Origin of the sequence: Mycobacterium pinniadriaticum (assembly GCF_026242045.1) — a bacterium.
GTDB lineage: Bacteria > Actinomycetota > Actinomycetes > Mycobacteriales > Mycobacteriaceae > Mycobacterium > Mycobacterium pinniadriaticum.
Genome location: NZ_JAPJDO010000030.1, coordinates 1 through 55,578, shown reverse-complemented (window position 1 = coordinate 55,578; position 55,578 = coordinate 1). Strand labels below are relative to the sequence as shown.

The 55,578-nt window shown below is 65.9% G+C and carries 60 protein-coding genes (1 of these 60 only partly in view); 34 read left to right on the top strand and 26 right to left on the bottom strand.

What is annotated here, in order from left to right:
- Positions 1-690: the 3' portion of a glucose 1-dehydrogenase gene (locus ORI27_RS25120; protein WP_265999745.1), read on the top strand. Its footprint begins 51 nt before the window's first position; 690 of the gene's 741 nt are visible here — the last part of the coding sequence; its start codon lies beyond the left edge, outside the window; its stop codon occupies positions 688-690.
- A 68-nt stretch (positions 691-758) separates the two neighbouring features.
- Here ORI27_RS25120 and ORI27_RS25115 read toward each other — a convergent pair whose 3' ends face one another.
- The 5 genes from ORI27_RS25115 to ORI27_RS25095 form a co-directional block, all read right to left on the bottom strand.
- The gene (locus tag ORI27_RS25115; RefSeq protein ID WP_265999746.1) at positions 759-3,089 is read right to left on the bottom strand and encodes an IniB N-terminal domain-containing protein; all 2,331 of its coding nucleotides are present in this window, start codon (positions 3,087-3,089) and stop codon (positions 759-761) included.
- A 381-nt stretch (positions 3,090-3,470) separates the two neighbouring features.
- Entirely contained in the window at positions 3,471-3,782 is a 312-nt protein-coding gene (usfY, locus tag ORI27_RS25110; RefSeq protein ID WP_265999747.1) for a protein UsfY, read from the bottom strand.
- A gap of 63 nt (positions 3,783-3,845) precedes the next feature.
- Positions 3,846-4,748, bottom strand: coding sequence for a haloalkane dehalogenase (locus ORI27_RS25105; protein ID WP_265999748.1), 903 nt, complete (start codon positions 4,746-4,748; stop codon positions 3,846-3,848).
- 57 nt (positions 4,749-4,805) lie between these two features.
- A complete protein-coding gene (locus ORI27_RS25100) occupies positions 4,806-6,074 on the bottom strand; it encodes a L,D-transpeptidase (protein WP_265999749.1) in 1,269 nt (422 codons plus the stop codon).
- A 166-nt stretch (positions 6,075-6,240) separates the two neighbouring features.
- On the bottom strand, positions 6,241-7,497 hold the full coding sequence (locus ORI27_RS25095; RefSeq protein WP_265999750.1) for a L,D-transpeptidase: 1,257 nt from the start codon (positions 7,495-7,497) through the stop codon (positions 6,241-6,243).
- Between the two features lie 143 nt (positions 7,498-7,640).
- Here ORI27_RS25095 and ORI27_RS25090 point away from each other — a divergent pair, with 143 nt between their 5' ends.
- On the top strand, positions 7,641-8,486 hold the full coding sequence (locus ORI27_RS25090) for an NYN domain-containing protein (RefSeq protein ID WP_265999751.1): 846 nt from the start codon (positions 7,641-7,643) through the stop codon (positions 8,484-8,486).
- Positions 8,487-8,489: 3 nt separating this feature from the next.
- Here the strand turns inward: ORI27_RS25090 and ORI27_RS25085 are convergent, their stop codons facing one another.
- The 3 genes from ORI27_RS25085 to ORI27_RS25075 are packed head-to-tail and all read right to left on the bottom strand — an operon-like array spanning position 8,490 to position 9,926.
- Positions 8,490-9,197, bottom strand: coding sequence for a hypothetical protein (locus ORI27_RS25085; RefSeq protein ID WP_265999752.1), 708 nt, complete (start codon positions 9,195-9,197; stop codon positions 8,490-8,492).
- Positions 9,179-9,745 carry a class I SAM-dependent methyltransferase gene (locus ORI27_RS25080; RefSeq protein ID WP_265999753.1) on the bottom strand — a complete coding sequence of 189 codons (567 nt, stop codon included), beginning with the start codon at positions 9,743-9,745 and terminating at the stop codon, positions 9,179-9,181. Before ORI27_RS25080 ends, ORI27_RS25085 begins: the two co-directional genes overlap by 19 nt.
- Before the next feature lie 4 nt (positions 9,746-9,749).
- A complete protein-coding gene (locus tag ORI27_RS25075; RefSeq protein WP_265999754.1) occupies positions 9,750-9,926 on the bottom strand; it encodes a hypothetical protein in 177 nt (58 codons plus the stop codon).
- A gap of 53 nt (positions 9,927-9,979) precedes the next feature.
- Between ORI27_RS25075 and ORI27_RS25070 the strand changes: the two genes are divergently transcribed.
- The 3 genes from ORI27_RS25070 (at position 9,980) to ORI27_RS25060 (ending at position 11,957) form a co-directional block, all read left to right on the top strand.
- On the top strand, positions 9,980-10,117 hold the full coding sequence (locus ORI27_RS25070) for a hypothetical protein (protein WP_265999755.1): 138 nt from the start codon (positions 9,980-9,982) through the stop codon (positions 10,115-10,117).
- 262 nt (positions 10,118-10,379) lie between these two features.
- A complete protein-coding gene (locus tag ORI27_RS25065) occupies positions 10,380-11,678 on the top strand; it encodes a DEAD/DEAH box helicase (RefSeq protein ID WP_265999756.1) in 1,299 nt (432 codons plus the stop codon).
- 75 nt (positions 11,679-11,753) lie between these two features.
- The gene (locus ORI27_RS25060; RefSeq protein ID WP_108053573.1) at positions 11,754-11,957 is read left to right on the top strand and encodes a cold-shock protein; all 204 of its coding nucleotides are present in this window, start codon (positions 11,754-11,756) and stop codon (positions 11,955-11,957) included.
- A 61-nt stretch (positions 11,958-12,018) separates the two neighbouring features.
- Here ORI27_RS25060 and ORI27_RS25055 read toward each other — a convergent pair whose 3' ends face one another.
- Together ORI27_RS25055 and ORI27_RS25050 are read right to left on the bottom strand one after the other, a co-directional pair.
- Positions 12,019-12,570, bottom strand: coding sequence for a DUF5994 family protein (locus tag ORI27_RS25055; protein WP_265999757.1), 552 nt, complete (start codon positions 12,568-12,570; stop codon positions 12,019-12,021).
- Between the two features lie 86 nt (positions 12,571-12,656).
- Positions 12,657-13,256, bottom strand: coding sequence for a TetR/AcrR family transcriptional regulator (locus ORI27_RS25050; protein ID WP_265999758.1), 600 nt, complete (start codon positions 13,254-13,256; stop codon positions 12,657-12,659).
- A gap of 223 nt (positions 13,257-13,479) precedes the next feature.
- On the opposite strand from ORI27_RS25050, the gene ORI27_RS25045 reads away from it, so the two are divergent.
- Both ORI27_RS25045 and ORI27_RS25040 read left to right on the top strand, forming a co-directional pair.
- Positions 13,480-13,659 carry a hypothetical protein gene (locus ORI27_RS25045; protein WP_265999759.1) on the top strand — a complete coding sequence of 60 codons (180 nt, stop codon included), beginning with the start codon at positions 13,480-13,482 and terminating at the stop codon, positions 13,657-13,659.
- 366 nt (positions 13,660-14,025) lie between these two features.
- Positions 14,026-14,496 (top strand): DUF5994 family protein, encoded by a 471-nt coding sequence (locus ORI27_RS25040; RefSeq protein ID WP_323055664.1) that lies wholly within the window; start codon positions 14,026-14,028, stop codon positions 14,494-14,496.
- A gap of 68 nt (positions 14,497-14,564) precedes the next feature.
- Here the strand turns inward: ORI27_RS25040 and ORI27_RS25035 are convergent, their stop codons facing one another.
- From ORI27_RS25035 to ORI27_RS25015, 5 genes are all read right to left on the bottom strand, one after another.
- On the bottom strand, positions 14,565-15,368 hold the full coding sequence (locus tag ORI27_RS25035) for a transglutaminase-like domain-containing protein (protein WP_265999797.1): 804 nt from the start codon (positions 15,366-15,368) through the stop codon (positions 14,565-14,567).
- A gap of 119 nt (positions 15,369-15,487) precedes the next feature.
- Positions 15,488-16,975, bottom strand: a complete 1,488-nt coding sequence (locus ORI27_RS25030) for a glycoside hydrolase family 130 protein (RefSeq protein WP_265999760.1) — start codon at positions 16,973-16,975, stop codon at positions 15,488-15,490.
- Positions 16,972-17,949 (bottom strand): glycosyltransferase, encoded by a 978-nt coding sequence (locus ORI27_RS25025; protein WP_266074023.1) that lies wholly within the window; start codon positions 17,947-17,949, stop codon positions 16,972-16,974. Before ORI27_RS25025 ends, ORI27_RS25030 begins: the two co-directional genes overlap by 4 nt.
- 41 nt (positions 17,950-17,990) lie before the next feature.
- Complete coding sequence (locus ORI27_RS25020; RefSeq protein WP_265999762.1) at positions 17,991-19,091, bottom strand: glycosyltransferase; 1,101 nt, start codon at positions 19,089-19,091, stop codon at positions 17,991-17,993.
- Between the two features lie 187 nt (positions 19,092-19,278).
- Positions 19,279-20,049 carry a GAF and ANTAR domain-containing protein gene (locus ORI27_RS25015; protein ID WP_265999763.1) on the bottom strand — a complete coding sequence of 257 codons (771 nt, stop codon included), beginning with the start codon at positions 20,047-20,049 and terminating at the stop codon, positions 19,279-19,281.
- Between the two features lie 187 nt (positions 20,050-20,236).
- Here ORI27_RS25015 and ORI27_RS25010 point away from each other — a divergent pair, with 187 nt between their 5' ends.
- The 6 genes from ORI27_RS25010 to ORI27_RS24985 all read left to right on the top strand — a co-directional run bounded on the left by ORI27_RS25010 (position 20,237) and on the right by ORI27_RS24985 (position 23,202).
- On the top strand, positions 20,237-20,362 hold the full coding sequence (locus ORI27_RS25010) for a hypothetical protein (protein WP_265999764.1): 126 nt from the start codon (positions 20,237-20,239) through the stop codon (positions 20,360-20,362).
- Positions 20,363-20,559: 197 nt separating this feature from the next.
- The gene (locus ORI27_RS25005) at positions 20,560-21,015 is read left to right on the top strand and encodes a DUF5994 family protein (protein ID WP_265999765.1); all 456 of its coding nucleotides are present in this window, start codon (positions 20,560-20,562) and stop codon (positions 21,013-21,015) included.
- A 19-nt stretch (positions 21,016-21,034) separates the two neighbouring features.
- Positions 21,035-21,343, top strand: a complete 309-nt coding sequence (locus ORI27_RS25000; protein ID WP_265999766.1) for a hypothetical protein — start codon at positions 21,035-21,037, stop codon at positions 21,341-21,343.
- 17 nt (positions 21,344-21,360) lie between these two features.
- On the top strand, positions 21,361-21,582 hold the full coding sequence (locus tag ORI27_RS24995) for a hypothetical protein (RefSeq protein WP_265999767.1): 222 nt from the start codon (positions 21,361-21,363) through the stop codon (positions 21,580-21,582).
- On the top strand, positions 21,564-22,307 hold the full coding sequence (locus tag ORI27_RS24990; protein WP_265999768.1) for a peptidase: 744 nt from the start codon (positions 21,564-21,566) through the stop codon (positions 22,305-22,307). The genes ORI27_RS24995 and ORI27_RS24990 overlap by 19 nt, the downstream gene beginning before the upstream one ends.
- A gap of 55 nt (positions 22,308-22,362) precedes the next feature.
- Positions 22,363-23,202, top strand: coding sequence for a transglutaminase-like domain-containing protein (locus ORI27_RS24985; RefSeq protein ID WP_265999769.1), 840 nt, complete (start codon positions 22,363-22,365; stop codon positions 23,200-23,202).
- Between the two features lie 241 nt (positions 23,203-23,443).
- Here the strand turns inward: ORI27_RS24985 and ORI27_RS24980 are convergent, their stop codons facing one another.
- From ORI27_RS24980 to ORI27_RS24970, 3 genes are read right to left on the bottom strand one after another with little or no spacing between them, the layout of a single operon-like run.
- Positions 23,444-24,613 carry an NADH-ubiquinone oxidoreductase-F iron-sulfur binding region domain-containing protein gene (locus ORI27_RS24980; protein ID WP_265999770.1) on the bottom strand — a complete coding sequence of 390 codons (1,170 nt, stop codon included), beginning with the start codon at positions 24,611-24,613 and terminating at the stop codon, positions 23,444-23,446.
- Positions 24,606-25,148, bottom strand: a complete 543-nt coding sequence (locus ORI27_RS24975) for a ferric reductase-like transmembrane domain-containing protein (RefSeq protein ID WP_265999771.1) — start codon at positions 25,146-25,148, stop codon at positions 24,606-24,608. Before ORI27_RS24975 ends, ORI27_RS24980 begins: the two co-directional genes overlap by 8 nt.
- Positions 25,145-25,618 carry a hypothetical protein gene (locus ORI27_RS24970; RefSeq protein WP_265999772.1) on the bottom strand — a complete coding sequence of 158 codons (474 nt, stop codon included), beginning with the start codon at positions 25,616-25,618 and terminating at the stop codon, positions 25,145-25,147. The genes ORI27_RS24975 and ORI27_RS24970 overlap by 4 nt, the downstream gene beginning before the upstream one ends.
- A 47-nt stretch (positions 25,619-25,665) precedes the next feature.
- On the opposite strand from ORI27_RS24970, the gene ORI27_RS24965 reads away from it, so the two are divergent.
- The 3 genes from ORI27_RS24965 to ORI27_RS24955 all read left to right on the top strand — a co-directional run bounded on the left by ORI27_RS24965 (position 25,666) and on the right by ORI27_RS24955 (position 27,834).
- Positions 25,666-25,803, top strand: coding sequence for a hypothetical protein (locus ORI27_RS24965; RefSeq protein ID WP_265999773.1), 138 nt, complete (start codon positions 25,666-25,668; stop codon positions 25,801-25,803).
- A gap of 447 nt (positions 25,804-26,250) precedes the next feature.
- A complete protein-coding gene (locus ORI27_RS24960) occupies positions 26,251-27,345 on the top strand; it encodes an NAD(P)/FAD-dependent oxidoreductase (protein ID WP_265999774.1) in 1,095 nt (364 codons plus the stop codon).
- A gap of 39 nt (positions 27,346-27,384) precedes the next feature.
- Positions 27,385-27,834, top strand: a complete 450-nt coding sequence (locus tag ORI27_RS24955; RefSeq protein WP_265999775.1) for a DUF5709 domain-containing protein — start codon at positions 27,385-27,387, stop codon at positions 27,832-27,834.
- Between the two features lie 47 nt (positions 27,835-27,881).
- On the opposite strand, the gene stpK7 is transcribed toward ORI27_RS24955, so the two are convergent.
- Positions 27,882-29,684 carry a serine/threonine protein kinase StpK7 gene (gene stpK7 / locus ORI27_RS24950; protein ID WP_265999776.1) on the bottom strand — a complete coding sequence of 601 codons (1,803 nt, stop codon included), beginning with the start codon at positions 29,682-29,684 and terminating at the stop codon, positions 27,882-27,884.
- 379 nt (positions 29,685-30,063) lie between these two features.
- On the opposite strand from stpK7, the gene ORI27_RS24945 reads away from it, so the two are divergent.
- Positions 30,064-31,698, top strand: a complete 1,635-nt coding sequence (locus ORI27_RS24945; RefSeq protein WP_265999777.1) for a fatty acyl-AMP ligase — start codon at positions 30,064-30,066, stop codon at positions 31,696-31,698.
- Between the two features lie 67 nt (positions 31,699-31,765).
- Positions 31,766-32,581: a GAF and ANTAR domain-containing protein gene (locus tag ORI27_RS24940; RefSeq protein ID WP_265999778.1), complete on the top strand. Its 816-nt coding sequence runs from the start codon at positions 31,766-31,768 to the stop codon at positions 32,579-32,581.
- A gap of 7 nt (positions 32,582-32,588) precedes the next feature.
- Here ORI27_RS24940 and ORI27_RS24935 read toward each other — a convergent pair whose 3' ends face one another.
- Both ORI27_RS24935 and ORI27_RS24930 read right to left on the bottom strand, forming a co-directional pair.
- A complete protein-coding gene (locus ORI27_RS24935; RefSeq protein WP_265999798.1) occupies positions 32,589-33,344 on the bottom strand; it encodes a GAF and ANTAR domain-containing protein in 756 nt (251 codons plus the stop codon).
- Between the two features lie 49 nt (positions 33,345-33,393).
- A complete protein-coding gene (locus tag ORI27_RS24930; protein ID WP_407666421.1) occupies positions 33,394-34,125 on the bottom strand; it encodes a GAF and ANTAR domain-containing protein in 732 nt (243 codons plus the stop codon).
- 539 nt (positions 34,126-34,664) lie between these two features.
- On the opposite strand from ORI27_RS24930, the gene ORI27_RS24925 reads away from it, so the two are divergent.
- From ORI27_RS24925 to ORI27_RS24865, 13 genes are all read left to right on the top strand, one after another.
- A complete protein-coding gene (locus tag ORI27_RS24925; protein WP_265999779.1) occupies positions 34,665-35,531 on the top strand; it encodes an MlaE family ABC transporter permease in 867 nt (288 codons plus the stop codon).
- A 58-nt stretch (positions 35,532-35,589) separates the two neighbouring features.
- Complete coding sequence (locus ORI27_RS24920) at positions 35,590-36,387, top strand: ABC transporter permease (protein WP_265999800.1); 798 nt, start codon at positions 35,590-35,592, stop codon at positions 36,385-36,387.
- The gene (locus ORI27_RS24915) at positions 36,388-37,764 is read left to right on the top strand and encodes an MlaD family protein (RefSeq protein ID WP_265999780.1); all 1,377 of its coding nucleotides are present in this window, start codon (positions 36,388-36,390) and stop codon (positions 37,762-37,764) included.
- Positions 37,764-38,819 carry an MlaD family protein gene (locus ORI27_RS24910; RefSeq protein WP_265999781.1) on the top strand — a complete coding sequence of 352 codons (1,056 nt, stop codon included), beginning with the start codon at positions 37,764-37,766 and terminating at the stop codon, positions 38,817-38,819. The genes ORI27_RS24915 and ORI27_RS24910 overlap by 1 nt, the downstream gene beginning before the upstream one ends.
- Positions 38,812-39,831: an MCE family protein gene (locus ORI27_RS24905; protein ID WP_265999782.1), complete on the top strand. Its 1,020-nt coding sequence runs from the start codon at positions 38,812-38,814 to the stop codon at positions 39,829-39,831. Before ORI27_RS24910 ends, ORI27_RS24905 begins: the two co-directional genes overlap by 8 nt.
- Positions 39,828-40,943, top strand: coding sequence for an MCE family protein (locus ORI27_RS24900; protein WP_265999783.1), 1,116 nt, complete (start codon positions 39,828-39,830; stop codon positions 40,941-40,943). Before ORI27_RS24905 ends, ORI27_RS24900 begins: the two co-directional genes overlap by 4 nt.
- Entirely contained in the window at positions 40,940-42,133 is a 1,194-nt protein-coding gene (locus tag ORI27_RS24895) for an MlaD family protein (protein WP_265999784.1), read from the top strand. The genes ORI27_RS24900 and ORI27_RS24895 overlap by 4 nt, the downstream gene beginning before the upstream one ends.
- Positions 42,130-43,380, top strand: a complete 1,251-nt coding sequence (locus tag ORI27_RS24890; protein ID WP_265999785.1) for an MlaD family protein — start codon at positions 42,130-42,132, stop codon at positions 43,378-43,380. The genes ORI27_RS24895 and ORI27_RS24890 overlap by 4 nt, the downstream gene beginning before the upstream one ends.
- Positions 43,377-43,970 (top strand): tetratricopeptide repeat protein, encoded by a 594-nt coding sequence (locus tag ORI27_RS24885; RefSeq protein WP_407666423.1) that lies wholly within the window; start codon positions 43,377-43,379, stop codon positions 43,968-43,970. The genes ORI27_RS24890 and ORI27_RS24885 overlap by 4 nt, the downstream gene beginning before the upstream one ends.
- A gap of 5 nt (positions 43,971-43,975) precedes the next feature.
- Positions 43,976-44,752, top strand: coding sequence for a mannan-binding lectin (locus ORI27_RS24880; protein WP_265999786.1), 777 nt, complete (start codon positions 43,976-43,978; stop codon positions 44,750-44,752).
- A 123-nt stretch (positions 44,753-44,875) separates the two neighbouring features.
- Positions 44,876-46,069 carry a TetR/AcrR family transcriptional regulator gene (locus ORI27_RS24875; RefSeq protein WP_265999802.1) on the top strand — a complete coding sequence of 398 codons (1,194 nt, stop codon included), beginning with the start codon at positions 44,876-44,878 and terminating at the stop codon, positions 46,067-46,069.
- Positions 46,070-46,225: 156 nt separating this feature from the next.
- Entirely contained in the window at positions 46,226-47,050 is an 825-nt protein-coding gene (locus tag ORI27_RS24870) for a DUF559 domain-containing protein (protein WP_265999803.1), read from the top strand.
- Between the two features lie 143 nt (positions 47,051-47,193).
- Positions 47,194-48,789 carry a hypothetical protein gene (locus tag ORI27_RS24865; protein ID WP_265999787.1) on the top strand — a complete coding sequence of 532 codons (1,596 nt, stop codon included), beginning with the start codon at positions 47,194-47,196 and terminating at the stop codon, positions 48,787-48,789.
- Positions 48,790-48,812: 23 nt separating this feature from the next.
- On the opposite strand, the gene ORI27_RS24860 is transcribed toward ORI27_RS24865, so the two are convergent.
- On the bottom strand, positions 48,813-49,607 hold the full coding sequence (locus ORI27_RS24860) for a glycoside hydrolase family 16 protein (RefSeq protein WP_265999788.1): 795 nt from the start codon (positions 49,605-49,607) through the stop codon (positions 48,813-48,815).
- Between the two features lie 115 nt (positions 49,608-49,722).
- Here ORI27_RS24860 and ORI27_RS24855 point away from each other — a divergent pair, with 115 nt between their 5' ends.
- Positions 49,723-50,205: a hypothetical protein gene (locus tag ORI27_RS24855; RefSeq protein ID WP_265999789.1), complete on the top strand. Its 483-nt coding sequence runs from the start codon at positions 49,723-49,725 to the stop codon at positions 50,203-50,205.
- On the opposite strand, the gene ORI27_RS24850 is transcribed toward ORI27_RS24855, so the two are convergent.
- The gene (locus tag ORI27_RS24850) at positions 50,202-50,783 is read right to left on the bottom strand and encodes a hypothetical protein (protein ID WP_265999791.1); all 582 of its coding nucleotides are present in this window, start codon (positions 50,781-50,783) and stop codon (positions 50,202-50,204) included. The two genes, ORI27_RS24855 and ORI27_RS24850, sit on opposite strands and share 4 nt — an antisense overlap.
- Before the next feature lie 46 nt (positions 50,784-50,829).
- On the bottom strand, positions 50,830-51,255 hold the full coding sequence (locus ORI27_RS24845; RefSeq protein ID WP_265999792.1) for a cupin domain-containing protein: 426 nt from the start codon (positions 51,253-51,255) through the stop codon (positions 50,830-50,832).
- A 181-nt stretch (positions 51,256-51,436) separates the two neighbouring features.
- Between ORI27_RS24845 and ORI27_RS24840 the strand changes: the two genes are divergently transcribed.
- Together ORI27_RS24840 and ORI27_RS24835 are read left to right on the top strand one after the other, a co-directional pair.
- Positions 51,437-51,685, top strand: coding sequence for a type II toxin-antitoxin system Phd/YefM family antitoxin (locus ORI27_RS24840; protein ID WP_265999793.1), 249 nt, complete (start codon positions 51,437-51,439; stop codon positions 51,683-51,685).
- Positions 51,686-52,081, top strand: coding sequence for a type II toxin-antitoxin system VapC family toxin (locus ORI27_RS24835; RefSeq protein WP_265999794.1), 396 nt, complete (start codon positions 51,686-51,688; stop codon positions 52,079-52,081). It abuts the gene before it with no gap.
- A gap of 255 nt (positions 52,082-52,336) precedes the next feature.
- On the opposite strand, the gene ORI27_RS24830 is transcribed toward ORI27_RS24835, so the two are convergent.
- Both ORI27_RS24830 and ORI27_RS24825 read right to left on the bottom strand, forming a co-directional pair.
- Positions 52,337-53,428, bottom strand: coding sequence for a DUF2510 domain-containing protein (locus tag ORI27_RS24830; RefSeq protein ID WP_265999795.1), 1,092 nt, complete (start codon positions 53,426-53,428; stop codon positions 52,337-52,339).
- On the bottom strand, positions 53,425-55,473 hold the full coding sequence (locus ORI27_RS24825) for a DUF3320 domain-containing protein (protein ID WP_456085468.1): 2,049 nt from the start codon (positions 55,471-55,473) through the stop codon (positions 53,425-53,427). Before ORI27_RS24825 ends, ORI27_RS24830 begins: the two co-directional genes overlap by 4 nt.
- Between the last annotated feature and the right edge of the window lie 105 nt (positions 55,474-55,578).

Genomic DNA, 55,578 nt, shown 5'->3' with positions numbered 1-55,578 from the left:
ATGGGGGCGGCACACGCCCGGCTGCTGGCCAGCGAGGGCGCCCGGGTGGTTCTCGCTGACGTGCTCGACGAGGAGGGCGCGGCAACCGCCGAAGAGCTCGGCGCGGCCGCCCGCTACGTTCATCTCGACGTCTCCGATCCCGATGACTGGGCAGCGGCCGTGGCGCTGACGCTGCGCGAGTTCGGCGCTCTCACTGTGCTGGTGAACAACGCCGGCATCGTGTACCGACGCACCTTGAAGAACCTCGAACCCGAACGCTGGCAACGCGTTATCGACGTCAACCTCACCGGAACCATGCTCGGCATCAAATCGGTGATCGAACCGATGACAGATGCCGGCGGCGGCTCCATCATCAACATGTCCTCCATCCAGGCCATGCGCGGCACGCCCGGAAACCACGGCTATGTCGCGTCCAAGTGGGCCATCCGCGGTTTGACGAAGTCCGCCGCTCTCGAACTGGCGGCCAACAACATCCGGGTGAACTCGCTACACCCCGGGATGATTCGCACCCCGATGACCGCGCACATGCCCGAGGACCTGGTGGCCGCGCCGATGGGACGCCTCGGTGAACCCATCGAGGTGTCCACATTCGTGTTGTTCCTGGCCAGTGACGAATCGTCCTACACGACTGGTTCCGAATTCGTCATGGACGGCGGCCTGATCACCGACGTGCCGCACCGCGAACTCTAGAAGCGCAACCGCACCAACACATCGGCGGGGACCATACGGTCCCCGCCGATTCGTGTCCGGCCTTCGGGTCAGAAACCCATGTGCTGATCGAATTGGTTGTGCGACGACAGATCGGTGCTCGCCTGGCTGTGCGCGGCGGAGCTGTCGTGGCCGTTAGCGAACAACGAGTGGCTCGAGTAGTCCGTGCTCGCATGCGCCGACTGGTCGTACGACGAGTGGTCCGGCGTCGCGGCGACCGCCGCCTGGCTCGACGAATCGATGGCCGCGTGCTGATCGACCGTCGCCGAGTCGTGTGCCGAGCCGAGCGAGCTCGAGCCTCCGGCATCGGCACTGCCCTGCGAGGTGGTGATCACCGAGCCCCCGGTGGACCCGGAGGAGACCTCGCCGCCACCGGTCGCGGAGCCACCGGTGTGGATGACGCTGCTCTGCGACGGTGTCACGGCCGAACCCTGGTCCGTCGTGGTCGCGGCGGCACTCGCGTCGCCGCTGACCGCACCGTGCCCGCCCAGAGCCGCCGAGTCGTGGCCCAGGATGTCGGCCTGGCCGCCAAAGGCATTCTGGAAGGCCGAGTTTCCACCCACCGTGACGTGATCCGCGGAGGTGCTGCCACCGGCCGAGCCCGCCGCCTGGGCGGAGCTGTGCAGGTTGTTGTGCAGGTTGAGGCTCGTCGCCTCGTGATTGAGGAAGTTGGCGCCGCCACCACCGGAGATACCGCCACCCGCAGAGACACCGCCACCCGCGGAGGCACCGCCACCGCCGGATGCTTCGGCGCCGCCCGACACGTCGGCGCCGGTGTTGATCGCGGCGCCACCGGTGATCCCGCCATGGCCACCAGCATTGACCTCCGCCGCCGAGGCCGCGTCAGCGTTGGTGTGGCCACCGAACGCTCCGCCGAGGTTCGTCTGGCCGCCGAACGCTCCACCGAGGTTGGTCTGGCCGCCGAACGCTCCACCGAGGTTGGTCTGGCCGCTGAGCGCGGCACCGTCGTCGTGCAGAAAGCTCACGGCCGCGGTGTTGCTCGCCGCGGTTTGCGCACTCATGGTCGCGCCACCCAGCGGGCCGGAGAAGCCGGCAGCCGTCGTGCTGCTCATCGCGGTGTTCCCGGCCGCACCCAGGCCACCACCGCCCAGGCCGATCGCCCCGCCGCCGGCGGCAGCGGTCTGATTGCCGAGGCCGGCGCTGCCGAGCGGGCTGGTGAACCCGACGTTGGACGTGTTGCTGAAGTTCGCGTTCTCCTGTGCGTTCAGGCCGGTCCCGACGTTGGCCGTACCGCTGCCGCCGGCGTTCGCGGTGCCGCTCAACGTGGCGCGCCGTTCGGCCTCGATCTCGCTGTTGGTGTCGATGACGCGAGCCCGATCGTTGACCTGTGCGCCGCCGCCGAACTGGCTGCCGCCACCGGCCGCGAAGCCGCTGCCCGCGTTGGCACCCGCACCGAATTGTCCGCCGCCCTGAGCGCCGAACCCGGTGTTGCCATGCAGATTAGTGCTGCCGCCGGCAGCTGCACCCGCGCCGGCGGCCGCGGAGCCGCCGAGCTCGCCGCCCAATCCGGCGTCGAACCCTCCGCCAAGCTCGGCACTTCCGCCAGCGCCGAAACCGGTACCGAGACCGATCCCGGTGTGGCCGCCCATCTCGGCGTCACCACCCAGCTCAGCGCCGAAGCCGGAGTTGAACCCGCCACCGAGCTCAGCACCACCTTCGACCTGGCCGCCCAGCCCCATCTCGGCGCCGATGGCCGAATCGAAGCCACCGCCGAGCTCGGCACCACCACCGGCACCGAAACCGGTGCCAAAGCCCGTGCCCAGACCAAACCCACTCTGGCCGCCCACCTCGGCGCCGGCGCCAACTTCGGCACCCATACCGGCGTGGAAGCCGGCTTCGACCTCGACACCCATCCCGGCCTGGAATCCACCGCCGAGCTCAGCACCGCCACCGATACCACCACCGAATCCGGTTCCCAGGCCGACCGCGGTCTCACCACCAACCCCGGCACCGCCGTTCAGCGCCGCGCCCAGCCCGGCACCGAGGCTCTCGCCCAGGCCAACGCCGATGCCGTCACCCACCGCGGCAGCCAACGACGATCCGCCGTCGACACCGAGATCCAGCGCCTGATTTCCGATCACGTCGGCGGCCGCCGCGGGGGCCGAAAGGACCGTCGGCACAACGCCTTCTGCGGGCGCGAAGCCGTACACACCCGAAACTGCGTGCGCCAGGCTGGAGACCGGGTCACCGCCCGCGAGCTCGAGCCCCGGGACGGCGGAGGCCGCGACCGACTGAATCTGCTCGGCGCTGACATCGGCCAGGCCCGCGTTCGCCAGCGCCGCGTTGGGATCGGCGACGAACGTCTGCGCCGCCGACTCGTTGTTGAACAGGTCGAGGATGAATTGGAGCAGGGTGTCCATGTGTAAGTGCCTTCCTGTGACTTGCTCATCACGGTATGAAGATCACGCGCACCCCGAAATGGGGCGCGGTCCCCTACCCGATACGGGCAGTACCGGGATATCCCAGCAATCCCCATTAGGGGATTAGGGGATCACTCGGATGTGCACCGCCGTTCTGCAGGACACAGTCAATGGGATCGGTATAAATACTGTTCACAGCGTTAAACATGGGCAACCGGTAATTGTGAACTGATTCACAACCGTTATCGGAAAATTGACATGCAGGTAATTATCAGCAAATCGGCGGAGGGATAAACATGCACGTCGAGCGGCATTCCGCAGTCGGCAAATAACTACCCCGCACCCGGGCCCACCCGGGTGCTCGATCGCGCAACGCCCCCGCTACGCCGCGTGGTGATTGTGTGGATGGCCGGGATGTTCGGCCAGCCAGCGACGCTCGACCCGCTTCACTCGCTGATGCTCGGCCATGATCAACAACGCACCGACTACCAGCAGGCCCGCCGCGACGGATCCCAGCATCATCAACAGCTCGTGATGGTTGTACGCCAACGCTGCGATGATCCCGGCCAAACCCACCACACCGAGGGCGATGAGAAATAGTCCAGGCAGCCACAATGTATCGATGAACGACTCGCCGGCATGCGGTTGCGTCGTCCTGGAGTGATCGACCGGATCGCGATACGCACCTTTCATCGCGATCTCCCTTCGTCCGGAGATACCGACCAATCTACGCCGCTTGTGAACTACGTCACAACGTCACAGACCGGCTTCCCACTCCAGCAGTCGGCGCGCCAACTCGGGGCCGGCGTCCTCCTGGATGAAGTGACCCGCCCTGATCCGCGCATGAGGCTGACCGGTCGCTCCGGGAATGTGCGCGATGAGCGGCCCGTCGGCCTTGCCGAGGATCGGGTCGCCGGAACCGAATACGCACAGCGTGGGTTTGTCCCAGCGGCCCAGCGCATCCCAGGCGGCGCGATTGGCCGGGATGGCGGGGTCCGTCGGCGAGGTCGGCACCAGCTGCGGGAAGGCGCGAGCCCCGGCCTGGTAGCGCTTGTCGGGGAACGGCGCGTTGTATCCCGCCCGAATGGCGGCCGACAACTTGTTGACCGTCGCGATGGCCACGATGCGGCCGGCGCTGAACACCGGCGTGTATTTGGCGAATGCGCGCCACACGTGGAAGGCGGGCGGGGTGGGCTGCGTGGCGGTGGGAAGAAAGCCATTGGCGATGAACAGCTTTGCGAACCGGTCGCTGTTCTCGGCCGCGACCCGCAACCCGATCAAGGACCCCCAGTCCTGGACCACCAGTGTTACGTCGCGCAGGTCGAGGCCGTTCATCCACGACGTTACCCATTGCACGTGACGCAGATAGGTGTAGTCGTCAGGGCGGGTCGGCTTGTCCGAGCGACCGAAGCCGATCAGATCGGGTGCCAGCACGCGATGTCCGGCCGCGGCCAGCGGCGGGATCATGGTCCGGTACAGATAGCTCCAGCTGGGTTCGCCGTGCAGCAGCACGACCGGTGGGCCGTCCTGCGGCCCCTCGTCGACGTAGTGCATCCGCAGGGGTGGTGAGTCATCTGCGGAGACCTCGTAGTAGTTCGGCTCGAACGGATAACCCTCGAGACCGGCGAAGCGGCTGTCCGGCGTGCGCAGTATGTCCACGCTTCGCCATCTAAGCACCTGGGCGTCAGCACGAGGGCTCAACGCCGATACCCACCCCTACGGCTTGGGAGCCAGGGCACTGCCCTTCAGCCACTCGCCCCACGGCAATGTCCAGTCGCCGTTCTGCCAGATCTCGAGACCGGGACCACCGGTGTTCTTCACCTCCACCACGTCACCGGGCTGGGAGAAGTCGTAGAACCAGGCCGCGTTCTCGCCGTTGAGGTTCAAACATCCGTGCGAGACGTTGGTGTTGCCCTGTGCCCACCTGGTGTCGTTGAGCTGGTGCAGATAGATGCCGTCGGTGCTGATCCGGGTGGCATATGGGATCTTGACCTTGTATCCCTCCGAGGAGGCCACCGGCAGACCGTAGCTCGACGAATCCATCGTCACCGATTCGGCCTTGTCGATCACCGTGTACACACCCGGCGGTGTCCAGAACGAAAACGTCCGTCCGGCAATGGTTTGGTAACCACCCTTACCCATTGACGTGGGCATCGCCCGAACCAACTTGCCGTTGTCGAAGACACTGACCGTCTTGGTGACGTCGTCGGCAATCGTGACGTGTGCGTCACCAATGGTGAAGGTGGCGTTGGCATTCTCGTTTCCATAGAGGCCGTCGCCGAGGCGCACCCCGAAGATGTTGGCGGCCACGGTGACGGTCGTTCCGGGCGCGTAGTACTTCACCGGTCGCCAGTGCGCGGTCTTGTCATCGACCCAGTACCACGATCCCCGCACCGGGGGGTTGGTGGTCACCACCAGATTGCGTTCGGCGGCTGCCTTGTCGGCGATCTGTTCGTCGAACCGCGCGGCGATGATCGTGCCGATGCCGTATCGCACATCCTCATGGATGGGCAGGCCACCCGGCGTCTCGAGGTACACCTGGGTGAGGTTGTTGGGCGACGCCGTCGCAAAGGTGGTGGTCCGTGCCAGCGGCACGCCGCTGGCGCCCAGGCTGTCCACCTGCATCGTGTAGGTACGCCCGTACTTCAGCGGCACCGTCGGCTGCCACGATGTCCGGTCCGGCGAGAGCGCCCCGGCCAAGGTGTTGCCGTAGTCGTCCACCAGCGAGACACTCGTCAGACTGCCGCCGACCACCTGGGCGGACACCCGGCTCAGCGGGCTGAGGTCGGCCGAGGCGTTCGCCGGCGCGACGCCCACAATCGGTGGCTTGGGCGGCGCCGGTGGCAACTGCACCTGCGCGGTGGCGGTGGCGGTCTTGCAGCCATCGTGACACCCGGGTAAGCCGGCGACGTCACTCACCAGGACGGCCAGGAGTAACACCCCCACCGCCAGGCTTGCCGTGCGCGCACGACGGGTAAAGACCACCGAAATCACTCCAGAACTGGTCGACGATGAGTTGCCGGCGTCACCATTGACGCCTGAGATCATAGACGGCCGCGGGCCCGTCTCGTCACTCGACGAACCCCGGCGTGGCCGTCACCTGCAGCAAACATCGATTCATTAGCGGAATTTAACGTTTGCGTCGACAATCTCAGTGCAACGCACTGCCTTTGAGCCACTCGCTCCACGGTAGCGTCCAGTCACCGTTCTCGGTGAGCTGTAGCGGCGGGCCGCCGGTGTTGCGGACCTCGACGACGTCACCGGGCACGGAGAAGTCGTAGAACCATTCCGCGTTCTCGCCGCTGAGGTTCAGGCAACCGTGCGAGGTGTCGGTGTTGCCCTGGGCCCACACGGTCGCGTTCAGCTGGTGCAGATAGATGCCGTCGGGGCTGATCCGCGTGGCGTACGGGATGGTCTCGCGGTAGCCGAGCCGGGAGTTGATGGGCAGGCCGTAGGTCGACGAGTCCATGACCACCGGGTTGGCCTTGTCCATCACCGTATAGATGCCCGGCGGTGTCCAGAACGTCAGCGTCTGGGCGCCGATGGTCTCCGAGCCGCCCCTGCCCATCGAGGTCGGCATGGTGCGCACCAGCGCGCCGTTGTCGTACACGCTGACCTGCTTGGTGGTGTCGTCGGCGACGGACAGGTGCGCGTCGCCGATGGTGAACGTCGCGGCGGAGTCCTCTTCGCCGTACAGGCCGTCTCCCAGGGGGACCCCGTAGACGTCGGCCTTGACGGTCACCGAAGTGCCCGGGGCGTAGTACTTTTCCGGACGCCAGTGGGCGTTCTGATCGTCGAACCAGTACCACGATCCGCGGACCGGCGGGTCGGTGGTGACCGAGAGGTGCCGCTCGGCGGCCGCCCGGTCGGTGATCGGCTCGTCGAAGTGCGCGACGACGACGGTGCCGATCCCGAACCGGCCACCGTCGAGCGGGTGACCGCCCGGTGTGGTCAGGTAGACCTCGGTCTGATCGCTGGGCACCAGGGTCTGGAAGGTCGACGACATCGTGGACGGAACGCCGCCCGGGCCGCGGGCGTCGACGGTCAGGGTGTAGGTGCGGCCATAGCCCAGCGGCACGGTGGGCTTCCAGGTCTTGAAGTCGGGGGTGACGACGCCCGGCACGGACTTGTCGGCGTCATTGACCATCGTGACGTGGGTCAGCAAGCCGCTCGTGGCCACCACCCTGATGCCGCCCAGCGGGTCGACGTCGGTGGCCCCGTCAGCGGGGGTGAGTGTCACGGAGGCCGGATCCGGGGACGGGGCCGGCCGGGGGCTCAGCGCGGCCGCCTCGGTGCGGCAGTGCTCCGGGCAGCGCGGCGCGGTGGAGACGACGACACCGCCGAGCACGGCCAGGACTGCCAGGACGACTCCGAGGCAGGCCCCACGGGCACGACGACTCCAGCTCAACTGCTCACTCCATGCGTACGCGGTCGGCCACGGCTGCCGGATACCGATGCTCGATCGGATCCCTGAAGCATAGACGGAGCGGCTGGACCGGGCGTTCGGGCAAAGGCGCGTGCCGCGTCACAATATGGACAAGACTTGAGCACATGACCGAACCCGGTGCTGCCCGTGTCGCGGTGTACCTCGACTTCGACAACATCGTCATCTCGCGCTACGACCAGATCAACGGCCGCAACTCTTTTCAACGAGACAAGGCCAAGGGCCTGGAGGCGGCGAAGTTGTCCCGCGCACGGGTGGACGTGGGCGCGATCCTGGACTTCGCCTCGTCGTTCGGCACGGTGGTGCTCACCCGGGCCTACGCCGACTGGTCGGCGGACGTCAACGCCGAATATCGCGAGCAGCTGGTCGGCCGGGCCGTCGATCTGGTGCAGCTGTTCCCCGCGGCCGCCTATGGCAAAAACGCCGCCGACATCCGGTTGGCCGTCGACGCCGTCGAGGACATGTTCCGGCTGCCCGACCTGACCCACGTGGTGATCGTCGCCGGCGACTCCGACTACATCCCGCTCGCGCAGCGCTGCAAGCGCCTGGGCCGTTATGTCGTCGGGATCGGAGTGGCCGGGGCCTCTAGCCGGTCACTGGCCGCGGCCTGCGACGAGTTCGTCATCTACGACTCACTGCCCGGGGTGCCGGTGTCCGAACCACCTCCGGACCAGGAGCCGGCCAAGCGCACCAAACGCACCGCCGATCCCGAACCGCCGGACCCGCAGACCGCGGCCACCGCACTGCTGAAGCGGGCGTTGCAGATCGGCCTGGAGAAGGACGACGCCGACTGGATGCACAATTCGGCGGTCAAGGCTCAGATGAAGCGCATGGACCCGTCGTTCTCCGAAAAGGCGTTGGGCTTCAAGTCATTCAGCGATTTCCTGCGGTCCCGCACCGATGTCGTGGAGCTCGACGAGAGCTCCACGACCCGGATGGTGAAGCTGCGCTAGCCGCTAAGCGGTCGAGTCGATCCACACCGCGCGCGCCGCGGCGAGCAGTTCCCCGGCGGCGGTGTAGAGGGCGGTTTTCGCACCGATTTTGCGACCGTCATGCCAGTCCGAGGTCGCCACCACCACACACGGCTCCCCCACCAGCGGCCGCCGGTCGATGCGGGCGGTCATCCGGCCCAGCACCGCGACGCCACCCGGGATGCGGCCGAACGCCGCCCACCCGCCGGGGCAATCCAGCGCCGCCCACACGATCTCGGGCCGTATCACACCGTCGTCATCGGCCAGCGACTCGTCCGGCGTCCACCTGTCGGCCAGAATCGACTGGCCCGCAAGCCGTTTGGCGAAAATCCGCAGCCCGTCGCCGGGCTCGCGATCGGGGCCGCAGGTGAAGCAGCCACGGAACGGATGGACGGCGTCGGCCAGCGCGATCGGCGCGTCGGCGGGAATGTCGAGAACGGGCGGCACCGCGTCGACGGGTTCGTCGACCGGTTTGGCCACCGCCACGACCTCCCCGCCGGCCGGGCGCACCTGGTAGGTCGGCCCGGCCTGCTCGACCAGCAGCGGGGTGTCCAGCGGCGGCGGCCGGCGCAACGTCACCTCGACCAGGTCCGCCGGAACCCGGGCGGCGATCACCCCACAGGCGTACCCGCCGTTGGCGCTGCCGGGTGGGCCGTTGAATCGGGCCCCGAATATCACTGAGGGCTGGGCCATTGTGGTTCTCCTTTCGCCCGGGCAAGCAGCCATGCCTGGCCTTCACCTTCACCCGCGCTGATCGGTTGCAGGTCGGCGAACGCCTCGCCGAGTTCGCCCGCCGTGGCCCGGAACTGACCCGGCCGCGCACCGACCTCGCTGAGCACGCATATCGCCAGCAGGCCGCCCGCCGCGAGCCTGCCGGCGATCGCGGGATACAGGCGTGGGTCGCGAAACCGGTGGCACAGGATCATCGCGGCCGGCGGGCCCGGTGGCAGTCCATCGTCGAGATCGACGACGGAAAACCGGCACCGGTCCGCGACGCCGTGGCGGGAAGCCAGCTCCCGCGCCTGCTCGATCGCGACGGCCGATACGTCGACACCCCACACGGTCATGCCCCGCTCGGCCAGCCAGACCGCGGCCGATCCGGATCCGCAGGCCAACTCCAGCGCCGGCCCCGCCACCGGGATGGCATCCACCTGCTGGGCGAACACCTCGGGCAGGGCGGGCGCGCCACCGACCCGGCCGGCATAGCGGTCGTCCCAGCGGGCGCGGTCGGTCGCGGTCATGGCCTCATCCGGAACGGTCGGGAATCGATGATCCGGCATGGTGCACTTTGCGCCCGCGCAGCTGGACTGCACCCTCGATGACGAGAGCGCTGAGCAGAAACCCGACCAGCACCCACAGGTGGTCGATGGCCGTCGTGGCCGTGTACACGGTCAGGGCGACGAACGAACCCAGGCAGGCCACCGCTCCGGCGACCGTGACGATGATCAGGAATCCCGACGACCCCCATCAGGCTGATGCCCTGGATGTCGACGGTGTTGACCACGAGCAACGTTCCGACCGCGGTCGCCAGCAGGCCGCCGACCATCCCGCCGATACCTATCGACACCAGCTCGCTGAGCCCGAGCTGGGCGGCCCGACGCGGCGGCGACTGATCGATCACGGTAGGCATCGATGCTACTGCTCCGGGCTGTGCCGACACCCGAATCGGTGCGACGGCGCGGCGCTGCTATGCTGGTCACAACGTTGGCGTCACGACGAAGTCGCCGACACGTCGTGGAACACCTTCACTTCACCGGCACTTCCGGACTTCCGGGAGCCGAGTTCAGCTGATTTTGTGCCCCAGCACACAGTCTCGCGGCGATCGATTTTGCCTCCCGGCAATCTCGCCACCCCATCTGATGCCCGAAAGGCACCATGAAAACCGAATCAACGTTTGCCGACCTCGGCGTGCCCGCACCACTGGTGCGCGCCCTGTCCGACAACGGCATCACCCATCCCTTCCCGATCCAGGTCTCGACCCTGCCGGACACGTTGGCCGGCCGTGACGTGCTCGGCCGCGGCAAGACCGGCAGCGGCAAGACCCTGGCGTTCTCCCTCCCGCTGATCAGCAGGCTGACCGGCACCACGCGACGTGCGGCACGACCTGCGGGCCTGGTGCTGGCGCCCACCCGTGAGCTGGCCACCCAGATCACCTCGACACTGCAGCCGCTGGCTGAGGTGTCCGGCCTACGCGTCACCACCATCTTTGGCGGCGTGCCGCAGAACAAGCAGGTCAAGGCCCTGCAATCCGGCGTCGACATCGTCGTCGCCTGCCCGGGCCGCCTCGAAGACCTGATCCGCCAGCGCCTGATCAGCCTCGACGCCGTCGCGATCACCGTGATCGACGAGGCCGACCACATGGCCGACCTGGGCTTCCTGCCCGGCGTCACCCGGATCCTGTCCGCCACACCCGCCGGCGGGCAGCGGTTGCTGTTCTCGGCGACGCTGGACAACGGCGTCGACAAGCTGGTCAACCGGTTCCTGCGCGACGAGGTGTCGCACGCCGTGGACTCCGACCAGTCCCCGGTGGACGCGATGACCCATCACGTGTTCCACGTGGCCGGTGCCGAAGCCAAGAAGGAACTGGTACACACGCTCGCCTCCGGCGCCGGCCGCCGAATCCTGTTCCTGCGCACCAAGCACCATGCGCGCAAATTGGCCAAGCAGCTGAACCAGGCCGGGATTCCATCAGTTGACCTGCACGGCAACCTTTCTCAGCCGGCACGTGATCGCAACCTGGCGGCGTTCGCCGCCGGGACGGCCCGAGTCCTGGTCGCCACCGACATCGCCGCGCGCGGTGTCCACGTCGACGACGTCGAGCTGGTGGTACACATCGATCCGCCGGCCGAGCACAAGGCCTACCTACACCGGTCCGGCCGCACCGCGCGAGCGGGGCGCTCCGGCGATGTCGTGACCGTCGTGCTGCCCGAACAGCGCCGCGATACACAGGCATTGCTGCGCAAGGCGGGCATCAAAGTTGCGGCCCAACAGGTTTCCGCGGATTCGGAGTCGGTACAGGCGCTGGTGGGCGAGGTCGCTCCATACCAGGCGCCGACCGCCGCCTCGACGCCCACGCCGCAGCGGCACACGCCCATGCAGCATCGCCCAGGTGGCGGTGGCCGGTCCACCCGCCGCCGTTCCCGTCGGCCGCGCTCCGCGGTTGGCGCCAAATAGATTTCGTTGCGGCGGTCCCGCCGCGACGAGCACCGGATGCTTCAGGCATCCATTTGAATGAGAGAAGAAAGTAAGATGGCACAGGGAACTGTGAAATGGTTCAACGGCGAAAAGGGCTTCGGCTTCATCGCTCCCGACAGTGGCGATCAGGATCTGTTCGTCCACTACTCGGAAATTCAGGGCAGCGGCTTCAAGTCGCTCGAGGAGAACCAGCGTGTCCAGTTCGAGGTAGGACAGGGGCCTAAGGGCCCCCAGGCGACGCAAGTCTCCGCGGTCTGATCGAACCCCAAACCACACCTAGGGCTGGTACGGCATTGCCGTACCAGCCCTAGGCTTTTCATCAGTCTTTCGGCGCCTCTGCGGCGGGTGCGTCCAGCGTGCGCGCCGATGCCGCGCTTTGCTCCCGCGCCGCACGCACCACCTGATCGGCGACCGCGTACTCCGGGACGTCGCGATCCTCGTCGACAACCTGCATAGTTGCCGCGTGCCGCATGACCATCCAACCGAGAGCTTGGGTCGTGGTGTGCGGGATGACCAGCAGTCGGGCGCAAGCTTCTCGGCCGACGACCACCATGATCCGCTGACGGCTGTCGTTCCACCGCATGCTCCGCATCGCGTTGGCGAAATGGGCATCCAGGATTGGTGCGGCCGCGGTTGCCGACCAGTTGATATTGATGTCGACGACCTCACCCAGCGACACGTGCAGCGCATCGATCAAGTCGGGTAGCTCACTAGCCAGTGAGCCGGTGCGTGGCCACCACGCTCCATCGATGTCACCACCCAGCAGCGAGTTGAGAGTGAGGCGTACCGGACTGGCGGTGCGGCGCGGGCCGCGCATGCCGTTCACCGGAAAGCTGCTGCCGTAGCGAATTGCTCCATTGGCGTTCCTCACGCAGCCGACCGGTCGATCCGCGGACGTATTGCGAAACGGACCACGTTCGACGTTACCCCTCGCCGCTGAGGCGCTTCGTCGGCCTCTCAGTTCGCCGGTTCGACGAGCTCTTTGATCGTCGCGCAGACGGTGGTGAGCGTGTGCTCGTCGCGGGTGGACAGGGTCAGCACGAATGCACCCTGGATCAGCGCGAGCACGGCGTCGGCGAGATCCTCGCTGGAGCGGTCCTGGCGAATGTCGCCACGCTCCTGTCCCGCCGTGAGCAAGGTCGAGAGCTGGGTTTTCCACATCTCGATCTGCGCGGCCAGCTGCGGACGAAAGTAGTCGGACGTCGCGCCCACCTCGGTGGAGAACTTCCCCGTCAGGCACGCGGTCTGAAAACCGGACTTGACGAAAACCTGCGACATGTCGTTGAAATATCCGATCAGCTGATCGACGGTGGACAACTCCGTCCTGGCAAACCAGGTGGTGAACAACTCGCCCTGGAATTGGATGTAGCGGTCCAGGACCGCCTGGGCGAACGCATCCTTGGACCCGAAATGGTGGTAGAACGATCCCTTGGGCACGCCGGCCTCAGCCAGGACGGCGTCGATCGTGGTCCCATGGAAGCCGTTCTCGTAGAACAGCTTGATCCCAGCGCGCAGCAGCCGCTCCTTGTGCGGCACGACCGCTTCCTGGGTGGTCATTCGAACCGCCTTTGTACGCCGGTGACGTGGGACTTCCCACTATAGGGCGGTTTCGTCCACTACTAGACCGAGTGGGCTAGACCACATCGTCCACAAGGCGTGATCTAGACCATTTCGTCTAGACCATTATGTCTAGTCGACTTAGTCTAAAGCTGCGGGGGCACCTGAACGGAGGATTGTCCATGAGCATCACCCACCTCACCGATTGGGCCGGGGACCGCTAATGGTCGCCATCGGAGCCGGCGGTCTGTCGCCGGCTCGCTTCGCGAGCCGGATCGTGGCCTGGTTGCGGGCGCCCGCATTCGTCGATCACGCCCCCTCGGACAAGGCCCGGCACTACCCACCCCGGCGGGCCGGCTTCGTCGAGCAGGCGTCGATGTCGCGGGAAATGTACCGGCTCTGACGCGGGACGACTCTCGGCTCGCCGCAGTGTCGCGATGGCCCTCGGCGCGTTGACATTACCTCCCGATAGGCGTGTACTTGGTTTTCTACCAGGGGATCTGAGGCACTGAGGTTGCTGGTCGTCCAAAGATCGGTCATGCTGCCATAGCCACGGTTTTGGCGATCGTCGGTCGAGGCGAGCAATGGAGCACCGAACTATCAGGCGGCCGCCGGCTTCACCGGGTTTGGTCATCACCTCACCTGATCGACGGGAGAACAACCCCATGAGGGCGGCAAGCCGCACGAATGTGTCAGCGTGACGCGACATCAGAAACCAGGCGGCGCGGGTCGGCGCCCAAAACCGTCTGCGCCGAGGCTACGGCTGAGGTTGAAACCCCAAGCACCCCATCGGGGATACGTAGACGGCGCGTGGTGGCCGCACAGTGATGACATCGCAACGGAACTCCCGGATCTGCTCGCGGCGCTGTCGACGCGACTCGCGCAGGCCGATCGCGTTGTGTACAAGGTGGGCGATTGGGCGGAAGCGCCGGTCGAACTGGCCATCGATGGCCGTCAGGTGCATCTCGAAGGTCATCGACTCCAACCGCCCAACACCGTGGAAGTCCACGGACCCAACCGCACGAGGATCCTTCTGCTGATCGTCCCGCCCCACACCGACCCGGACCGCGCGCACACCGCCATGATGACGGCGGCGGACCCCGACGACGAGTCAACCGTCGATGGCTTGCTCATGATCGGTCTGCGCGAGCGGGAGTCCCGCACGAAGCGAGCCGCCGCACAGGCGAGCTGGGATCGTGATGGCGGCACCCTGCGAAACCTCGGCGGACTCGACGAGTAAGGGCATGTCACCAGTGACCGCCTCTGGGCGAACACCGAGATCGTGGTGTCGCCTCCGGATGGGGCCGCTCATCCGATCGATACGAGTCGATCGATCGAGTCCCTGGGCAGATCGCCGTCGACGACTGCCATCACCTCCAGCCTTTCCAAGGTGATAGCGCCGCTGTGATTATCCAAGAAGGCAATATCCGCTGCGTCACGACCCGTAGCAATCCGCACCAGTGTCTGCCGTGGCGCCAAGAGGGTTCCATCGACCACTCGCCACTGCCCCTTTACGTACGCCTCGGCGACGGCATGGAAATCCATCGGGTACAGCCCCGGCGCGTACACTGAGACGACTCGAGCCGGCACGTTGACCGCTCGGAGAAGTGCCACCACCAGGTGGGCGAAGTCGCGGCATACGCCCGCTCCGGCGAGCAACGTGTCCACCGCTCCATCGATCGGATCGCTGGAGCCGGGCACGTAATTCAATCGGGTGCCCACCCATAGCGACACCTTCTCCAGCAGGGACTCCGAGTCGAGATAGCTACCGAATTCCGTTGCCGCAAAACCGTAGAACTTGTCAGCCTCGGCGTAACGACTGGGGCGCAGGTACATCGACAAGTCGTACTCAGTGACCGGCGCCGGATCTGCCCGGCCCACGATTGTCGCCTCATAGCCGACCCTCAGGGTCCCGGCCTGAGCGTCAAGTTTATGGATGCGGTTACCGTGTACGCCGCCGATCTCGAGAGGAAAAACCGGAGAGCCGTTCAACACGAACGACAACTCCTCGAAGACTGATATGCCCGGTTGTGGCGCGACAGCGATCTGGAACTCAAGTGTCGTCGCGCCGGTGATCGCGACTTCGAGTTGTACGCCCACTTCGCGCTTCATCAGGCCAGTGTGCACCACCCAGCCGCTCAGCGCTCAACTCCCATAAAGCGCAAGCCACACCGCAGCGGATCCCCCGTCGTCCACGGTCAACCGGAGGCCGCTACTGTCGATCATTCGCGCTACTCTGCCAGCGCCGAAATCAGTTCGGGCACTGAAACAGTGGCGAAACCGATCTCGGCGTCACCGATCCCGTAGGGAAGCACCAACGTGTCTGCGTGCACCAGCGCACCGCAGGAATAGAGGACGTTGGGAACGTATCCGTTCTGCTCGTCGACGGTTGGACTGAGCAGAGGCTCGCGTAGACGGCCGAGGACCTTTGTCGGGTCGTCGAGATCCAGCATCACCGCACCTATCCGATAAGTGCGCATCGGGCCGACCGCGTGGGTCAGCACCAACCATCCAGCATCGGTTTCAATCGGTGAACCACAGTTTCCCAGCTGGAGCACCTCCCAGGGCGCAGCCGAACGTTGGCATACGTACGCGTCCGTCCACACAAACGGCTGATCCGAGTACACAATCGAGTTGGACTCACGGTCGGCCCTGGACAATGCGGCATAGCGACCATTGATGCGACGCGGAAATAGCGCCAGGCCCTTGTTCGCCGCAGCGCGTCCGACCATCGGTGTCGAGGTGAATGACCGGAAGTCGGCTGTCTTCAGCAGCTGCTGGCTGACGTGCGTGCCGCTGTAGGCGGTATACGTGGCATAGAATGTCGCCGCGCCGTCGTCATCAATAAAGCGAACGAATCGCGCGTCTTCCACAGCGACCGACTCGGCTTCGGTAGCCGGCCACAGAATCCTTTCGGATATGGGTACCCGGCAAGGGAATTCGACGGCGTAGCTCCTGTCGGCGATCGCCCGGACATCGGAAATCGTCTTGAGCGCATGTCCTCGCGTGCTCAGGTGGGTTTGGAGGACAGTCAGCCGACTTTCGAGGTCGATTCGGCTGAACCGCTCACCTAGTGAGTCGAAGATGAAGTCGGCCAACTCCCCCGCAACGCCGAGTCGGCCAAGCTCGTTGCGGAAGACCGCTGCGTCAAGCAAGGTCGATGACGTCGCGCCGACTGTGGCGAGCGCGGAGGGAGGATCGATCTGAGGGAGACCCGATGCATCGATTACACCGGTCCGAAACCCGATGGACGAGCGGTGCCCTTCGCCAACGCCGCGCACACTCATCACGATACGCAGGCTGCCCTCTGCTGTCCCAGCCTGGTCAGGGTATGCCACGATACTGGGGTTGCACAGGGCAGCTCCCTCGATCGAGTACTCGGCGGTGAAAGTTGCACCCAGTAATAACATTCGGGCGTCAGATATTTTCGTGCCAGGACCCAGCCGATCGGCTAGCTCTCGGGCATGCCTGCGAAAGGTGCCGCCGAGATTGCGGTGCCGACCGTTGAATCGCGTGATGACGTCGTCAAGAGAACGAAGAACCTCGTCTTCACTCAACGCAAGTACGCGCGCTACCACCGCTCCAGCACGTGAATCTCCTTGCTCGAAACCCTCCTGCCCCGGTACGAAGAGTCGAGTGACCACCCGCGAGCGATCGGCGGTCAGCCGCAGCGCAATGCGCTCGGCAAGGTCGGCTTTCATCGCTTCCGTCGCTGTCATCGCTGCAGCAAGGATATTCGCTGGGCATGCTGCAACGTCGAGAGCAGGGCAAGTGTCGACTCGGCACCCTGATTGCGGTTGACCCCATCGGCTTGCAACCCGTCAAATCCACCGCCGGACTGAGGATTCCACATGACTTGGCCGGTGTCGTTGGCGCCGGCGAACCAGGCCGCGGCGTTCCGCACTCCATCGATCCAGCTAGCGGCAGCGTCGACGCCAGCAGCACGGGCGCACGCTTCGGCGAGAGTCGAAACTTCGATCGGCTGCTGGTCGAACGCGGGCCTGCCGTCACCAGGCCCCCTGCCCGCAACCGGCGTGGGAGATAAGTGGCCATTGTCGGTCTCGAGGTCCAGCAGCCAGGCCAGGAGGTCCAGGCCCCGCTGCCACAGTTTCTGGGACTCCAATGCAACGCCCGCCGCGATGATCGCCTCGGCGAGCACAGCGTTGGCGTAGGTCAACCGCGGCTCGGGCCACGGCCAGTTCGGATCGCCGGTCGGCTCGGGCAACGCGACCGCATAATCGGTGATCAACTTGAGGGCTGCGCGGTGACCGGGTTGGGCCGCAAGGACTTCCGAGGCGCCCAATGCCGCATATGCCATTGCCCGCGGCCATGGTGAACGCACCTGCGCCGCACGCTCGAACTGGACGATCGCAGATTTGCGTACCCAGACGACATCACTGCGCGCTACCGCAGTTCCGAGTCCCCAAATGCATCTGCCCCAACAGTCGTCCACACTCGGTTGGTCCACCCAGTTTCCCGAAGCATCCATGCGATTCCGGCACGCGCCGGTAAGGGCTTGAGCGTCGCTCAGAAATCGCAGGGCCACCCCGGCCAGGCGATTGATCTCGCCGGACGCGTTGGGCTCGCGGCTGGCGACAACGAGCACTCGGGCCATGTCGTCGGTGCAGTAGCCGTGGTCAGGCCGTGGTTGATCGAGACACGCATGCTCAAGGGTTCCGCGATGATCCGTCATCCGGAGCAAGTGGTCGAAGATGGGACCTGGCGTCTCGTTGCTCACACCAAAGCCGATCTCATGGCACGAAGGCGCTGTGCGAGAAGAAGATAATCTCTGGCAACCATCGGCCACGCCATCGCGGGTGCCAAAAGGCGAGCCCGTGCCGCCATGTTCCCAGCGAGACGGGGCTGAGTCAGGATCGTATGCAGGGCGGATCTCAATGCGTCCGGATCATTGTGCGGCACAATAATCCCGGTACCGTCGCTGAGCAGCTCGACGGCATGCGGGAACGCGGTGGCTACGACCGGGCGTCCGTTGGCGATCGCCTCGACCAGAACTCCCGAGGTCACTTGGTCAGTGGAGTCGTACGGCAAGACCACCGCCGCAGCCGACTGCACCAACGCACTGAGTGTCTGGGTGTCCCGGTAGGCAGCGTCGAAACTCACCGAGTCCGCGACTCCGCGGGATATCGCCCGTTCCCGGAGCGCGTTGCGGTAGGCCTCACCATCAGCGGCGAGAACCTTTGGATGCGTCTGCCCGGCAACCAGATAGCGGGGACGCCCGGGTAGCTCGTGGAGCGCATCCATGGCGTCGATGACTCGCTCAACGCCCTTACCGGGCCCCAACAGACCCCAGGTCAACAGTGTGGGACGCCCCGAGCGCTTCACCTGGACCTTGCCCGCCACGGTGGCGCCGTGCGGGATCGTGACGATCTTTCTGCGGTCGACGTCGTAGCTTTCACGCAGTCGCGCATGCGCGGCCGCCGACATCACGACAACCACATCGGCTGCGGCCATGGTCGTTTCGAACACCCAACGCTGTCGCGGGGTAGGCGCTTTCAGCACGGTATGCGCAACAACGATCGACGGCACCCGTAGCCCTCGGACGATGTCGACAATTTCCTCGCCGTCGGCTCCGCCGTAGATGCCGTACTCATGTTGCACGATGACAACATCAGAGTGGTTCAGCAGTTCCACGCCGGCGGCCACCGACGTAGGCACGCCATTGGTCAACTCTCCGATGACCCGAACGTCGCCGCTGGGCGGTCCGTCGGCAATGCGCACCACATTGACCTCGGCAGCGTTGGCGCGCAGCCCTTCGGACAGGGCGGCGCAGAATGTCGCCAGCCCACATCGGGTCGGCGGATACGTGCTGAGCATTCCGATGCTCGGAACGCGGGCAGGCGGGGCGACAACAGGCGCCAACGACGGAAGGACAGAAAACAAGTTCAAGGTGATCCCGCCTGGCGGTCGTCACCGATGTGCCCGGCGTGAGCGAATGCTCGGTAAGTTCAGCGGCGGACGGCTGACTTATTCCGGACTGGCTGGATTTCCAACACCGCCCACGCTACACCCCCGGAGGTGGGGGCATGCGGGCGCGGGCACGCCGCACCGCTTCGTCAACCAGGCTTTGAGCCACGTCCACGAGCTTGCGCTGCTCGGCTTGGCTGATCGTCCGCAGATGGCCAAGCGCATCCTCAGTGCTCCGTCCGGTACGTCCACGGATGAGACCAACCGCTTGATCGATCACCGGCCTCGCCACCAGCGCCGCCTGCAACCGCTCGGTCAGAACTTGGGCGTCGGAGAGAACCTGTGCATTGTGCACGGCAACCGCGGCCGGCTTGGCGAACAGCTCGCCTAATTCGACGGCGTGCAAGTCGAAGGCATCTTTGGCGTGGGCGTACACGCTGATCGCACCGACGACGTGGTCGGCCACCACGAGAGGCAGCGCGAGCACGCTGTGCACACCGAGTCTGCCCGCCCGCGGTCCGAATCGACGCCACCGCTGGTCTCCACCCAAGGACTCAGACCGCACCGTGCGGCCCTCCCGCATCGCGGTGAGGGACGGACCTTCACTCAGGGCGGTGTATTGGATACGGTCGATTTCCTCCACGAACGCGGCGCTGGCCGACACTGCCTCCACGACGTCTTCTGGCCGATCGGCACGCAACAATGCCACCCCGACACCGTCTGCGCCGGGTATCACCCGTGCCGCGAATACCGACACTTCCGCAAGCGATTCCGATAGCGACCGGCTGCCCGCGACCAAACCCGCCAGATCACCGATTCCCGCGCGCAGGTTCGCCTCGTCGTCATCGGGTTGATCCAACTCCGCCATCTTGGAACCCGCTCCCACATATCTCCGCCGTAGCCGCAGGTACCGGCGACGGGGCCGTACGTAGCCGGCTCGGATTTCCTCACTGTACTTTGGCCGTTGTCTGGTTACTGCACTCTGCCGACGAACTTCACGCGTACAGTCGCTGCTATCCGGGACCATTGACAGGCCCCCAGTTGAAGGGCCCTTGATGTCCGATAAATCCCCTCGCCAAGCAATGACGAAGAAGTCCGGTAAGTCTCTGAAACAAAAGCGTGCCGACAAGCGCGCCAAGGTCGACGGCGCTTCGACCAACGATGTGCTGAACACCAAGTAGGCTGACCGCGTCCCGCCCTTGCCCTGATCTCCTTCGGCGACAACGGGTTTCAATCGATTCACCGCGCCTGCCGTTAGATGACCCATTTCGGCCCTGTTACGTGTAGGCTTGAGAAGTCGGCGATTCTGAGCAAGTCTGCAGGCCCCCTGGTCGCCGACGATCCTGGCCGGGTTCACGGCCATAGATAGGAGCGTCCTATGACGCCACCAGAAGTTCGCCCTTCAGTCGGCTGGAAACAGCCGCCACCTCAACACACGCCCCGCCTGCGGCTGAAGCCGAAAGGTCCCCGGACCGGCCGGGTGGATGGGGCTTGGTGGCCGCACAGCCAAGACCTCGAGATGGAGGTTCCAGACCTGTTCGCGGTGTTGTCGGTCCGACTCGGGCCCATCAACTACTGCCTGTACAAGTTGACGGAGTGGGTGAAGAGCCGCAGCAAGATTCCGATCGGCGAACGAGTTGTCCGCCTCAGCGGGTATAACCGCCAACCGAGCAACACCGTCGAGATCCAGGGGCTCGGCGGCAGGACGGTTGTCCTCCTGGTGGTGCCCGCCGCGACGGGTCCGGATCGGGCGCACGCCATCATGATGGCGGCCGCGACTCCCGACGACACCTCCACTGTGGACGAGTTGTTGGCGGTGGGCCAAAACAGCTAGCTGGGAGTGCGGTGCCATCGTGACGGCGAACGGCCCGGTATTCAAGGCTTTCAATGAATTCGGCGTCGAGGACATCCCTGCCGAAGCTGAGATCTCACAGCGGATGCTTCGCCGGCTCGAGGACATCGAAGCTGCGACCAGCGCTAGGCCCAATTCTCCAGCCGCACGTGCAGCCCTCGCATCGAGTGTCATCGCGCATGCCGTAATCGAACTTGAGATCGAACTTTTGCAGCTGAAGGATCATTTACACGCCACATATCCCGATTTCGCACGTTGCTTGTCTTGTCGACCCCGGCGTGAGTCGACACAAACGACAACATTTTTCTAGATAGATTGGACTTGATAATGACCGTACATGTGACCCGCGACGATGGCGCAGTCGATGAATTCGCCCGCGATGGCGATCGCTACATCAAACATTCCGATGGTTCACTGGAGATCGCGCGAGCCGGAACGATGCAGGCCAAGAGCTATCCTGCCGGTGACTGGCTCGATGTGAGCGGCGATGAAAAGCGCAAGAAGCGTATGCTTCTCCGTGACTCGATGGCTTGGTTCAGGCGCTCTTGACGTACTGCATCGGCGTAAGACTCGACACCGGAATCATCTTCGCGTCGGACTCCCGCACCAATGCCGGTGTCGACAACTTCTCCAAGTTCTGCAAGATGACGGTTTTCGAGCGGCCCGGCAACCGTGTCATCGTGCTGTTGAGCTCGGGAAATCTGGCCGGAACGCAGGCCATCATCAGCGTGTTGACGCAGCGCTTCGCTGGTGGAGACGATGCCACCAATCTGATGGGCGCCAAGACGATGTTCGATATGGTGAGGCTGGTCGCCGATGCGATGCGCGAGACCGACCAACGCGACAGCTGTTACCTGGAGGCGAGTGGGGTTGGCTTCAACGCCTCGTTCATCGTCGGCGGGCAAGTTGTCGGGGAGCCGATGCGGCTGTTCCGCATCTACGCGGAGGGCAACTTCATCGAAGCCGGGACCGACACCATGTTCTTCCAGACGGGTGAGACCAAGTACGGCAAACCGATCCTCGACCGCGTGCTGACCCACCACACATCGCTGGCTGATGCCATCAAATGTGTTCTGGTGTCGTTTGATTCGACAATGCGAAGCAACTTATCAGTGGGGATGCCGATCGACCTGATGTGCTACGAGAAGGACAGCCTGCAAGTGCAGCGGCGACGACGATTCGACGAGGACGATCCCTACTTCACAGCGGTCAGCTCCGCCTGGGGTGAAGGGACCCGACAGGTCTTCGGGCTCTTGCCTGCACTGCGGTGGTGAGGACCGACGCCCTGGTGATGGCGAAGCAACTCGTCGAGAAACCCGGAGACGTGGGATGAAGATTCGCATCGGTTTCGAATTGATCTACGAGTGCCCCAAACCAACCCCGATGATCTTTAACCTCAACATCCACTTCACCCGGGTATCCGACCTCCTCGGTCGTGACGTGTTGGTATTCGATCCGCCGGTTCCGGTGACGGCCTATCGCGACCTATTCGGCAACTGGTGCACTCGGATTGTTGCGCCACAAGGCCGCTGCCGCATCACTGCCGACGCGATGGTCACCGATTCCGGATTACCCGACCTCATTGTTCCTGGTGCACAGCAGATACCGGTCCCTGATCTACCCGACGATACCTTGATCTACCTGCTCGGCAGCCGCTACTGCGAAACTGACCGACTGTCGGAAGCGGCGTGGCAGCTCTTCGAACACACCCGGCCCGGCTGGGATCGTGTCCAGGCGATCTGCGACTACGTGCATCACCACATCACCTTCAACTACATGGACGCGCGGGTGACCCGGACGGCGCTGGAGACGCTTGAGGAGGGGGTTGGTGTCTGTCGCGACTACACTCACCTGGCCGTCGCGTTGTGTCGCTGCATGAACATCCCGGCGCGCTACTGCACGGGGTATCTCGGCGATACCGGCATGCCACCGCCCTATGGTCCAATGGATTTCGCGGCCTGGTTCGAGGTATTCCTCGGCGGTCAGTGGTACACGTTCGACGCGCGCAACAACACGCCGCGGATCGGTAGAGTGCTTATCGCCCGCGGCCGCGACGCGGCCGACGTCGCCCTGAGCAACTCCTTCGGAGAGAGCCTGCTGACGAGCTTTCGGGTATGGACCGACGAGGTGAAAGTCCGAGGCGAGGACACCGCGGATCCTCTCGCATGAATCTTCTGTTTCGCACTTGCCGAAGTCCAGGGTGTACGGTCGCGCCCACCAACGGAGCCAGCCGCTGCGAATACCATGGCCTCCACCAGTTCATGTCGGCAGCACGAAACCCAGGCGATCAACGCGCCGGCCGCGTTGCCGCGAACCATCAACCTTAGACTTGATGATGTGTGTAAAGCGTTGCTACACAGTCAATTCTCAACGACCCATTGAGATACCCGTAGGATCCGCCAGGCGGCGGTCACACTGCGCAGCACCGGCCCCGGTGATGCAATTCGATGTCGGCGGCGAAGGCGCGCAGCGCGCTGCGGACCATGCGCGCCGTTCCGTCCGGGTGCCGGCAGACCCCTCGACCGTCGACCAGCCGGACGATGCGCCGAATCTCTTTGACCAGAGGATCGTTGGCGCGTCCGTACGCCAGTTCCTCGAGCAGCCCGGCCAGGCGCGGTAGCCCGTTGCGACAGGGGCCGCACTGGCGCGCGCTCTCGTCGGCCAGATAGCCAACGATCTCCGCGGTGCGGGCCAGCCCGCACTGGGTGGCGCCCAGCGCGTGGATGATCCCGGCACCAGGGGTCGCCCCCAACGAATTCAGGCCGGCACGGGACACCTGAGTCCCCGCGAATACCTCAGCCGGGAGCCAACTTCCGTGATAGCCGCCGATCAGTACCGCGGATACCCCACGGGGGTCGATCAGATCGGTGAGCGGGACACCGGTCGGCACCTCGACGACACCCTCACTGTCCAGTGCCCCGGATAGGGTCACCAGCATGGTGCCCGGGTGATCCGGGTCACCGACCGACCGGAACCACTCAGGCCCGTGGCGGGCGATCAGCGCGATGTGCGCCAGCGTCTCCACGTTGTTGACGAGGGTGGGCCGCCGTCGTACCCCTGATATCGCGGTGGGAACGATGCGGTCACGCGGAAGGGCCGGGCCGCCCTCGATGTGCCGGATGGCGGCGGACTCCTCCCCCGCCACGAACGTATCGGGAGCCCCCACCACCGTGATTCGGTACGGGTCGAGTCCTGCGGCCTGGCGCTCGTCGAGGGCCCTGCGCACCGGAGCTAGCGCGTCGGCGTGCACGTAGAGATAGACGGCGTCAGAGCCGATGGCCGCCGCGGCGGCGTGCAGGCCGTCAAGCACCAGGTGCGGTGCCCGGCTCAGCAGCAGTGCGTCCTTGCGGCTCAACGGCTCCCCCTCGGCGCCGTTGCCGATCACCACCGGGTTGCCGCCGTTGATCGAGGCAAACTTGCGGGCGGTCGGGAATCCAGCACCGCCGCGCCCCGACAGGCCCGCGCCGTCGATCCACGAAATAAGCTGGGGTCCAGTCCGTTCCGGCAACATGCCGAAGTGCGCGTGATGCTCGGCGAGGCCGGCCCCGTGGCCAGACAGCAATCGCGCCGCGCTACGCATCGACATACTCACTGAAGTTGGCGCGCAGCCGCCACACCAGCATGCCGACCACCAGCAGGGCGCAGCTGGCCGCGATCGCCAGAAACCAGACGCGTCCGGTGTCGGTGCCGTTGCCGAGCGCGTGCGCCATCGCGATGGGCCACAACAGATAGGTCGCCCAATGCACGACCCGGAAGGCCCGCGGCCCGATCCGCTGGCGCAGCAGGCCGGTAATCACCACGATGATCAGAACGTCGACCGCGACGGTGCCCAGACCCTGCCACAGCGGGCGGTAGGCGCCGAGGAAGGGAACCACGAAGTCGATCACCCGTAGCTTGGCGTAGGGATCCAGGAACAGCAGCCCGACATGCAGGGCCACCAGCAGCGTCGCGGACAGGGCGACGAACCGGTGGACGTCGGAGACCGCGAAGCGGGGCAGCGCCAGCAGCGGCCGTCCCGACCGGGTGGCGATGCCCAGGGCCACCGACACGGTCAGGAACGCCAGGGCGACGATGCCGTTGCCGCGTCCCAGCGCCCACAACGCCTCACTGGTCATGATCCGCGGGAGATGGTGACGTGCGGGGAGAAGCTGTTGCCGCCCGACATGCCGCCGCCGCCGCCGAGCGGAACGTGGCTCTCCCGTATCGGGAAAGCCGGCTGGGATTTGGTGGTCGGCGCCGGCGCCGGGGCCTGCTGCTGCACGGTCGGCTTGGGTGTGTAGGTCGGGGTGTAGGTCGGGACGGGGGCCTGGGTGGCCTGGGTGACCACGGGCTCCTGCACCGGCGGCGCCGGCTCCGGGTCGGCGGCGGGCGGGGCCGGGATCGGGTCGACGGCGGGCGGGGCCGCGGGCAGGTCGGTCACCGGGGCGATGGCCGCGGTGTCGACGGCCGGGATCTCCACGGGGGCGGGTTTGACGGTGTCGCCGTAGGCGACCACCGATGCACCGGCCACGCCGGCGACACCGATCCCGGCCAGCGTCCACGAGGTCGCGGCGGCCCGGAGGAATCCGGAACGAGGTGAGTCCATGTCCCCGATGGTGGCGGGCGATTCTTTAAGGGCTCAAAGAACTGGATATGCGCCAGCTGGGTGGCGACCGTCGAGCGCAGATCCCGGAACACGAGGCGGTGTCACCGCGGCGGGCCGGTCTCGACGAGCGGGCGATGATGTCGCAGGTGATGTACCAGCCTGGGAGCCCGGCAGCCGCGGCGTAGCGGGCGACATTCGCCCGCAAAGTCTGAGAACGCACAAGAAATGGCCACGGCAACGACGAGGCGTGCCTCGAAATGGCAAACGGCAGATGCGACGGGAATACTTGGTCAGGCAGTGGGCAAACAATGTCGGGGACCTACCCCGGTAGCCATAGTCGGCCATGTCCTCCGATCGAGGGACAGCGGCGTCCACCAACAAGATCCGCCGATCGGTGGATACCGGTGCCATTCACGCAGCTAGAAGACTGTGCGGCATGCCAACATCGCAGGCAGGCTGAGTCGGTAGCATCCTGTTGCTGAGTCCCCCGAGCGGGGCCTCGATGTCGCCGAATTCCCTTGGCGGACAAACTGTTGCCTAGTTCCAAATCAACGTCGATTCGACAGCGCCGGGCCGATGCCCCGCTCTGGCACTAACGTATGCCCATCTAAACAATCTGAAGGAAAGCTGACATGGATCAGACGTACGACGCGATCGTGGTCGGTGGCCGCTGCGCCGGCGCGTCGACCGCGATGCTGCTGGCCCGCGCCGGCATGCGGGTGCTCGTGGTCGAAGCGGCACGGTCGGATACCGATGCCCTGTCCACCCATGCGGTGATGGAAGGTGGGGTACTTCAGCTGCATCGGTGGGGCTTGCTGGGCGCCGTCAGCGCGGCAGCACCGGCGATCATCGCCAAGGAGTTCGCCTACGGCGGTGAGGTCGACACCGTCAACGTCCGCCTCGGCGCCAAGGTGTCGGCGTTCTACGCTCCGCGTCGTCAGTTTCTGGACTGGCTGCTGCTCGACGCCGCCCGCTCGGCGGGTGCCGAGGTGTGGAATCCGGCCCGCGTTACCGGCGTGGTGACCAGGCAAGGCCGGGTCTGCGGTGTCGAGGTGTTGCGGCGGGGCAAGCGTACGCGGGCGCTGGCACCGCTGACGGTCGGCGCCGACGGCCGCAACTCGACCGTCGCCAAGGCTGTCGGTGCGCCAATTCGTCGGCATGGCAAGAACTCTGGCTCGATCATGTATGGCTACTTCCCGGGACTGTCCACCGATCGCTACCACTGGGCGTTCCGGCCGGGGGCCGCCGCGGGTGTGGTTCCGACTGGTGGCGGATTGGCCTGCGTGTGGGTCGGGGCGGCCGGCACTCTGGTGCGGCCATCCAAGAATGCGTTCTATCAGCTGCTGGACCAGGCCGCCCCACACATTGCCCACCGGATCGGTTCTCCGGTCGGTCCATTGCGTGGATATCCCGGCCAGCCCACGTGGCTGCGCGCCTCGGCCGGGCCGGGCTGGGCCCTGGTCGGCGACGCCGGATGCTTCAAGGACCCGCTGACCCCCTGCGGCATCACCGACGCATTCCGCGACGCCGAACTGCTGGCCCGCGCGGTGATCAACGCGCGGGGCGATCGCGACCCGCTGCGTTCGTATGAAGAAACTCATCACCGGCTTTCCGAGCCGTTGTTCGCGATCGCCGATCGGATCGCGGGCTACCGCTGGAGTCTGGCCGAGCTGCGTGGACTGCAGCAGACGATCAACGCCATGCGGCCCGACGTCGAAACGCTGTAGGCCTTCGACGTTTCGGCGTCGCCATGAGATTGTGGACTTGTGAGCAACTGGGACGACAGCGCCGACACCGGTGAATACAGCGTCGAAGACGATAACCAACTGCAACCGGAAGACACCCTGGTGGATCGCGGCGTCGACGACATCCTCGACGAGGGGATCTCGCCGCCCGAGCGGCCGTACGCCCGCACCAACCTCGACCACCCGGGCCCGGAGACCCTCGACGAGCTGCTCGCCGAGGAGGAGGCCGACCCGGTCTCGCGGCTGAACAACGTGCTCGATGAGCTCAATGGCGCCGACGAGCCCGAGCGCGCGGCCGAATTTCCCGAGGACGACGAGGTCGGCCGGGTCCGCTCGGGCCGGCTGGTCGCCCCGGATGCCGGGTTCGGCGAGGACGACGACCCCGAGCTGTTCGCCTCCGACGTCGGGATCGATGGTGGCGCGGCGTCGGCCGAGGAGGCCGCCGTGCACGTCATCGACGACGAGGACTGAGCGCGCCTGCCCGGCCGCGCCCTCAGCGCACGCCGGCCGCACACCCTTCAGCGGACCGCGCCGTTGATCACCGGTGAGTCGATCATCCCCTTCTCGACACCCCAGATCGTCGCGATGGTGCGGTACTCCCCGGTTTCGATCAGATGCTGCACGGCCAGCCGCAGCGGCTCGGCCAGACCGGAATCCTTGGCCACCGGCCAGCCGTAAGGCGCGGAGTCGAATACCTCGCCGGCGGCCTCGAGCTGCCCCCCGCTGGTCTTGATCGCGAACCCGGTGACCGGTGAATCGGCCGACATCGCATCGACCTCCCCGGCCATCAGCGCGGTGTTCAGATCGTCCTGGCGGGTGTAGACCACCTTCTTGATGGGCGGCTTGCCGGCCGCCACGCACGCATCGCTCTTGGCGGGGATCTCTTCGGTCTCCTGGATGGCGGCGTACGCCACACCGACTTTCAGCCCGCAGGCATCGTTGGGGTCGATGGCCGCCCCGGGCCGCTGAGCCCACAGCGTGCCCGCCTGGAAGTAGGTGACGAAGTCGGCGGCCGCCTCCCGCTCCTTGGTGTCGGTGAACGAGGACATGCCGAGGTTGAAGTCACCGGCGCGCACCGAGGGGATGATGGCCTCGAACGCGGTCTCGCGGTACTCCGGCGTCAACCCCAGGGTGCGGGCGACCGCGTTCATCAGATCGACGTCGAACCCGACGATGTTGCCGTAGGCGTCGATGAATTCGTTTGGCGCATAGGGAGTATTGACGCCCACGATCAGCCGGCCGGAGTCCCGGATCGGCTGGGGCACCGTACCCGCGATCTCCGGCGCCGCACCCGGCGCGGCCGGCACCGGTTCCGAGCTGGACAGGGTGCCCGCCAAACTGGTCGCACCCGAAGACCGACCGTCCGATCCCCGCCACTGCCACGCGCCGATGCCCGCCGCGGCGACCAGCAGCACCGCAGCCCCCACCGCGACCAACGCCCGGCGCCGGTGCGGCGGCGAGGTCGCGGCCACTGCGTGGCGCCCGGAACTGCCGCCCCTGCGCACCCGCGCGGTAGACGCCTGGCGGGCCGCGGCGGCCAGTTGGCCGGCGCTCTGGTAGCGCTGGTCGGGCTTCTTGGCCATGCCTTTGGCGATGACCTTGTCAAACGCCGCCAGCCTGGAATCCTTCTCCGACGGGCGCGGCGCCGGTGTGGTGATGTGCCCGGCGATCTGTTGTTCGAGGCTGTCGTCCGGGTACGGGCGGGATCCGGTGATGCACTCGTAGAGCACGCAGGCCAGGGCGTAAACGTCGGAGCGAGGGTCGGCCTGGCCACCACTGAATCGTTCGGGGGCCATGTAGGCCAGGGTTCCCAGGGTGCTTCCGGCGGTGGTCAACCCGGCCGCCTCGGCCGTGCGAGCCAGACCGAAGTCGATGAGGTAGGCGAAATCGCGGTCGGTGATCAGGATGTTGGACGGTTTCACGTCACGATGGATCAGGCCCGCCGCGTGGGCGGCGTCCAGTGCGGCGGCGACCTGTTCGATGACCCCCACCGCCGAGTCGGGCGTCAGCGGCTTTCCGCTGTCGGAGAGGATGTCACCCAGCGTGCGGCCCTCGATCAGGCGCATGTCCAGATACAGCCGGCCGTCGATCTCGCCGTAGCCGTGGATGGGGACGACGTGCGGTTCGTTGAGGGCGGCGGCAGCCTGGGCTTCCCGCCGGAAACGTTGCTGGAAGACGACGTCCTCGGCCAGCCGGTGTGGCAGTACCTTGAGCGCGACGACCCGGTCGGTCTTGGTGTCGTAGGCGCGGTAGACCTCGCCCATGCCGCCGCGACCTATCAGCTCCTGCAGCTGATAGTGCCCAAATGGTGTGGTATCCACCATCGACTCCTCGGCAATCCCCCAATTGTCGATTGAAGCTACATCACCGCTGCCAGCGGTGCCGCCGGTCACCCGGACGGAACCACGAAGGTGGCGACAACCGCCTGCGAGTCGTCACCCACGGGCACCCTGGCGCGGTACGGTCGAGGCGGCTGACCCACCAGCCTTCCGGAAACGTCACGGCGGCGATCTGAACGCCCCGCCGCGCCGGCCCCCTGGCCCGACGTATGCCGACCGGTATTTCTGGCGCCCATCGGGGCGCATGACCCATCAACGACGGTCGACCACGCCCTGGCTCTCACCCCGCACTCGAGGCAACCCTCTTGCGACCACAACAATGCACGTCGCGCCGCCGCGCAGACCGCAGAAGGAAGGCTCCGTGAGCCAGTTCATCGAGACGATGTGCCGTAATGCCCGGTGGAGCATGAACGGGATGGTCACTGGAGAACCCCACGCACCGGTCCGGCATACCTGGGTTGAGGTGCACGAGCGTGCCCGCCGGATCGCCGGCGGCCTGGCCGCGGCCGGAGTGGGCCATCGTGATGCCGTCGCGGTGCTGGCCGGGGCGCCCGTCGACATTGCGCCGACCGCACAAGGCGTGTGGATCCGAGGCGCCAGTGTCACCATGCTGCACCAGCCCACGCCGCGAACCGACCTGCAGCGCTGGGCCGAGGAGACCACGGCGGTCATCGACACCATCGACGCCGCGGCCGTCGTCGTGGGCGAGCCGTTCCTGCCGGCCGCGCCGCTCCTCACCGAGCGCGGCATGCGGGTGCTGATCGTCGACGATCTGCTGAAGTCAGAGCCCGTGCACCCGGTTGGCACCGACGACGACGACCTGGCCCTGATGCAGCTGACCTCCGGTTCGACCGGCTCCCCGAAAGCTGTTCAGATCACCCACGCCAATATCGTCGCGAACGCCGAGGCGATGTTCGCCGGCGCGCATGTGGACGTGGATTCCGATGTGATCGTCAGCTGGCTGCCCTGTTTCCACGACATGGGCATGACCGGCTTCCTGACTGTGCCGATGTACTTCGGTGTCGAGCTGGTCAAAGTCACGCCCATGGATTTCCTCCGCGATAACTTGTTGTGGGTCAAGCTGATTGACAAATACAAGGCGACAATGACCGCGGCTCCCAACTTTGCCTACAACCTTTTGGCGAAGCGGCTTCGCAGCCTGGCCGCCCCCGGCCAGTTCGACCTGTCGTCCTTGCGTTGGGCGCTCTCCGGTGCCGAGCAGGTCGATCCTTCCGACGTCGAGGACCTCTGTGCGGCCGGCGCACCCCACGGGCTGCGACCCGAGGCCATTCTGCCCGCCTACGGTATGGCCGAAACCACCGTTGCGGCATCGTTCTCGGCCTGTGGCTCCGGGATGGCCGTCGACGAAGTGGATGCCGACCTGCTCGCCGTCCTGCGCCGTGCCGTACCGGCGACCAGAGGGAATGTTCGGCGCCTGGTGACACTCGGCCGCATGCTCAACGGGCTGGAGGCCCGCATCGTCGACGAAGACGGGGCCGTGCTTCCCGCCCGCGGAGTCGGGGTGATCGAGGTTCGCGGCGAACCCGTCACGCGGGGGTACACCACGGTCGCCGGATTCATCTCGGCGCAGGACGACCAGGGCTGGTACGACACCGGCGACCTGGGCTACCTCACTGAGAACGATCAGATCGTGGTCTGCGGCCGGGTTAAGGATGTCATCATCATGGCCGGGCGCAACATCTATCCGACCGATATCGAACGTGCCGCCGCCCGCGTCGACGGAGTGCGGCCGGGCTGCGCGGTGGCCGTCCGGCTGGATGCCGGGCATTCACGCGAGTCGTTCGCGGTCGCGGTGGAGTCCAAGGCCTTCGACGACCGCGATGAGGTGCGCCGCATCGAGCACCAGGTGATCCACGAGGTCGTTGTGGAGGTCAACGCGCGGCCACGCAATGTGGTCGTCCTGGCTCCCGGAACCGTCCCGAAGACCCCGTCCGGCAAGTTGCGCCGAGCTCACGCCTTGACTTTGGTCACCTGAGGATCGCGAGTAGATTGATCGCGCAGGGGGCCTGCGGTCTCCGCCCGCAGTGTCGGGAGGAGAGGTGATGGACGACTACGACGCGCAGCCCGGCCGAAAGCCACCACCCGAACCAGAGCTCTCGCCGGCCCAACTCCAGGCGGACGAACTGGACCTGCATGCCGGGCTCAGCGGTTTGTCCGGAATTGTCGCGGACGCCTGCAGCGTCGACGAAATGCTCGGTCAGGTAGCACAATTCGCGGTCCAGGCGATCCCAGGTGCCGACGGGGCCGGTGTCACGTTGGTCGAGCCGCATACCGACTCAGGCAGTGCCGAACTACGTATCCAGGCGCGGTCGGTGACTGCGGAGTTCGTCGGAATCATCGACACCTTGCAATACGAAAAGCTCGGCGAGGGACCGTGCATCACCTGCATTCGGTCCGGGCGGCCCGCGGTCAGCGGTTCGCTGGGCAGTGACCGCCGCTGGCCGCACTTCGGTGGCTCGGTGGCACGCATGGGGGTGCACTCCGCACTGGCCCTGCCGCTGACCATCGGTCACCGCGTCATCGGCGCAATCAACGCCTACGCGCCCGGCCGGGACGCGTTCGCCGAGCACGCCGTCCAACTCGGAAGCCAATTCGCCGGACCCACGGCGGTATCGGTGTACAACGCGCAACTGCTGGCCAGCACCCGACTGCGTACGAAACAACTGCAGCAGGCCCTCCGCAGCCGGGCGGTGATCGACCAGGCGATCGGCATCGTCCGCAGCCGCTCAGGGGGCACCGCACAAGAGGCATTCGATCGACTGACCCGCATCAGCCAGCGCGAACACGTCAAATTGGCTGACGTGGCCGAGCAGCTTGTCGACGAAGCAGTGCGGCGGGCTCGGGCACGTCAGCAGTGAACACTGCTCATCGCTGGCTGTGGGCCAGTTCGGTCAGCGCCCTGATCACCCCGGGCCGGGTGTGGCGGTCCCTTATCAACTGCCTCGCGACATCGGTCAGGTGCTCGCCGCGCGTCCTGCTGTAAGTGCGGATCAGCCGGAACGCCTCATCCATCGAAACACCGAGCACCTCGCCGACAAACCCTTTGGCCTGCTCGACGATGACGCGACCGACAATGGCGGAGCGCAGCGGAGACACCACGGTGGTGGGGGTGGGCGGGTGTTCCTGTAAGACCGCCACACACGCGATGTGGGCCAGGGTCTGTCCGACCAGTCGGTCCGCCTCGGTGAGTTCCCCGGGTCGGGTATCGAACAGACCCAGTGCGCCAAGGACCGAACCAGCTGCCCGCATCGGCACGGCGTGAACTGACGCGAAGCCGGCCTCCACCGCAGCCGGCACAAACCGCGGCCATCGGTCGGCCTGGGCACCTAGGTCGGCGACCAGAACCGGATCGCCCGTGCGGTAACACTCGATACAGGGTCCCTCATCAGCCTGCAACTGAAAGACCTCGAGTTCGCGCGTCCGCTCGGATGTCGCGGCCAGCAGATGTAGTCGTTTCAGCGGATCGGCGAGGAGGAATCCAGCCGAAGCGATGTCGAGCAATTCGGCGCAGCGTTCGGTCAGTTCGGTGAGCAGGTCTACCACGTCGAAGTCGTCGAGCAGGCTGTCGACCAGGGATGCCACCGCGCTCAGCACCCGAGTTTCGCGGCCATTGTCGCTCACCATGGCTTACCTCCCTGCCTGACGCCGCGTGGACGTTCGTTGCCGTACATCAGTCCGCCTCCAGTCTCAGCCGGCGGTCGATGATGTCGCGGGCGACTTCGGTGGCGCTTCGACCGTTGGCATAGGCGTGCGCACGCAACCGCACCAGCGCGTCGGTGGGATCGACATCCAACTGCGCCACCAGCATTCCGGTGGCCTGGCTGACCTCGGCGCGGCTCAGTATGCACAGTTCTGCCCATGCATTACTGGTCGGATCGTCGACAGCGGCCTGCAGGTCGTCGGCGAGCAGATCCAGCACCGGCACCCCGGCCAACTCCGCGGCGGCTGCCGCACCCGCGAGTTGTTCAGCCGCCAGAGCGCCCGGCTGAGCCCGGAACAGGTCCAGGGCGCCGACGTATTCGCCGGCCGCCAGAACCGGCATGGCGAAGACCGCCCGGATGCGATGCTCCAGCATGGCCCGACCGTAACTGGGCCAGCGGGCTTCCCCGGGTTGAGCAAGATCGACCACCGCCACCGGGGAATGCAGGGTGACCGCGTCCAGACACGGCCCCTCGCCGTAGGTGAACTGCAACTCGTCATACAGCCGTGCCGGTATCCCGCTCGAGCCCAGCGTGCCGGCACTCGCACCGTCGAAAACGAGCGAAATCGCCGCCGCATCAACGCCAAGCAGCAACACGCACGCGTCACACAACCGGTCGGCGGCTTTCACGCCGCGCTGACCGTCGACGGCCGCGACAAGCTCGTCCTGGATTGTCAAGACGAGCCGGACCAGGCTTGACATGCTGGTACGGCGCCTGCGATTCGCGCAGCCATACCCCCAGCCTCCCCTAGTCGACGTGCGATTGCTCGGAATTGCCCAAGCCAGGCGGTCTTGGCGCGGCGCTGGGAGTCGTGTCGTTGGCGGTGACCACGAGCATCGAGAACATGGAAGCGGCCACAATGTCGTCCACGGGCAGTGGGATTGATTGAATGAACGACCCGAAATTCCCTCGGCCACAGCTGATCGGCTGATCAGCCCTGAGGCCGTCTCGCACAAACACAATTCATAAAACTCGCGAAGAACGGTTGCCGGAATCTCCCGTTCACATCTTGTACTGCTCAGTAAGCGAATATGTTAATGAATATTCTCCATTTCCTTGACGATCGCAGCAGCGGCGCCTTACGGTGGCGACGCGCAGGAGGGCATCGATATCACGAGTTTCACACTTCACACGACAATGGGCTAACGCCAGCTCCATCGCCCAGTTGGTTTCGCCTGCTTGTCAAGTTACATACATTTCAGGATATTTGGGGAACAGGTGACAGGACGAGACCCTGACGATGGCTGATCACGAGCCGTCCGCGGTCGTTGCCGACACTCCCAGCGGTGTGGCGGCCATCGAGAACTGGACCACGGGGTATGTGAAGCGGCATCCGCTCGCTTCCCTGGCGACGGTCGGCGAGCAATTCGTCCTCGGGGTGAGAACTCTGCAGTACTTGTTCACCGACCTCGTCACCGGCCGCTTCCCGTTGCAGGAATTCGTCCGCCAAGGCGCCTTCATGGCCGGGACCGCCGTGGTGCCCACCGTATTGGTGGCGCTGCCGGTGGGGGTGACGCTGTCCGTCCAGTTCGCCCTGCTCGCCGGGCAGGTCGGCGCCACCTCGCTGGCGGGAGCGGCCAGCGGCCTGGCCGTGATCAGGCAGGCAGCGTCCCTGGTGGCGGCGATTCTGATGGCGGCCGCCGTCGGCTCGGCCATCACCGCCGACCTGGGCTCACGAACCATGCGGGAAGAGATCGACGCCATGGAGGTGATGGGTGTCTCGGTGATCCGCCGCCTCGTCGTCCCCCGGTTCGCCGCGGCCATCATGATCGGCGTCGCCCTGACCGGAGTGGTGTGCTTCGTCGGCTTCCTGGCGAGCTACCTGTTCAACGTGTATTTCCAGAACGGCGCCCCGGGCAGCTTCGTGGCGACCTTCGCAGCGTTCACCACCCCGGGCGACATGGTGCTGGCCCTGCTCAAGGCCGTGGTGTTCGGCGCGATCGTCGCGGTGGTGTCCAGCCAGAAAGGACTATCCACCCAGGGCGGTCCGACCGGGGTGGCCAATTCGGTGAATGCCGCCGTCGTCGAGTCGATCCTGATCCTGATGATCGTCAACGTCGCGATCAGCCAGCTGTACAACATGCTGTTCCCCAGGGTGGGGCTCTGAGGTGGCGGTATCGACGTACAGCCCGCTGCGGATCCCGTGGGCCCAACTATCCCGAAAGATGGTGTCCCCGGTCGTGCGGCTGGGCCACATGCTGGTGTTCTTCATCCGGGCGGTGGCTGGGGTACCGATCGTGTTGCGGCACTACCGGACTGAATTCGCCCGCCTGCTGTCCGACATCGCCTGGGGCAACGGCTCGCTGGTGGTCGGTGGCGGCACCGCCGGGGTGGCGCTCGTCCTCGGCGTCACGGTCGGCGCGCTCGTCGGCATCGAGGGCTACAACTTCTTGAACCTGCTGGGGCTGGGACCGGCCACCGGCATCATCTCGTCGTTGGTGAACACCCGCGAGCTGGCGCCCATCGCCGCCTCGCTGGCGTTCGCCACCCAGGGCGGCTGCCGGTTCACCGCCCAACTCGGATCCATGCGGATCGCCGAGGAGATCGATGCGCTGGACTCGCTGGCGATCCGGCCCATCCCCTACCTGGTCACCACCCGGCTGATGGCATCGGTGGTGGCCGTGATCCCGCTCTACGTCCTGTGTTTGGCGGTGAGCTACCTGACCACCCAGCTGGTGGTCGAGATCATCAGCGGCGGGTCCACCGGGGCGTATCTGCATTACTTCACCCTGATGCTATCCGGCACCGACGTGCTCTACTCGCTGCTGAAGGCGGTCGTGTTCGTCTGGATCGCCTCGACGATCCAGTGCTACTACGGCTTCTACGCCAGCGGCGGTCCCGAGGGTGTCGGCATCGCCGCCGGGCACGCGATGCGCGCGGCCATCACGGTGACGATCGTGGTGAACATGCTGCTGACCATGGCGCTGTGGAGCGTCGACGCCGGAGCGAGATTCGGCGGCTAGATGGCGAATTCCTTCGATCTGGACGGGCGCGGCCCCACGGACCATCAGCTGGCCGGCTGCGGTCTGGCGGTGCTGCTGGTGGCGGCCCTGGTCACCGCGACTCTGCTGGCCAAATCGACCGGGCGGCTCAGCGACTACGTCCGGGTGGTCGCCGACCTGCTCAACGTCGGGGACGGCTTGCCGCAGAAGTCGGACGTCAAGTACCACGGCGTGCTGGTCGGACTGGTCGACAGCGTGATCCCCGCCGCCAACGGTCACCCCAACTACGTCCACATCGACCTCAAACCCGAATACGCCGGCGACATCCCGGCTTCGGTGACCGCACGGGTGGTGCCCTCCAACGTGTTCGCGGTGTCCTCGGTGCAGCTGATCGCCGACGGGGCCGGGCCGGCGATCCGCGCCGGCGAGCACATACCGGAGGACACCGCGCTGCCGACGGTGCTGTTCCAGACCACCATCAGCAAGCTGCGCGACATCCTGGCCGCCACCGGACGCGGACGTGAAGACCGCAGCGTGGGAATCCTGGCCGCCGTCAACGCCGCCACCGAGAACCGGCGCGGCAAGCTGCTCACCGGCGGCGCTCAACTCAACCGGGTCCTCGACCAGCTCAACGCGATCGTCAGCACCGACGACGGGCCCTCGACGGTGTCCGCGCTGATCGACGCCACCCACGGGCTGGCCGCCACCGCACCCGACCTGGTCGACGCCCTGCACCAGGCGGTGCAACCCATGCAGGTGCTGGCCGAAAAACGCTCGGCGTTAACCGATTTGGTCCTCGGTGGCGCGCACACCCTGGGCACCACCCGCACCGCCGTCGACAATCACATCGATCAGCTCACCGGTATCACCAACCACCTCACCCCGGTGCTGGGCAGCCTCGCGATGAACGCGGGCAAGTTCGTCCCGGCGTTCACCAAGATGAACGAGCTGTCCCGCAAGTTCTTCGACGAGGTGTGGATCCCCGAGCTGGACACCGGCAACATGCGGGTCAATCTGTCGTTGACGCCGAGCTACGACTACACCCGCGCCGACTGCCCCCGCTACGGCGAATTGCTGGGCCCGAGTTGCTACACCGCACCGAAGATCGTGGTGCGCCCCGATCTTCCCGAAATGCTGCTGCCGCAGAACTATCAGCCGCCCAAGGATCTCGCTCCGACACCGGGCACCGTCGTCGGCCCGGACGGCAACCTGGTGGCGGTCGGCCCTCCGCTGATCAACCCGAACCCCAGCCTGGCGGACCCTAATCCGCCGACGCCGTGGTGGGCACCACCATTTCCTCCGGTGCCGGGCACCGCCGACCCCGGCAACGCGCCACCACCCCCACCGGCTCCGGCACTCCCGCCACCGCTGCCCGCCGAAGCACCGGGAGGGCCCTGATGAAGTTCCGCGGACCGCTGATCGGCCTGTCGCTGTTCATGGTCGTCGCGATGACGCTGACCTGGCTGGTGTACGTCACGCTGCGCCGGGACGTGGCCGGCCCCACCACCCCGTACGCCGCGATGTTCACCGATGTGTACGGCCTGCGGGAAGGTGATGACGTCCGGATGGCCGGCGTGCGGGTCGGCCGGGTCGAAAAGATCGAACTACAGGGCACATTGGCCAGGGTGTCGTTCGTCGTGCAGAACGACCAGCACCTGTTCGGCAACACCGTCGCCTCGGTGACCTACCAGAACATCGTCGGCCAGCGCTACCTCGGGCTGTCCCTGGGCGCGATCGGCGACCCGGCCCCGCTGGCGGCGCACGCCACCATCCCGGTCGAGCGCACCGACCCGTCCTTCGACGTCGGCACACTGCTCAACGGCTACGAACCGCTGTTCTCCGTCCTCAACCCCCGCGACGCCGACAACCTGACCAAGGGCGTCATCCAGTCGCTACAGGGGGATAACGCCTCGGTCGCCCAGCTGGTCAGCCAAACCTCCACCCTCACCGACACATTCGCCGGGCGAGACCAGACGCTCGGCGATGTCATCACCCAACTGAACACGGTAATGGGCAACCTGGCGACGCAGAACGACAACCTCGATCAGGTGATCTCCCAGACCAGCAAGGTGGTGTCGGACTTCAACGCGCGCCGCCCCGAGCTGGTGGCCTCGACAGGTTCGGTGGCGCGGGTGCTGCGCCAGCTGTCCACCATCTCCGACGCGGTGTCCCCGCAGCTGAACGACATGATCACCCGCGAGCCCGGTTTCACCGGGCACCTGGTCGACATCGAGCCGCAACTGGCGTTCACCGGCGACAACCTGCCGCTCATGCTGAAGGGACTGGCCCGGATCACCAACGAGGGCGCGTTCGGCAACGCCTACACGTGCGATCTGAACGCCACCGGCTTCTTCCCCGGCCTCAACGATGTGGTGCCGATCATCGTCGACGCCGCGACGCCGGGCAACAACGCGCAGCACAGCCCGCGATGCAGGAACATGGCCAATGGCTAGGCGGCGGCTGGAAAGCTACAACAAGACCTGGCTCGGCCTGATCGCCGTCGCGGTGGTCACCGTCGTCGTCGGCGCGATGCTGATCGCCAACGCGCTCAACGTCGGTCATCGGCACTACACCGCGAAGTTCCTCCAGGCCGCCGCCCTGCAGGTGGGCAACCCGATCACCGTCGGCGGTATCCAGGTCGGCAAGGTCACCAGCATGAAGCTGGCCGGTGACCATGTCGAAGCCGGCCTCGAGGTCCGCAACGATGTCGCGCTCGGCAAGGATTCCCGGGCGGTCATCAAGGTCGCCACCATCCTGGGCTCCCGCTATCTGGCGCTGGAACCCGAGGACGGTGGGACGTTGCCGGACAACACCTTCGATCTGGCCCACACCGAGGTGCCCTACGATCTGCAGGCCGCCCTGGCCGACGTGACGACCACCTACGAACAGGTCGACACCGATGCGTTCGCCAAGTCGCTGGGCGTGCTGGGCACCCAGATGCAGGGCCTGCCCGCCCTGGTGCCGCAGGCCATGCACAACATCGCGACCCTGTCGACGGTGATCGCCGACCGTCGCGACCAACTCGGCGCCCTGCTGAAAAGCACCGAGATGGTGAGCACCACACTGGAACGCCAGCACGCCAACATCGCCGCCATGATCAATCAGGGCCAGGAGCTGATCGGCCGGTTCGTCGACCGCAGCGCCACGTTCCACGCGATGCTCGCGGCGCTGACCAATCTGGTGAACACCATGAGCACCACCGTGGTGGCCAACCGTGGCGAGCTGGACCAGACCATCAAGAACCTGCGCCAGCTCTCGGATCTGCTGGCCCAGCATGACGATCTGCTGCGCAGCACCCTGCAGGCCGGCCCGGTGGCATTGCGCGGTTTCGCCAACGCCAGCGGCACCGGCAACGCCTTCGACTTCAACACACCCAACGGGCTGGCCGTCGACTCCTGGATGTGCGCGATCAGCGGGCGGGCCAAACAGTTCGGCATGATCCAGTACTTCAAGGACTGCAAATGAGCGCGCGGGCCAGACTGTTGGCTCTTCTGACGGTGGTCGCGGTGGTGATCGCCTCGGCGGTCACGGTGGCGTGGGTGTATGTCAAGTCGAGCACCGACCACATCACCCTGACCGCCCAATTCGACAGTGCCGCAGGGCTCTACGTCAACAACACGGTGGCCGTGCTGGGCATGCCGGTGGGCAACGTCACCGCGATCACCCCGAAGAGCGGTTACGTCGAGGTGCAGTTCACCGTCGACCGGAAGGTCCAGATTCCGGCCGATGCCCAGGCGGTGACGATCTCGACGTCGATCCTCACCGACCGGCAGATCGAGCTCACCCCGCCCTATCGTGGCGGCCCGACCCTCAAAGACCACGACACCATCGGGCTGCCCAGGACCAAGACTCCCGTCGAGTTCGCCCGTGTGCTCGACGTGCTGGACAAGGTCTCCACCTCGCTCAGGGGCGACGGCAACGGCAACGGGCCGGTGGCCGACGTCGTCAACTCCGGTGCGGCGATCGCCGACGGCAATGGCCAGAAGATCAAGGACGCGCTCGGCCAGTTGTCGAATGCGTTGCGGCTGTCCGCCGACGGCGGCGCGCAGACCCGCGATCAGCTGACCACGATCGTGCGCAACCTCAGCTCTCTGCTGCAGGCCGCGGCCGACAACGACGCGACGCTGCGCGACTTCGGCGCCACGGTGCGCCAGCTGAGCCAGATCGTCAACGACGAGGACTTCGGCAGCGGCACCACCGGCAAGACGATGAACACCCTGCTCACGCAGGTCGGCGATTTCCTGGAGAAGAACCGCGACAACATCAAAGCCGTCGTGAACAATGCCAACACCACCGCGAACACCATCGTCGAACGCCGACGCGATGTCGAAGAGTTCATCGACATCGCCCCGCTGACGTTGGACAACCTGTACAACGTCATCGACCAGCACAACGGTTCGGCAAGAGCCCGGGTGCTGACCGATCGGGTGTTGTTCGACAATCAGGCCACCAAGGAGATCTGCAACATGATGGGCCTGCGCCAGCTGGGTTGCAGCACCGGCACACTGCAGGACTTCGGCCCGGACTTCGGCTTGACCTATGTGCTCGACGGTATGGCCGCGATGGGGCAGAAATGAAGCGCGCCATCGCGATTCTCGTCGTCGCGGTCGGCGCCACGGCGTGCTCGTCCAACGGATTGTCCAGCCTGCCGCTGCCGGCGCCGGGCGTCGGCAGCGGTGGGTACCGGCTCACGGCGGTGTTCGCCAATACACTGAACCTGCCCGCGCACGCCAAGGTGAAGCTCGCCGGTGCCGATGTCGGCGAACTCGAGACGATGGTGGCCCGCAATTACACCGCGGTCACCACGATCCGGATCATGGACGGCGTCGGGCTGCCGCAGGGCAGTACGGCCGAACTGCGCTCGGCCACCCCGCTCGGCGACGTGTTCATCGCCGTGAAGCCCCCGCCGGGGGCCGACCCGGCCACCCCGCTGTTGAAGGACGGCGACACCATCGGCCTGGATTCGACGACGGCGGCGGCCACGGTGGAGGCGGTGCTCAGTTCGGCCGCGGTCATGGTCAACGGCGGTGCGGTGCGCAATTTCACCAACATCATCAACGGCATGGGCAAGGCCACCGGCGACCAGGGCCAGGCGTTCGGTGACCTGATCGCCAAAACCAACGGCACGCTGTCCAAGCTGGTGTCGCGCTCGGATCAGATCTCCGAGGCGCTCACGCAGACATCACAATTGGCGACCAACCTCGACGCCAAGAATCAGGCGCTTTCCGATGTGATGGCCGCCGCGGGGCCGGCCACCGACGCCCTGGCGGCCAATGCCGACACCGTCGCCGACCTCGTGCGGCAGGCCGGTGACACCAGCAATCGGCTGGAGAAGTTCCCGTCGATCGCCGGTACCGACACCAGCGGGCGCAGCGTGATCGCGGATGCCAACACCATCTCCCGGTCGTGGAACGATCTGGTGCTGGCCCCGGATGCGAGCCTGTACGCCCTGAACCGGCTGATGCCGCCGTTCATCAAATCCACTGCCAGCAATGCGATTTCGGTGCGTGCCAGCATCGACCGACTGGTACTCGGGTCGATCCCGGACATCGGGTTCGGCGGCGACGTCGGCTTACACGGGCCGAAACGCTACGACTGGGCCCAGATGGCCGGCACGTTCAAGTACACGCTATGGCGGTTGCAGCAGCGCGTCGTCGGGCAGGGACCGGATGTGCCGCAGGTCCCGGTGCTGCCCAGCCCCACCGACCCCGGGCAGCTGATCGTCGCACCGCCCCCACCCGAGCCGGCCCCGGAGGGACCGCCATGATCGATAAGGCGGCCGACACGCTGGTGCGGACGGTCAGGTTCGGGCATCGACACCGATTGTGGTTGTCGACAGCGGGTTTGGTGCTGACGCTGGTGGTCGCGGCGGCCTACGTACTGGTCGGCGCACTGCGGGTCACGCCGTTCGCGACGGCCTACCGGGTGACCATCCAGCTGCCGGAATCCGGCGGGCTGCTGCCCAATCAAGACGTCACGTTGCGCGGGGTGCCGATCGGACGGGTGCAGTCGCTGGCGCTGACCCCCGACGGCGTGGACGCGGTCGCCACCGTGCGCTCGGATGTGCGGATCCCGGCGGCGAGTCCGGTGAAGGTTTCGGGGCTGTCCGCGGCCGGTGAGCAGTACATCGAATTCGTGCCGGACTCCGATGCCGGCCCGTACCTGCACGACGGCAGCGTCGTCGCGCAGAGCAACACGTCGGTGCCGGTCAGCCTGCCCCAGCTGCTGGCCAACGCCGACGGCATGCTCAAGCAGGTCGACCCGGCCAAGCTCGAGCTGATCAAGAAAGAGCTCAGCCTGACCACCGCGGGCCCGCAGAAACTGGCCGACATCATCGACGGCGGCACGTTCCTGCTGTCCACGCTGGATTCGGTGCTGCCGCAGACCACCAGCATCCTGCGGACCAGCCGGATCGTGCTGACGACGGCCGCCGACAAGAACGCCGGCATCGAGGTGGCCGCCGGAAACCTCAGCCGCACGTTCACCGGGGTGAACAAGATGCTCGACGGGTACCGGCGGTTGGTCGACCAGACGCCGCAGACCCTGTCCGCCACCGACGCTCTGTTCACCGACAACTCCGACACCATGGTGGCGCTGCTGACCAGCATGGCCACCGCGTCACAGCTGCTGTACGTCCGGGTGCCGGCGCTCAACGCGCTGTTCCCGGACTACCGCGGGTCGGTGCTCGACGCGCTGGGCAGCATCATGCACGACAACGGCCTGTGGGCGACCGCCGACATCTATCCGCGCTACACCTGTGATTACGGCACGCCGCGGCGCCCGGTGTCGTCGGCCGACTATCCCGAGCCCTACCTGTACACCTATTGCCGCGACGACGATCCCGCGGTGCTGATCCGGGGCGCCAAGAACGCGCCCAGGCCGGCCGGCGACGACACCGCCGGTCCCCCACCGGGTGCCGACCTGGGGCAGACCACCGACCCGACACCCAAGGGCCGCTACACCATTCCCACTCCGTACGGCGGCCCGGTGCTGCCGATCGAACCGCCGAGCTGAAGGAGATTGCGGTGACCGCGACAACCGATACAAACGAACCCGAGATCGAGACTGAGGGCGAGGCCGAGGCCGCGGCCGTTGACGACGTTGCTGAGGCACATCCGGCGCGGCGCTGGCCCCGGCTGGTCCGCCGTGGCCTGCCGTGGGCGTTGATCGTTGCCCTGCTGGGGGTTTCAGGCTTCCTGGGCTGGCAGGCGTGGCAGCAGCATCGGGTCGATGCGGCCGCCCACGATGCGCAAGAGGCCGCCGTGCACTACGCGCAGGTGCTGACGAGCATCGACTCCAACAACGTGGACCAGAATTTCGCCGACGTGCTCAACGGCGCGACCGGCGACTTCAAGGACATGTACTCCCAATCCAGTGCACAGCTGCGACAGCTGCTGGTGGACAACAAGGCCACCGCGCACGGTGTGGTGATCGATTCCGCGGTGAAGTCGGCGTCGCCCGACAAGGTGGTGGTGCTGATGTTCGTCGACCAGACGGTGGCCAACAAGGCCGCGCCGGATCCGCGGATCGACCGCAGCCGGGTCAGGATGACCATGGAGAAGGTCGACGGCGCCTGGCGGGCGAGCAAAGTCGAACTTCCCTGACGTCCATGCGTATTCGTCTGTTGTGGCCGTTGGCGGTGGCGGCGCTGGCCGCCGCGCCGGTGGCCAGCGCGTCGGCACCGGACTTCTGCTCGGGTCTGGGTGCTGACTGGGATGGCCAGTACTGCCACACCTCGGTGCTCTCCGAACGCAAGGCGGTTCGCGATATCAAGGTGGCCATCCCCGGGGACCTGGTCGACAACCCGGTGACCGGCCCGACCATCCGGGACTACCTGACCCAGTTGGTCAACAATTGGCGCCGCGTTGGCGTGCACATGGCGGCCGACAGCTTCGGTTCGGAGAACTTCGAGATCCTGCGCCGCGGCGATGTATTGACCGTCGTTTTCCACGAGGACTATCACGCCGATGGACCCAAGCCCAACAACGCTTTTCGCACGTTCACCTGGGATATGGCCAGCGGCACCCGGCTCGGTTTGGCCGATGTGCTCAAGCCCGGGGTGGACTTCGGCGCCATCGCGTCACTGGGGCAGCCGTTCATCGTCGACGCGCTGGATCAGGCGCCGCCCCCGCATCAGCCGGGTACGTATCCGTTCGTCGCGGATCGGTGGGGGCCCGACAAGGTGTACTCCGGTGGGTACAAGGCCTGGGCGCTGTCCGGTGACGAGCTGATCCTCTACATGCCGGATTACCCGGTCGCGCACGATGCGCCGATCAACTACACGCCGGGCATCATGCAGTGGTCGATGGACGGCGGCACCGTGCAGGCGCACATCCCGCTGACGGCGCTGGCGTCGGTGCTGCGCCCGCAGTTCGGTGGCACGTGATGGCGCTAAACCAGCGGCGTGCCGCGCCGGGCCCGCCAGCGCAGGTCGGCCAGCGGCAGGGTCCGTGCATGACACAGCCGAGGAGCATCTGACGTGGAACCCGCGCCCGATGGCGATTCCGGGGTGCGCCGGCGGCCGAAGGACCGCAAGGCGCAGATCGCGCGTGCGTCGGCCGACGCATTCGGATCGCAGGGCTATCACGCGGTCAGCATGGAGGACATCGCCACCCGGGTCGGTATCACGCCCGCCGCGCTGTATCGGCACTCGCCGAGCAAGTACGACCTGTTCCGCGACGCCGTGCTGGACCTGGTTCAGTTACTGGTCGACGCCACGGCGTTCGCCGATGACCTGGGCGACGATGACCCGGCGATGACGTTGGGCGCGTTGATCGATGTATTGATCGACACCACGATCGCCAACCGGACCGCCGGCGGGCTGTACCGGTGGGAGGCGCGGTATTTGCGCGGCCCGGATCGCGTCGCCCTGGCCGAGCAGCTCAAAGCGGTGAACCATCGGCTGCAACGTCCCTTGCTGCGGCTGCGCCCGAAGCTGTCGCCGTCTCAGCGGTGGACGCTGTCGTCCGCCGCGCTCAGCGTGATCGGCAGCATCACCGATCACACCAATCTGCTTGCGGCAGGTGATATCCGCTCCTGCTTGAGCACCATGGCCGCCGATGTGCTGGCCGCCGAGCTACCGCCGACGCGGCGGCGCCCCGCGCCGTGGCCGGAGCCGATCCACGTCGGCGCGGAGGCCGGGATGTACGAGCATGTGCTCTACGAGGCGGTGCGCTTGTTCTACGAGCACGGGTACCGCAACACCAGCATGGAGGACATCGCCTCGGCGGTGGGCATTCAGGCATCCGGGCTGTATCGGTCCTTCCCGGGCAAAGCCGACATCCTGGCGCTGGCCTATCGGCGGGCGGCCGACCGGCATTCCAGTGATACCGCGGATGCGTTGTCGCGCAACACCGAACCCGTTGCGGCGCTGGACGACCTGATCGACGAGTACCTGGGCCGGGTCATGGAGTTCCCCGATTTGGCATACGTGTACTACACCGAGCGGCACAGCGTGCCGGAGGCCGATCTGCGGGTAGTGGAGACCATCGAGCATTCGACGGTGGATGCCTGGGCGCGGTTGGTGACGACGGCGCGGCCCGAGATGAAGGTCGGCGCTGCCCGGTACGCGGTGGGTGCGGCATTCGCGTTGACGGTGGACTTCCGGCGGCTGTTCGATCCCACGTCGGGCGGTGATTCCGTCGCGACCCTCCGGCGGCTGATGGAGGTCACGCTGCTAGGTCGGCCGGTGGTCGGGCGGTAGGCGCTTCGCCGAGCGTGGGGCTCGTCGTCGACGTCTGTCGACATCATCGACGACAACCCCCACTCTCGATGCACCTGGGGATGGGTGTATTCGTGTGAGCGGTGAGTCGAGCACAGTAGGGGCGTGCGCGACGAGCCGTTCGTTGGGACGACGGCGATGGCGGAGGGACTGGTCACCGACTACCAGCTGCGCACCCGCTATCGGGCCGTGTACCGCAACGTCTACCTGGCCAACGATGTGCCGTTGACGGCATCACGACGGGCACAGGCGGCGTGGTTGTTCGCCGGCCCCGACGTCGTTCTGGCCGGGCGATCGGCGGCTGCGGTTCATGGCACCAAGTGGTTGGACGGCACGGCGCCAGCGGAAATCATCCGGCCCGATCGCCATGCACCGCCGGGCATCGTGGCGCGGTCGTACTCGCTCACCGCAGACCAGGTGTGCACGCGGCGGGGTATGCGCGTCACCACCGCGGCGCGCACCGCGTTCGATATCGGACGCAGCCTTCCGCAGGACGAGGCCGTCCGGATGCTCGACGCGTTGATGAACGCCACCCGTCTCAAGCCCGACTCCGTCCTGGCCATCGCCGCCGCGAGTCCCGGCGTGCGAGGAGTCCGTCGGCTCAGGGCCGCAATGAGACTGGCCGACGGTGGTGCCGAATCGCCGCGCGAGACGCGGGTCCGTTTGCTCTTGGTCGGCGCAGGCCTGCCGGCGCCAGAGACGCAGATCGAGTTCTTCGATGACTACGGCGATGTCGTCATCCGCGTCGACATGGGCTGGCGCCGATGGAAGGTCGCGGTCGAATACGACGGCGTACAACACTGGGCCGACGGCAGGCAGCGGTCCTGGGATATCGACCGCATCGCCATTCTGGAGTCAATGGGCTGGGCAGTGGTTCGGGTAAGCGCTGACATGCTGAGGCGGCCTGAGGTGATCATTGCGCGAGTCACGGCGAAACTGCATGCTGCCGGCTGCCCACTCTGACGCCGAGCGTGGAAGGTATCGGTGGCGGAAGGCCGATCCGTCAACGACGACCCGCACGTTCGGCAGCGAAAACCGAGACCGACATCGCGCGTTGTCATATCGTCGTCAGGAACGTAGAGACACGTAACGGAATATGGGGATAGATGACGGTACAAACGCAGCGCCGCGCCAGCCAACGGAAGCGGACAGCGTCGCGTTGCGGCCTGGCCACCCTCGCGGTGGGCATCGGGTTGGGCATCGGGACCCTCGGCGGACAAGCCGCGGCCTGGGCCGATACCGGCCACACTGGGTCGTCGTCGACGTCGTCGAGCCAGTCGCAGGCGAGCGGCCCCAGGAAGGCGGCCGACGGCCGCAGCATTCATCGTGGCAGCGGCCTGGCGACGGCACGCCGCTCGACGATCCGACCGGATTCGACTCCGTCGCAGCGCAACTCGACGAGGCCAGCGAGTGCGTCCGTGGTCACCATTCCGATCGCCCCCACACCGGGTACGGAAGCGTCGGCCAAGTCCACCCGTGCCGTGGCGACCACGGCGAGGAAGACCACGACGAGCACTGCGCTCGCGGTACCGACGGTCACCTCGCCGACGACCCCGGCTCCCCCGGCACCGCTGTCCCCGATCGCCAAGCTGATCGCACTGCCCGGCCACATCGTCAACACCGTGCTGCAGTCGCTCGACATGACCGCCGCGGTCGGCGGCCCGCAAAGCCCGCTCGACTTCGCGCCGTTCGACGACCTGATTTTCGCGGTGTTCCGGAGGATCGAGCATGCGGTGGGGCTGGACGCGCCCCCGACCACGCAACCGGTTCCGCCCACCATGACCTACACCGGCCCGACGACCGGACTGACGCCGACCGTCGCCCAATTCCTGAACGCCGCCGCGGCGGAATACGTGCTGGGCGGTGTCCCGGGCGGGTTACGGCCGTTCACCGTCAACGGGGTACCGGTCACGTCCACCAACATCCTGTCGGGCGAGCGAGCGCAGGTGTGGGTGACCCCGCAGAATCAGATCATCATCGCCTATCAGGGCACCACCGGCGGGACGAACCTGTTGTTCAACCCGCTGATCGCCATCTCGCAGATCATCACCGACCTGCAGATCCTCTATACCCACAGCACTCCGCAGGCGTTCGACGACGCGCTGGCCTTCGCACAACGGGTACAGGCCGACGCTGCCCTGCAGGGTTACAGCACGTCGGACATCTTCGTCACCGGCCACTCACTGGGCGGCTGGGAGGCCGAATACGTTGCGCAGCAGATGGGTTTGGACGGCATCGGCTTCGAGAGTCCCGGTCTCAACACCATCGTCGCGGGCAACGGAGCCGACTCCGGGTTCGTCAACATCGAGACCTACGGTGACCCGGCGGCGTACTTCGCTACCGATCTCCCGGGTCTGCAGCCGTTCATGCCGAGCTATGTGCCCGCCGGCGGAAGCAAGCCGCACTACGGCGCGATCGTGATGATCGGAGACCCGAATGCGGTTGCGCCGCTGTTCAATGCGTCGGCGCTGTATGGCTACGGCCCGATCGGCGATCTGATCTTCATGATCGACACGCTGGGTAACTTCTTCGAGCATCATCTGCCGGGCATGCAGGCGTACAACCTCGACGTCGACCCGGATCCCACGGTGGTGCCGTGGCTGGGGTTGCCGATGGGTCCCGTGGAGACGGGTTACGGCGAGCTGACCATTCCCCAACTGCTGCAGGCAGCTTCGGACGCCGGGCAGCTGATTGCGCCCTAGCGGGTCGCGAGGTTCGGCGCTGGTTACCAGACGCGGATGTAGTCGATGAGCATGTTCGCCGGATACTTCCCGCCGCTGGGGTCACCGCCGCCGGAACCCGCGACGGCGAGGTCGAACACCGGAAACATCTGGTAGCCAGGATCATTGAACTGCCAGTCCGGCAGCGAACCGGCCGGCACGGTGAAATACGGCGCGGCACCGTCCTTGGAGAACCGCATGCCGGCGTCGTCCCAGACCACGCGCCAGGTGTGCCAGGCGCTGTCGACGGAGATGGTCTGGCTGACGTGCTCGCCGCCGTTGAGCTTGGCGTGCACGGCGGTGCCGGGGGCCCATTTGCCGTTGCCGTACCACTCCATGACGTCGACCTCGCCGCCGTTGACGGGGCTCTCGTTGGACAGGTACCAGGCCGGCCAGCAGCCCGGGGTCAGGCAGTCGAGCTTCATCCGGGATTCCCAGGTGTGACCGATGCCGCCGTTCCACTTTCCGAAGATCTTGCCGCTGTAGTAGGTGGGGCCGTCCTTGGCGGCGTGGAAGACCAGGTTGGAGTTGCCGTCGAGGTAGACGTTGCGGCGGTCGTCGCGGTACTGGCCGACGTTTTCGGGCAGCTCCCAGAAGGTGGGGTCCTCCATCGACTCGCGGGCCAGGGCGACGGTCCACTTCGACGGGTCGGGGGCCGAGCCGGCGGGGCCGTCGAACTCGTCGTGGAACAGGTATTTCTCCGGGGCGGGGGCTTGCGGTGCTGGTGATGGGGGTGCGGCGGTGGCCTGCGGGAGTTTGGTGGCGGCGGCCAGCAGGCCCAGCCCTGCCGTCATGAGCATGTGGCGACGATCCATCACCCCATGAAAGCCGGAGGGTGTCTTGGGCCGCAACCTTGTAGTCGGCTGGATGGATGATGACCTGGTGTTATGCCGGTCGCGGTCGTACGGTTGGTCCGTGGCAGAACAGAATGCGGCGGTCACGCCGGCGCCCCCGCCGGGGGTGGTCATGCGAGCGGTCAACCCGCTGATGCGGATGGTGCTCGGGACTCCCCTGGCCGGGGGGCTGGGCAAGCAGTTCATGGTGCTGACCTTCACCGGGCGAAAGTCGGGGAGGCAGTTCTCCATCCCGGTCACCGCACACTGGCTCGACGGCGATCTGTACGCGCTGATAGGTGCGGCGTGGAAGCTGAACTTCCGCGGCGGGGGTTCCGCTTCGGTGCTCTACGACGGGTCTACTCGGGCGATGCGGGGTGAGCTGATCGAGGACCCCGCGGCGGTCGCCGAGCTGTTCCTGCGGTGTGCTTCGGGGTACGGGGTGAAGCGGGCGCAGCGGATGATGGGGTTGAAGTTCCGCGATGACCGGATGCCGACGCTGGCGGAGTTCCGTCAGGCGGTCGAGGTGAACAAGCTGGCGGCGATCCGGTTCACTGCCGCTTAGGCGTTTGCGCACACCCCTGAGTCGCGGATCGTGGTGCCGTACACGTTGGCGGTGGCGATGTGGGCGTTGAGTTGGCCGGACGGCAGCTGCTGTTTCATGTTGTCGATGATCTGGGTGAGCTGATACCAGAGGTGGTACATCGAATCCCCGTTGTAAACCGGCGAATACTCGCTCTGGTCGGGGTAATTGGTGATGTAGAGGGTGTGGGCTTTCGGGTCGAGAAACGCGGCGGACTGGTCGAGGTTGGCTTCGATGGTGTCGGCGGCTTGTTGGACGCCGGGGGCTTGCCACACATCGTGATGTGCGTCGAGGAAGTGTTGGAAGCCGAAGACCTGGCTCATCAATTGGTCGTATTGGGCGTTGAACCACTGGCAGGAGTCGCGCATGGCGGCCACTTGCTCGGGGGTGACCCGGATCTGCCACAGGTTGTAGGGGTAGACGGTGGTGTCCGGCTGCCAGTCAGAGGGGTGCGGGGTGAAGGTCGGCAGTGACGGTGTTGGGTTGTCCGCGTGTGCTGTCGGTGTTGCCGCGATTGTGGCCGTTACTAGTGCCGCCACGACGCTGAGCCCCCTGCGCATGGGTTGATTGTTTCTTCTGTGGACGTGGAGTGTCCAGGGATTGCTGCTACACGGGCGGCGGGGTTCCGATGAGGACGGCGGTCATCCGGTAGCCGTCGGGGCCGGCTTTCCAGGCATGGTCGACGCCGGTCATCACGACCATGTCGCCCGCTTCCAGGTGGTGGGCACCGTCGTCGAGGATGAGGTCGACGCTGCCGCTGATCACGGTCTCCAAGTCGAGGGTGTCGGTGTGGTGGAACGGGGTTTCGGTGTTCGGGCCTTGCTCGACGACCATCCAGCGGACGTGGCCGGGCTCGAGGAACTGATCGATGAGGTCGGCGTTGCCCTGCGGGCGCGCGGGTGGCGGGCTCTGGGTCGTGGAGTACGGCAGGCCTATGGCGAATCCGGGTGCGACCGAGTTGATTTCAACCTCGTCGGCGCTGACGATGCAGGACTTGCCGTCGGCGTCGACTCCGGTGATGAACAGTCGCATGGGGTGGCCTTTCGCGTTGGTTGCCGCGGCCAGCGTAACTAGTCTGTTTCGCCGAGTCATCGACACGATGGGGCTGAGCGCCAAATCGCGGCGACGGGTGGTGGACGAGAAAGGCGCCGCTTTTGGTTTCGCAATGTAAGAGCTGTAGCACGTCGTAGCATATCTCGCTACACTGGCACGTATGGCCAGAACAATCGCGCAACGCGAACTGCGCAACGAGAACGCGAAGCTCATGGACGCGGTGGCCGCGGGTGAGACGTTCATCGTCACCCGCCACGGGGAGCCGGTCGCGGAACTTCGCCCTATTCAGTCCGTCCGCAGGACGTTCATCAGCCGCGACGACTTGGCACGCATCGCCGGCGTGGGTGTCCGGATCGACCCTGACCAGTTTCGTCGAGACCTCGACTCCGCGATCGATCAGAGCGTGTAGATGGCGGCCGGGCTGCTGGACACATCGGTGGTGATCGACTGGCACGATCCGGCAGTCGCCGACAAGCTACCGAACGAGATGGCAATTTCCGCCATCACCGCCGCCGAGCTGGCGGCCGGCCCACTCCTGGCGAGTACGCCTGTAGAGGCCGCCAAACGCCAGTCGCGGCTGCAGGAAGTCGAATCGCTGCTCGAGCCAATTCCGTTTGACGGCAAAGCAGCTCGCAGCTACGGTCTGGTGGTCGCGGCCGTCATCAGCGAAGGCCGTAAACCCCGCGGCCGATTCGCGGATCTGCTGATCGCCGCGACAGCTTACGCCCATGGTCTGGACCTCTACAGCCGCAACGCGGACGACTTCGCGGGTCTTGGGAATCTGGTCCGCGTGGTAGCGGTGTGATGCCAAAGTGCTGCGCCGCAACGACATCCGTCGACGCGGAACTACACCGATGAAAACGGCACGCCTGCAGGTGGTGTTGTGCTACGTCGAGCCGACAGTCGCCCGAGTAATTCATGGGACTCGACCTCATCGACACCCCTGGCCTGAGCGCATGGGCTACCGGCGCTTCAGCCCTGTCTTTGCTGCCCAACGCCACACTGCTGGCCGAGATCTGGACCAACGACACGTGATCGTTCGGCCAGCGGGAACTGATGATTATCTGACTTTCGGCGCAACGTGCTCAGTCCATCGAGTACCGTCCCAATAGCGGAACATCTGGGGGTTCCCCGGGTCGTCATACCACGATGCCGGCGGCAACGGCGGCGCTAACGGCGATTGCGCCGCTTCACCCTCACCTGGCGCGTGCCGAGCTCCATCATAGGACTCGTATCCGTGCTGTGCAGGCTGCTGCACCACACGATCGACCTCACCGGAAAGCACGTAACGCGACGGGTCGACTTCCGCCGCAATCAATTTTGGCAGGGTCACAGGAGGTCCATCGAGCACAGCGGCATCTGCTTCATTCGCCTTGATCCCGTCGATGCGCACTTCTGCTGCGACCGCCGACCCCTTGATATCGCCCCAGCAGGCCGTCACCAAACCTCTCGACTCGAGGTGCCGAATCATCGGTAGAAAGCGTTGACTCATCTGCGGCGTCAACTGGCCGATCCGTTCATCATCGATTCGGACCTCCACCACCGACTTCGTGGAGGTGGAACCGGCCGCGACGAATTCGTGGAGTGTCACAAACAGCATCCCGTATCCGCAGTCCGGCACGTACTTCAGCAGCGCGTCCGAGTGTTCGTCCTCCTTGGTGACCTGTACGATCGTCGAACGGGGAATGATCGTGTACGGCGACGATGGTGGGTCATTGAGGGGTAGCGACGACTGCGGATCGCCGAGCTTCAGTTGCACCTTCGCCGCGAACTCTTTCGGCGGATCGTGTCTGCCATCCCAATCCTCCCAGCGGAGAGCATCGAAAGCGTACACGCGGCCCGGCACGACGGGAACGTAACCAGAGGCCACTACCCGACGAATGGCGTCCGCCCACGCCCGACAATCTTCCCGTGACAGATAGCCCACGGTACGGCCATCGGCGCGTACTGAGATCGCCCAAGAATCGTGCGTGTTGTCGGTCTCAGGAATTAGCTCGAAGCTTCGCCGGAACTCGAATCCGTCGCGTGACCAGTCCTTCGGAAGCAAACTCTGAATCGTTGCACCGTAGGACTTCTCACCGACGATGTCGTAGTTACACCAGTCGCCACGCTGCTCATTCCATAGCAAATACTGCTGCGATGCGACACTCATGCTGCCCCCGTCGCCAAGACGCCAGACGGCAATAATCGCAGCTTCCCCACGGCTACAGCACGTTCCACTGCCGCGTCGAGGCGTGCGGTCACACCCGCGCCCATCCGCTTGACTCCGAACAACGCCATCGCTTGGCGTTTGAGGTCATCCCTCGTAGCACCTCCTGACTGCTCGGCCACGATCACCATCGCGTTGCCAATCTCGACAAGGCTCACCTCGTCGATGGAACGACTCTCCCCCACTCCAGGGGTCCGGACGGTTCGCCAAGCCTGGGGTTGAATCCCTCTGGGCCAGTAGAAGTCGGCATCGTCAGCGCGAGTGAACTCCTGCGGTACCACACGCTGGATGGCACGCTTTCGATCTTCGCTGACACGCGAGAGCCCGAACGCACCACCTACTAACCTCGCCAACCGGTCTTTGTGCACCGGCCCTTCGACATCGATTATCGACTCGACGATCTTGACCACGTGCGACCGGTTATAGCTGGTGTGGATTTCGTCCAGCACACTGACTTCACCGATAGCCACTGGCATCCACGGTGTGTAGTCCGCAAGTTCAGCGTGGCGCCGCCGGCTCACCGGCGCGGTCGCCGGCACGGCAGAAGGCGCTGACTTGAAATCTGAGAACGTCACCGGCTCGGGTGTCGGGGAGATCGCCACAGGCTCAACCGGAGGTACAGGTGCATTCAGCTGCCGTTGCTTGGCCGCCGCTACCGCATCATGGATACGGGCCACCGTGCCCTCGCGCTGACTAAGCCACTCTGGCAACCAGATCCGCTCCACGCCGGGCCAATGCAACAGGTTCGACAGCACGTCGACCGGCAGACCGTCACGGTCAGCCACCGTTCGGCGGCCGTACCATTCGGTGCCGTCGAGCAAGATCGCCACCAATGGCTTGTCGGGTTCGTCCGGATCGGACACCACCAAATCGACGCGGAAGTCAGACAGTCCGACATCCGATCGGACGACTAGATCCTCACGGCGCAACGCGTCGGCAATATCATCGCGGTGCCGGTCGATCACGGCATTGCGCAAACCGCCCTGGGTGATCATCTCGACACCCCGCTGGGCCATCTCCAGGTAGGCACGCAGGTGTTTGGTGCCGACCTGAGTCGTCTCCTCTGCCCGCAGATCTCCCGGGTCGAAACTCGCGTAGAGGACCACCTCGCATCGCGCTCGGGTGATCGCAACGTTGAGCCGACGCTCACCGCCGGGCCGAGACAACGGGCCGAAATTCAGCGGCACAAATCCCTTGTCGTTCTTGCTGAACGCCACAGAGAACAGGATGGTGTCGCGTTCGTCGCCCTGGACGTTCTCCAGGTTCTTCACAAAGAGTCCGTCCGGATGATCGAGCGCCTGGAGTAGCCGTTCGTCACCGGTGTCGCGGAGCAGGTTCTCGATCAGGTCACGCTGTTGCGCGTTGAAGGTGATGACACCGATCGACGGGGCCTTATCGGGTGACTCGTCGAAGCGACGCCTGATGTCACTCAGGATGCGGTCAGCCTCGACCCGATTGGTGCGCAGTGTTTTTCCCTTGCCGGAACGCTCGAACTGCCCGTCGACTCGGACCAGGGAAATGCCGTGCCCTGACGCCGGTGTCAGCGGGGCCGGGAACGAGGCCAGCCGGCCGTTGTAGTAGTGGATGTTGCTGAACGCGATCAATGCCTCGTCCTGGCTGCGGTAGTGCCAGGAGAGCCACTGCTGTGGCACCAGCGACTGCACGCATTCGCTGAGAATCGACTCCTCGTCCGCGACCACTTCGGGGTTACCCTCAGCGGCATCATCGTCCAGCGCTACGCTGGTCTCAGCGAAGCTAGTCGGTGGCATCTGTTTGCTATCCCCGACTACTACAACAGATTTTGCGCGTCCCATCGCACCGATGGCGTCCGCAACTCGGATCTGCGATGCCTCGTCGAACACCACTATGTCGAAGATGTCCAGCTGTGCCGGGAAGAACCGCGCCACCGAGTCCGGGCTCATCAACGTGCAGGGCAGGATCTGAGTGATCAGCTCGCCGAAGTTGTCCATCAGGCCGCGCACGCTCACTGGTGCACCATCGTTAGGTCGGTGATCTTGGATGGATTGCCGATGCACCCGAGGTGCCGTTGACCTACCGCCCTGCTCGCTCGACGCATTCGATGTCCAGCATGA

What these genes read in the sequence shown, in the direction of transcription:
- ORI27_RS25065 (WP_265999756.1), top strand. Translation starts at nt 10,380, where the DNA reads ATGAAAACCGAATCAACGTTTGCCGACCTCGGCGTGCCCGCACCACTG.
- ORI27_RS24995 (WP_265999767.1), top strand. Translation starts at nt 21,361, where the DNA reads ATGACCGTACATGTGACCCGCGACGATGGCGCAGTCGATGAATTCGCC.
- ORI27_RS25025 (WP_266074023.1), bottom strand. Translation starts at nt 17,949, where the DNA reads ATGACGGATCATCGCGGAACCCTTGAGCATGCGTGTCTCGATCAACCA.
- ORI27_RS25050 (WP_265999758.1), bottom strand. Translation starts at nt 13,256, where the DNA reads ATGACCACCCAGGAAGCGGTCGTGCCGCACAAGGAGCGGCTGCTGCGC.
- ORI27_RS24860 (WP_265999788.1), bottom strand. Translation starts at nt 49,607, where the DNA reads ATGCTCATGACGGCAGGGCTGGGCCTGCTGGCCGCCGCCACCAAACTC.
- ORI27_RS24905 (WP_265999782.1), top strand. Translation starts at nt 38,812, where the DNA reads ATGGCTAGGCGGCGGCTGGAAAGCTACAACAAGACCTGGCTCGGCCTG.
- ORI27_RS25045 (WP_265999759.1), top strand. Translation starts at nt 13,480, where the DNA reads ATGGTCGCCATCGGAGCCGGCGGTCTGTCGCCGGCTCGCTTCGCGAGC.
- ORI27_RS25090 (WP_265999751.1), top strand. Translation starts at nt 7,641, where the DNA reads ATGACCGAACCCGGTGCTGCCCGTGTCGCGGTGTACCTCGACTTCGAC.
- usfY (WP_265999747.1), bottom strand. Translation starts at nt 3,782, where the DNA reads ATGAAAGGTGCGTATCGCGATCCGGTCGATCACTCCAGGACGACGCAA.
- ORI27_RS24910 (WP_265999781.1), top strand. Translation starts at nt 37,764, where the DNA reads ATGAAGTTCCGCGGACCGCTGATCGGCCTGTCGCTGTTCATGGTCGTC.
- ORI27_RS24895 (WP_265999784.1), top strand. Translation starts at nt 40,940, where the DNA reads ATGAAGCGCGCCATCGCGATTCTCGTCGTCGCGGTCGGCGCCACGGCG.
- ORI27_RS24870 (WP_265999803.1), top strand. Translation starts at nt 46,226, where the DNA reads ATGGCGGAGGGACTGGTCACCGACTACCAGCTGCGCACCCGCTATCGG.
- ORI27_RS24940 (WP_265999778.1), top strand. Translation starts at nt 31,766, where the DNA reads ATGGACGACTACGACGCGCAGCCCGGCCGAAAGCCACCACCCGAACCA.
- ORI27_RS25060 (WP_108053573.1), top strand. Translation starts at nt 11,754, where the DNA reads ATGGCACAGGGAACTGTGAAATGGTTCAACGGCGAAAAGGGCTTCGGC.
- ORI27_RS24960 (WP_265999774.1), top strand. Translation starts at nt 26,251, where the DNA reads ATGGATCAGACGTACGACGCGATCGTGGTCGGTGGCCGCTGCGCCGGC.
- ORI27_RS24830 (WP_265999795.1), bottom strand. Translation starts at nt 53,428, where the DNA reads ATGAGTGTCGCATCGCAGCAGTATTTGCTATGGAATGAGCAGCGTGGC.
- ORI27_RS24930 (WP_407666421.1), bottom strand. Translation starts at nt 34,125, where the DNA reads ATGTCAAGCCTGGTCCGGCTCGTCTTGACAATCCAGGACGAGCTTGTC.
- ORI27_RS24985 (WP_265999769.1), top strand. Translation starts at nt 22,363, where the DNA reads ATGAAGATTCGCATCGGTTTCGAATTGATCTACGAGTGCCCCAAACCA.
- ORI27_RS24975 (WP_265999771.1), bottom strand. Translation starts at nt 25,148, where the DNA reads ATGACCAGTGAGGCGTTGTGGGCGCTGGGACGCGGCAACGGCATCGTC.
- ORI27_RS24965 (WP_265999773.1), top strand. Translation starts at nt 25,666, where the DNA reads ATGCGCCAGCTGGGTGGCGACCGTCGAGCGCAGATCCCGGAACACGAG.
- ORI27_RS24850 (WP_265999791.1), bottom strand. Translation starts at nt 50,783, where the DNA reads ATGCGCAGGGGGCTCAGCGTCGTGGCGGCACTAGTAACGGCCACAATC.
- ORI27_RS25080 (WP_265999753.1), bottom strand. Translation starts at nt 9,745, where the DNA reads ATGACCGCGACCGACCGCGCCCGCTGGGACGACCGCTATGCCGGCCGG.
- ORI27_RS25005 (WP_265999765.1), top strand. Translation starts at nt 20,560, where the DNA reads ATGACGCCACCAGAAGTTCGCCCTTCAGTCGGCTGGAAACAGCCGCCA.
- ORI27_RS24835 (WP_265999794.1), top strand. Translation starts at nt 51,686, where the DNA reads ATGGCGGCCGGGCTGCTGGACACATCGGTGGTGATCGACTGGCACGAT.
- ORI27_RS25115 (WP_265999746.1), bottom strand. Translation starts at nt 3,089, where the DNA reads ATGGACACCCTGCTCCAATTCATCCTCGACCTGTTCAACAACGAGTCG.
- ORI27_RS25085 (WP_265999752.1), bottom strand. Translation starts at nt 9,197, where the DNA reads ATGGCCCAGCCCTCAGTGATATTCGGGGCCCGATTCAACGGCCCACCC.
- ORI27_RS24845 (WP_265999792.1), bottom strand. Translation starts at nt 51,255, where the DNA reads ATGCGACTGTTCATCACCGGAGTCGACGCCGACGGCAAGTCCTGCATC.
- ORI27_RS24865 (WP_265999787.1), top strand. Translation starts at nt 47,194, where the DNA reads ATGACGGTACAAACGCAGCGCCGCGCCAGCCAACGGAAGCGGACAGCG.
- ORI27_RS25030 (WP_265999760.1), bottom strand. Translation starts at nt 16,975, where the DNA reads ATGACAGCGACGGAAGCGATGAAAGCCGACCTTGCCGAGCGCATTGCG.
- ORI27_RS25070 (WP_265999755.1), top strand. Translation starts at nt 9,980, where the DNA reads ATGCCCTGGATGTCGACGGTGTTGACCACGAGCAACGTTCCGACCGCG.
- ORI27_RS24920 (WP_265999800.1), top strand. Translation starts at nt 35,590, where the DNA reads ATGGTGTCCCCGGTCGTGCGGCTGGGCCACATGCTGGTGTTCTTCATC.
- ORI27_RS24980 (WP_265999770.1), bottom strand. Translation starts at nt 24,613, where the DNA reads ATGCGTAGCGCGGCGCGATTGCTGTCTGGCCACGGGGCCGGCCTCGCC.
- ORI27_RS25010 (WP_265999764.1), top strand. Translation starts at nt 20,237, where the DNA reads ATGTCCGATAAATCCCCTCGCCAAGCAATGACGAAGAAGTCCGGTAAG.
- ORI27_RS25020 (WP_265999762.1), bottom strand. Translation starts at nt 19,091, where the DNA reads ATGCTCAGCACGTATCCGCCGACCCGATGTGGGCTGGCGACATTCTGC.
- ORI27_RS24900 (WP_265999783.1), top strand. Translation starts at nt 39,828, where the DNA reads ATGAGCGCGCGGGCCAGACTGTTGGCTCTTCTGACGGTGGTCGCGGTG.
- ORI27_RS24970 (WP_265999772.1), bottom strand. Translation starts at nt 25,618, where the DNA reads ATGGACTCACCTCGTTCCGGATTCCTCCGGGCCGCCGCGACCTCGTGG.
- ORI27_RS25035 (WP_265999797.1), bottom strand. Translation starts at nt 15,368, where the DNA reads ATGAAGCGCGAAGTGGGCGTACAACTCGAAGTCGCGATCACCGGCGCG.
- ORI27_RS24925 (WP_265999779.1), top strand. Translation starts at nt 34,665, where the DNA reads ATGGCTGATCACGAGCCGTCCGCGGTCGTTGCCGACACTCCCAGCGGT.
- ORI27_RS25015 (WP_265999763.1), bottom strand. Translation starts at nt 20,049, where the DNA reads ATGGCGGAGTTGGATCAACCCGATGACGACGAGGCGAACCTGCGCGCG.
- ORI27_RS24890 (WP_265999785.1), top strand. Translation starts at nt 42,130, where the DNA reads ATGATCGATAAGGCGGCCGACACGCTGGTGCGGACGGTCAGGTTCGGG.
- ORI27_RS24915 (WP_265999780.1), top strand. Translation starts at nt 36,388, where the DNA reads ATGGCGAATTCCTTCGATCTGGACGGGCGCGGCCCCACGGACCATCAG.
- ORI27_RS24840 (WP_265999793.1), top strand. Translation starts at nt 51,437, where the DNA reads ATGGCCAGAACAATCGCGCAACGCGAACTGCGCAACGAGAACGCGAAG.
- ORI27_RS24880 (WP_265999786.1), top strand. Translation starts at nt 43,976, where the DNA reads ATGCGTATTCGTCTGTTGTGGCCGTTGGCGGTGGCGGCGCTGGCCGCC.